Annotated in this window: 54 protein-coding genes, 2 tRNA genes and 1 other RNA gene (1 of these 57 running past the window's edge); 37 read left to right on the top strand and 20 right to left on the bottom strand. The window is 70.9% G+C overall.

Annotated elements, in window-relative coordinates; translation table 11 throughout:
• Window positions 1–289: 289 nt before the first annotated feature.
• A complete protein-coding gene (locus tag ACZ61C_RS32910) occupies window positions 290–742 on the bottom strand; it encodes an Lrp/AsnC family transcriptional regulator (RefSeq protein ID WP_465311749.1) in 453 nt (150 codons plus the stop codon).
• Window positions 743–853: 111 nt separating this feature from the next.
• Between ACZ61C_RS32910 and ACZ61C_RS32905 the strand changes: the two genes are divergently transcribed.
• The 5 genes from ACZ61C_RS32905 to ACZ61C_RS32885 all read left to right on the top strand — a co-directional run bounded on the left by ACZ61C_RS32905 (window position 854) and on the right by ACZ61C_RS32885 (window position 6,754).
• Entirely contained in the window at window positions 854–1,309 is a 456-nt protein-coding gene (locus tag ACZ61C_RS32905) for a rhodanese-like domain-containing protein (protein ID WP_465311748.1), read from the top strand.
• 19 nt (window positions 1,310–1,328) lie between these two features.
• The gene (locus ACZ61C_RS32900) at window positions 1,329–2,078 is read left to right on the top strand and encodes a type 1 glutamine amidotransferase (protein WP_465311747.1); all 750 of its coding nucleotides are present in this window, start codon (window positions 1,329–1,331) and stop codon (window positions 2,076–2,078) included.
• Window positions 2,079–2,176: 98 nt separating this feature from the next.
• On the top strand, window positions 2,177–3,310 hold the full coding sequence (locus tag ACZ61C_RS32895) for an inorganic phosphate transporter (protein WP_465311746.1): 1,134 nt from the start codon (window positions 2,177–2,179) through the stop codon (window positions 3,308–3,310).
• A 29-nt stretch (window positions 3,311–3,339) separates the two neighbouring features.
• Entirely contained in the window at window positions 3,340–6,315 is a 2,976-nt protein-coding gene (locus ACZ61C_RS32890; protein ID WP_465311745.1) for a bifunctional [glutamine synthetase] adenylyltransferase/[glutamine synthetase]-adenylyl-L-tyrosine phosphorylase, read from the top strand.
• Window positions 6,316–6,328: 13 nt separating this feature from the next.
• Complete coding sequence (locus tag ACZ61C_RS32885) at window positions 6,329–6,754, top strand: acyl-CoA thioesterase (protein WP_465311744.1); 426 nt, start codon at window positions 6,329–6,331, stop codon at window positions 6,752–6,754.
• Between the two features lie 60 nt (window positions 6,755–6,814).
• On the opposite strand, the gene glnA is transcribed toward ACZ61C_RS32885, so the two are convergent.
• The gene (gene glnA, locus ACZ61C_RS32880; RefSeq protein WP_465311743.1) at window positions 6,815–8,239 is read right to left on the bottom strand and encodes a type I glutamate--ammonia ligase; all 1,425 of its coding nucleotides are present in this window, start codon (window positions 8,237–8,239) and stop codon (window positions 6,815–6,817) included.
• A gap of 270 nt (window positions 8,240–8,509) precedes the next feature.
• Here glnA and ACZ61C_RS32875 point away from each other — a divergent pair, with 270 nt between their 5' ends.
• A complete protein-coding gene (locus ACZ61C_RS32875) occupies window positions 8,510–8,899 on the top strand; it encodes an RDD family protein (RefSeq protein ID WP_465311764.1) in 390 nt (129 codons plus the stop codon).
• A 60-nt stretch (window positions 8,900–8,959) separates the two neighbouring features.
• On the opposite strand, the gene ACZ61C_RS32870 is transcribed toward ACZ61C_RS32875, so the two are convergent.
• Entirely contained in the window at window positions 8,960–9,688 is a 729-nt protein-coding gene (locus ACZ61C_RS32870; protein WP_465311742.1) for a DUF4191 domain-containing protein, read from the bottom strand.
• A 65-nt stretch (window positions 9,689–9,753) separates the two neighbouring features.
• On the opposite strand from ACZ61C_RS32870, the gene ACZ61C_RS32865 reads away from it, so the two are divergent.
• The 6 genes from ACZ61C_RS32865 to ACZ61C_RS32840 all read left to right on the top strand — a co-directional run bounded on the left by ACZ61C_RS32865 (window position 9,754) and on the right by ACZ61C_RS32840 (window position 14,220).
• Window positions 9,754–11,835, top strand: coding sequence for an ATP-dependent DNA helicase UvrD2 (locus ACZ61C_RS32865; RefSeq protein WP_465311741.1), 2,082 nt, complete (start codon window positions 9,754–9,756; stop codon window positions 11,833–11,835).
• 236 nt (window positions 11,836–12,071) lie between these two features.
• Entirely contained in the window at window positions 12,072–12,326 is a 255-nt protein-coding gene (locus ACZ61C_RS32860; protein WP_465311740.1) for a hypothetical protein, read from the top strand.
• Window positions 12,327–12,475: 149 nt separating this feature from the next.
• Complete coding sequence (locus ACZ61C_RS32855) at window positions 12,476–12,826, top strand: WhiB family transcriptional regulator (protein ID WP_465311739.1); 351 nt, start codon at window positions 12,476–12,478, stop codon at window positions 12,824–12,826.
• Window positions 12,823–13,077 (top strand): hypothetical protein, encoded by a 255-nt coding sequence (locus tag ACZ61C_RS32850; protein ID WP_465311738.1) that lies wholly within the window; start codon window positions 12,823–12,825, stop codon window positions 13,075–13,077. Before ACZ61C_RS32855 ends, ACZ61C_RS32850 begins: the two co-directional genes overlap by 4 nt.
• An 88-nt stretch (window positions 13,078–13,165) precedes the next feature.
• Window positions 13,166–14,038 (top strand): class I SAM-dependent methyltransferase, encoded by an 873-nt coding sequence (locus tag ACZ61C_RS32845; RefSeq protein WP_465311737.1) that lies wholly within the window; start codon window positions 13,166–13,168, stop codon window positions 14,036–14,038.
• The gene (locus tag ACZ61C_RS32840; protein ID WP_465311763.1) at window positions 14,035–14,220 is read left to right on the top strand and encodes a hypothetical protein; all 186 of its coding nucleotides are present in this window, start codon (window positions 14,035–14,037) and stop codon (window positions 14,218–14,220) included. The genes ACZ61C_RS32845 and ACZ61C_RS32840 overlap by 4 nt, the downstream gene beginning before the upstream one ends.
• A gap of 340 nt (window positions 14,221–14,560) precedes the next feature.
• On the opposite strand, the gene ACZ61C_RS32835 is transcribed toward ACZ61C_RS32840, so the two are convergent.
• The 3 genes from ACZ61C_RS32835 to ACZ61C_RS32825 form a co-directional block, all read right to left on the bottom strand.
• A complete protein-coding gene (locus tag ACZ61C_RS32835; protein WP_465311736.1) occupies window positions 14,561–15,448 on the bottom strand; it encodes a hypothetical protein in 888 nt (295 codons plus the stop codon).
• A 162-nt stretch (window positions 15,449–15,610) separates the two neighbouring features.
• Entirely contained in the window at window positions 15,611–16,951 is a 1,341-nt protein-coding gene (locus ACZ61C_RS32830) for an ABC1 kinase family protein (protein WP_465311735.1), read from the bottom strand.
• 60 nt (window positions 16,952–17,011) lie between these two features.
• On the bottom strand, window positions 17,012–18,058 hold the full coding sequence (locus ACZ61C_RS32825) for a ThiF family adenylyltransferase (RefSeq protein ID WP_465311734.1): 1,047 nt from the start codon (window positions 18,056–18,058) through the stop codon (window positions 17,012–17,014).
• Between the two features lie 230 nt (window positions 18,059–18,288).
• Between ACZ61C_RS32825 and ACZ61C_RS32820 the strand changes: the two genes are divergently transcribed.
• Window positions 18,289–18,798 (top strand): M48 metallopeptidase family protein, encoded by a 510-nt coding sequence (locus tag ACZ61C_RS32820; RefSeq protein WP_465311733.1) that lies wholly within the window; start codon window positions 18,289–18,291, stop codon window positions 18,796–18,798.
• Between the two features lie 367 nt (window positions 18,799–19,165).
• Here ACZ61C_RS32820 and ACZ61C_RS32815 read toward each other — a convergent pair whose 3' ends face one another.
• Entirely contained in the window at window positions 19,166–20,539 is a 1,374-nt protein-coding gene (locus ACZ61C_RS32815) for a zinc-dependent metalloprotease (protein ID WP_465311732.1), read from the bottom strand.
• Between the two features lie 172 nt (window positions 20,540–20,711).
• Between ACZ61C_RS32815 and ACZ61C_RS32810 the strand changes: the two genes are divergently transcribed.
• The gene (locus tag ACZ61C_RS32810; RefSeq protein ID WP_465311762.1) at window positions 20,712–21,737 is read left to right on the top strand and encodes a YlbL family protein; all 1,026 of its coding nucleotides are present in this window, start codon (window positions 20,712–20,714) and stop codon (window positions 21,735–21,737) included.
• Here ACZ61C_RS32810 and ACZ61C_RS32805 read toward each other — a convergent pair.
• On the bottom strand, window positions 21,734–22,276 hold the full coding sequence (locus ACZ61C_RS32805) for a PPA1309 family protein (RefSeq protein ID WP_465311731.1): 543 nt from the start codon (window positions 22,274–22,276) through the stop codon (window positions 21,734–21,736). The genes ACZ61C_RS32810 and ACZ61C_RS32805 overlap by 4 nt on opposite strands.
• Before the next feature lie 150 nt (window positions 22,277–22,426).
• Here ACZ61C_RS32805 and ACZ61C_RS32800 point away from each other — a divergent pair, with 150 nt between their 5' ends.
• The gene (locus tag ACZ61C_RS32800) at window positions 22,427–25,429 is read left to right on the top strand and encodes a UPF0182 family protein (RefSeq protein ID WP_465311730.1); all 3,003 of its coding nucleotides are present in this window, start codon (window positions 22,427–22,429) and stop codon (window positions 25,427–25,429) included.
• A gap of 67 nt (window positions 25,430–25,496) precedes the next feature.
• Window positions 25,497–25,570, top strand: a tRNA-Met gene (locus ACZ61C_RS32795).
• 129 nt (window positions 25,571–25,699) lie between these two features.
• Here ACZ61C_RS32795 and ACZ61C_RS32790 read toward each other — a convergent pair.
• A complete protein-coding gene (locus tag ACZ61C_RS32790; RefSeq protein ID WP_465311729.1) occupies window positions 25,700–27,121 on the bottom strand; it encodes an FAD-dependent monooxygenase in 1,422 nt (473 codons plus the stop codon).
• A 94-nt stretch (window positions 27,122–27,215) separates the two neighbouring features.
• Between ACZ61C_RS32790 and ACZ61C_RS32785 the strand changes: the two genes are divergently transcribed.
• The 8 genes from ACZ61C_RS32785 (at window position 27,216) to ACZ61C_RS32750 (ending at window position 33,168) form a co-directional block, all read left to right on the top strand.
• Window positions 27,216–27,800, top strand: a complete 585-nt coding sequence (locus tag ACZ61C_RS32785; protein WP_465311728.1) for a TetR/AcrR family transcriptional regulator C-terminal domain-containing protein — start codon at window positions 27,216–27,218, stop codon at window positions 27,798–27,800.
• Between the two features lie 77 nt (window positions 27,801–27,877).
• Window positions 27,878–27,954, top strand: a tRNA-Met gene (locus ACZ61C_RS32780).
• A 380-nt stretch (window positions 27,955–28,334) separates the two neighbouring features.
• Window positions 28,335–28,835 (top strand): PadR family transcriptional regulator, encoded by a 501-nt coding sequence (locus ACZ61C_RS32775; RefSeq protein ID WP_465311727.1) that lies wholly within the window; start codon window positions 28,335–28,337, stop codon window positions 28,833–28,835.
• A gap of 63 nt (window positions 28,836–28,898) precedes the next feature.
• Window positions 28,899–30,002: a peptide chain release factor 2 gene (prfB, locus tag ACZ61C_RS32770; RefSeq protein ID WP_465311726.1), complete on the top strand. Its 1,104-nt coding sequence runs from the start codon at window positions 28,899–28,901 to the stop codon at window positions 30,000–30,002.
• A gap of 111 nt (window positions 30,003–30,113) precedes the next feature.
• Window positions 30,114–30,803, top strand: coding sequence for a cell division ATP-binding protein FtsE (gene ftsE / locus ACZ61C_RS32765; RefSeq protein WP_155544587.1), 690 nt, complete (start codon window positions 30,114–30,116; stop codon window positions 30,801–30,803).
• Between the two features lie 46 nt (window positions 30,804–30,849).
• Window positions 30,850–31,743: a permease-like cell division protein FtsX gene (gene ftsX, locus ACZ61C_RS32760; RefSeq protein ID WP_465311725.1), complete on the top strand. Its 894-nt coding sequence runs from the start codon at window positions 30,850–30,852 to the stop codon at window positions 31,741–31,743.
• A 46-nt stretch (window positions 31,744–31,789) separates the two neighbouring features.
• Window positions 31,790–32,272, top strand: coding sequence for an SsrA-binding protein SmpB (gene smpB / locus ACZ61C_RS32755; RefSeq protein ID WP_043776590.1), 483 nt, complete (start codon window positions 31,790–31,792; stop codon window positions 32,270–32,272).
• Complete coding sequence (locus tag ACZ61C_RS32750; protein ID WP_465311724.1) at window positions 32,269–33,168, top strand: amidohydrolase family protein; 900 nt, start codon at window positions 32,269–32,271, stop codon at window positions 33,166–33,168. The genes smpB and ACZ61C_RS32750 overlap by 4 nt, the downstream gene beginning before the upstream one ends.
• A gap of 32 nt (window positions 33,169–33,200) precedes the next feature.
• Here the strand turns inward: ACZ61C_RS32750 and ACZ61C_RS32745 are convergent, their stop codons facing one another.
• The 5 genes from ACZ61C_RS32745 to ACZ61C_RS32725 all read right to left on the bottom strand — a co-directional run bounded on the left by ACZ61C_RS32745 (window position 33,201) and on the right by ACZ61C_RS32725 (window position 37,423).
• Complete coding sequence (locus tag ACZ61C_RS32745; protein WP_465311723.1) at window positions 33,201–34,502, bottom strand: acyltransferase family protein; 1,302 nt, start codon at window positions 34,500–34,502, stop codon at window positions 33,201–33,203.
• Window positions 34,503–34,596: 94 nt separating this feature from the next.
• Window positions 34,597–34,821, bottom strand: a complete 225-nt coding sequence (locus ACZ61C_RS32740) for a hypothetical protein (RefSeq protein ID WP_465311722.1) — start codon at window positions 34,819–34,821, stop codon at window positions 34,597–34,599.
• Window positions 34,822–34,940: 119 nt separating this feature from the next.
• A complete protein-coding gene (locus ACZ61C_RS32735) occupies window positions 34,941–35,582 on the bottom strand; it encodes a response regulator transcription factor (protein WP_465311721.1) in 642 nt (213 codons plus the stop codon).
• 39 nt (window positions 35,583–35,621) lie between these two features.
• Window positions 35,622–36,752: a sensor histidine kinase gene (locus ACZ61C_RS32730; RefSeq protein ID WP_465311720.1), complete on the bottom strand. Its 1,131-nt coding sequence runs from the start codon at window positions 36,750–36,752 to the stop codon at window positions 35,622–35,624.
• Window positions 36,749–37,423, bottom strand: a complete 675-nt coding sequence (locus tag ACZ61C_RS32725; protein WP_465311719.1) for a sensor domain-containing protein — start codon at window positions 37,421–37,423, stop codon at window positions 36,749–36,751. The genes ACZ61C_RS32730 and ACZ61C_RS32725 overlap by 4 nt, the downstream gene beginning before the upstream one ends.
• Window positions 37,424–37,582: 159 nt before the next feature.
• Between ACZ61C_RS32725 and ssrA the strand changes: the two genes are divergently transcribed.
• Together ssrA and ACZ61C_RS32715 are read left to right on the top strand one after the other, a co-directional pair.
• Window positions 37,583–37,950: a transfer-messenger RNA gene (gene ssrA / locus ACZ61C_RS32720) on the top strand.
• Between the two features lie 327 nt (window positions 37,951–38,277).
• Entirely contained in the window at window positions 38,278–38,490 is a 213-nt protein-coding gene (locus ACZ61C_RS32715; protein WP_465311718.1) for a hypothetical protein, read from the top strand.
• A 10-nt stretch (window positions 38,491–38,500) separates the two neighbouring features.
• Here ACZ61C_RS32715 and ACZ61C_RS32710 read toward each other — a convergent pair whose 3' ends face one another.
• Both ACZ61C_RS32710 and ACZ61C_RS32705 read right to left on the bottom strand, forming a co-directional pair.
• Entirely contained in the window at window positions 38,501–39,688 is a 1,188-nt protein-coding gene (locus tag ACZ61C_RS32710) for a GGDEF domain-containing protein (RefSeq protein ID WP_465311717.1), read from the bottom strand.
• A 131-nt stretch (window positions 39,689–39,819) separates the two neighbouring features.
• Window positions 39,820–40,602: an IclR family transcriptional regulator gene (locus ACZ61C_RS32705; RefSeq protein WP_465311716.1), complete on the bottom strand. Its 783-nt coding sequence runs from the start codon at window positions 40,600–40,602 to the stop codon at window positions 39,820–39,822.
• 84 nt (window positions 40,603–40,686) lie between these two features.
• Here ACZ61C_RS32705 and hutH point away from each other — a divergent pair, with 84 nt between their 5' ends.
• The 6 genes from hutH to ACZ61C_RS32675 all read left to right on the top strand — a co-directional run bounded on the left by hutH (window position 40,687) and on the right by ACZ61C_RS32675 (window position 48,745).
• The gene (hutH, locus tag ACZ61C_RS32700; RefSeq protein WP_465311715.1) at window positions 40,687–42,213 is read left to right on the top strand and encodes a histidine ammonia-lyase; all 1,527 of its coding nucleotides are present in this window, start codon (window positions 40,687–40,689) and stop codon (window positions 42,211–42,213) included.
• A 2-nt stretch (window positions 42,214–42,215) separates the two neighbouring features.
• A complete protein-coding gene (hutU, locus tag ACZ61C_RS32695; RefSeq protein WP_465311714.1) occupies window positions 42,216–43,868 on the top strand; it encodes a urocanate hydratase in 1,653 nt (550 codons plus the stop codon).
• Window positions 43,865–45,061, top strand: coding sequence for an allantoate amidohydrolase (locus ACZ61C_RS32690; protein ID WP_465311713.1), 1,197 nt, complete (start codon window positions 43,865–43,867; stop codon window positions 45,059–45,061). Before hutU ends, ACZ61C_RS32690 begins: the two co-directional genes overlap by 4 nt.
• Window positions 45,058–46,347, top strand: coding sequence for a formimidoylglutamate deiminase (locus tag ACZ61C_RS32685; RefSeq protein ID WP_465311712.1), 1,290 nt, complete (start codon window positions 45,058–45,060; stop codon window positions 46,345–46,347). Before ACZ61C_RS32690 ends, ACZ61C_RS32685 begins: the two co-directional genes overlap by 4 nt.
• Entirely contained in the window at window positions 46,335–47,480 is a 1,146-nt protein-coding gene (hutI, locus tag ACZ61C_RS32680) for an imidazolonepropionase (protein ID WP_465311711.1), read from the top strand. Before ACZ61C_RS32685 ends, hutI begins: the two co-directional genes overlap by 13 nt.
• Before the next feature lie 107 nt (window positions 47,481–47,587).
• Window positions 47,588–48,745, top strand: a complete 1,158-nt coding sequence (locus ACZ61C_RS32675) for an FAD-dependent oxidoreductase (protein WP_465311710.1) — start codon at window positions 47,588–47,590, stop codon at window positions 48,743–48,745.
• Here the strand turns inward: ACZ61C_RS32675 and ACZ61C_RS32670 are convergent.
• Entirely contained in the window at window positions 48,729–49,595 is an 867-nt protein-coding gene (locus ACZ61C_RS32670) for a lipase family alpha/beta hydrolase (protein WP_465311709.1), read from the bottom strand. The two genes, ACZ61C_RS32675 and ACZ61C_RS32670, sit on opposite strands and share 17 nt — an antisense overlap.
• A 183-nt stretch (window positions 49,596–49,778) precedes the next feature.
• On the opposite strand from ACZ61C_RS32670, the gene ACZ61C_RS32665 reads away from it, so the two are divergent.
• Window positions 49,779–50,579, top strand: a complete 801-nt coding sequence (locus ACZ61C_RS32665; RefSeq protein WP_465311708.1) for a poly(ethylene terephthalate) hydrolase family protein — start codon at window positions 49,779–49,781, stop codon at window positions 50,577–50,579.
• On the opposite strand, the gene ACZ61C_RS32660 is transcribed toward ACZ61C_RS32665, so the two are convergent.
• Window positions 50,550–51,959, bottom strand: a complete 1,410-nt coding sequence (locus ACZ61C_RS32660; RefSeq protein WP_465311707.1) for an acyltransferase — start codon at window positions 51,957–51,959, stop codon at window positions 50,550–50,552. The two genes, ACZ61C_RS32665 and ACZ61C_RS32660, sit on opposite strands and share 30 nt — an antisense overlap.
• Before the next feature lie 229 nt (window positions 51,960–52,188).
• On the opposite strand from ACZ61C_RS32660, the gene ACZ61C_RS32655 reads away from it, so the two are divergent.
• A complete protein-coding gene (locus ACZ61C_RS32655) occupies window positions 52,189–53,310 on the top strand; it encodes an inorganic phosphate transporter (protein WP_465311706.1) in 1,122 nt (373 codons plus the stop codon).
• Window positions 53,311–53,318: 8 nt separating this feature from the next.
• Window positions 53,319–53,540: a hypothetical protein gene (locus ACZ61C_RS32650; RefSeq protein ID WP_465311705.1), complete on the top strand. Its 222-nt coding sequence runs from the start codon at window positions 53,319–53,321 to the stop codon at window positions 53,538–53,540.
• Here ACZ61C_RS32650 and ACZ61C_RS32645 read toward each other — a convergent pair.
• Complete coding sequence (locus ACZ61C_RS32645; protein WP_465311704.1) at window positions 53,522–54,265, bottom strand: hypothetical protein; 744 nt, start codon at window positions 54,263–54,265, stop codon at window positions 53,522–53,524. The genes ACZ61C_RS32650 and ACZ61C_RS32645 overlap by 19 nt on opposite strands.
• The gene (locus tag ACZ61C_RS32640) at window positions 54,262–54,471 is read right to left on the bottom strand and encodes a hypothetical protein (RefSeq protein WP_465311703.1); all 210 of its coding nucleotides are present in this window, start codon (window positions 54,469–54,471) and stop codon (window positions 54,262–54,264) included. Before ACZ61C_RS32640 ends, ACZ61C_RS32645 begins: the two co-directional genes overlap by 4 nt.
• Before the next feature lie 27 nt (window positions 54,472–54,498).
• On the opposite strand from ACZ61C_RS32640, the gene ACZ61C_RS32635 reads away from it, so the two are divergent.
• Together ACZ61C_RS32635 and ACZ61C_RS32630 are read left to right on the top strand one after the other, a co-directional pair.
• Entirely contained in the window at window positions 54,499–55,203 is a 705-nt protein-coding gene (locus ACZ61C_RS32635; RefSeq protein WP_465311702.1) for a dienelactone hydrolase family protein, read from the top strand.
• A gap of 79 nt (window positions 55,204–55,282) precedes the next feature.
• A protein-coding gene (locus tag ACZ61C_RS32630) for a sensor histidine kinase (RefSeq protein ID WP_465311701.1) crosses the window boundary here: on the top strand, window positions 55,283–55,985 show its 5' portion. Its footprint extends 878 nt past the window's final position; only the first 703 of its 1,581 coding nucleotides appear in the window; the start codon lies at window positions 55,283–55,285; the stop codon falls past the right edge of the window.

The following is a 55,985-nucleotide window of genomic DNA, read 5'->3' as shown; positions in this document are numbered from 1 at the left end:
GCCCCGGTTGAGGACCAGTGATGGTTCTCCCGGGGCCTTTCTGCATGCCCAAAACCCGTGTCGTCCGCTCAGGTATGGGAGTCGGCCGTCCGGGTACGCGTGTCGGCCTTTCTAGGTCCGCGGTCAATCACACGAGTTCCGGCTCCAGTCACGCGAGTTCCGTCCCTGATCACGCGAGTGACGGCTCGGATCACGCCCGCACCGACCCGCGGCCCAGCCCGATACCCGCCCAATCACGCGTGATGCCCCTCCAGACACACCCGATGCCCCTCGGATCACGCCTGAAGCCTCAAACCGACCCCGGCCGAGCCGGCGGCCGCCGACGCAACGGCGATGACAACACCAACGACGTTGTCGTCTCCCCGTACCGCTGCACCTTCTCGACCAACCCCTCCAGCTCCGCCGTATCGCGGCACAGCACCCGTAGGATCCAGCACTCGTCCCCGGTGACGTGGTCCGCCGCGACGACCTGGGGGAGCGGGAGCACTGCCGTCCTGAACCTCGGGGTGTCCAGGCTCCGCACCCGGGCCCGTACCAGCGCCTCGATCGGCAGCCCCAGCTTCGTCGTGTCGACGCTCGCCGCGTAACCGGTGATCACGCCGCGCTCCTCGAGGCGGCGGACGCGCTCCGTCACCGCCGAGCCGGACAGCGACACCCGGCGGCCGAGCTCGGTGAAGCTCAGGCGGCCGTCGGCCTGGAGGAGCTCCAGCAGGTGCCAGTCGACGTCGTCGAGAGCGTCCACCGCGGTTCTCCAAGGTGAGCAGGGTCAACACCGGGAAACCCCCGGCCGGGCCGGGCCTTCACGCCGATTGTGCCCTGTGTCCCCGGGCCCGCCGCTAGCAGGATTTACCTCATGACCCGCATCCTCACCGTCCCCGCCCCGATGCCGGACGCCGCCCTGGAGTACTTCGGCGCCGAACTCGCCTTCGAGGTCGATCCCGACGATCTCGTCCGGGACCTCGAAGCCGGCCTCACAGACGGTTACGTCGTAGTCGAGACGCGCGCGCCCGAAGCCTTCCAGCTCGCCCGCATCCCCGGTGCGATCAACCTCCCGTACCGCGACATGACGGCCGAGAGCACTGCTCACCTCGACCGGAACCTCGTCTACGTCTGCTACTGCGAGAGCGCCAACTGCAACGCCGCCACCAAGGGCGCGCTCAAGCTCGCCGGGCTCGGCTTCCGCGTGAAACGGCTTTCCGGCGGCATCACGAGCTGGGCCGCGGCCGGCTACCCGGTCGAAGGCGAGACGGAAAGCGAAACAGCAAGGGAAACAGCAAGCGGACCAGCCGGAATCCGCTGCGCCTGCTGACGCACCTACCCTGGAAGACGTGACACGACTGCTCATCATCCAGCCGGACGCCTCGGACCCGCTCGGCACCCTCGGCGACTGGCTGACCGACGCCGGCGCGGAGCTCGACGTCCGGCTGCTCCCCGGCGCCGGCCTGCCCGCGGACCTCGACGGCTACCACGGCGTCGTCTGCCTCGGCGGCGGCATGTCGGCGGAGGACGACGCGAAACACCCGTGGCTCGCCGACGTCCGGCGGCTGCTGTCGAAGGCCGCGGCGAAGCGGCTCCCCACCCTCGGGGTCTGCCTCGGCGCGCAGCTGCTGGCCGTCGCGACCGGCGGCCGCGTCGAGGTGGGCCAGGACGGGCCCGAGGCCGGCCCTCAGCTCGTCTCGAAGAAGGACGCCGCCTGGACCGATCCGCTCTTCGCCGACCTGCCGCTCATGCAGGACGTCCTCCAGTTCCACAAGGACGTGATCACCCGGCTCCCGCCCGGCGCCGAGCTGCTCGCGTCCGCGCCGCGCTACCCGAACCAGGCCTTCCGGACCAGCCGTTGTGTCTACGGTGTCCAGTTCCACATCGAGACGACGCCCGCCGTCGTCGCGAGCTGGGCGGCCGACGAGCCCGAGATGGCGGAATTCGCCCGTCCGGGCTCACTCGAGCACGACGCGCTGGTCACCGTGCACGCCGACATCGAGGAAATCTGGCGTCCGTTCGCGCAGCGGTTCGTCCGGTTGGCCGCCGGTGAGCTCACACCCGCTGCCGACGGTCAACGGACGTTACCGCTGGCTTAACGCCGGATGTCACAAACAGCTACGGGCTCTTAACGACAAGGATCGATCTTCAGGTACCTTGCGGGAGAAGTCCCCCACAAGGGTGTTCGGAGGTCGGGGTGGATCCCTCGTTGCTGGTCGTGCTCGTCGTCGTCACCGCCCTGGTGTTCGACTTCACGAACGGGTTCCACGACACCGCGAACTCGATGGCGACATCGATCGCGACCGGGGCCCTCAAGCCCCGGGTGGCCGTCGCGATCTCCGCGATCTTGAACCTGATCGGCGCGTTCCTGTCGGTGGAGGTCGCCAAGACGATCTCCAGCGGCCTGGTGGACGACACGAAGATCGGCCCGTCGATCGTCTTCGGCGGGCTGATCGGCGCGATCGTCTGGAACCTCGTGACGTGGTTCATCGGGCTGCCGTCGAGCTCGTCGCACGCGCTGTTCGGCGGCCTGATCGGCGCCACCTGGGTGTCGGCAGGCGCCGACTCGGTCCACTTCGGAAAGATCGTCGAGAAGGTGCTGGTGCCGGCGGCCGCGTCCCCGGTCATCGCCGGGCTCGTCGCGATGGTCGCGACGTACCTGGTCTACCGCTTCCTCGTCCGCGAACGTCCGGCCACGCGCGGGTTCAAGGTCGGACAGATCGTCTCGGCGTCCCTGGTCTCACTGGCCCACGGCACGAACGACGCGCAGAAGACGATGGGCGTGATCACGCTCACGTTGGTCACCGCCGGTAGCCTTCCGCCGGGCGCCGCCCCGCCCGTCTGGGTGATCATCAGCGCCGCCTGCGCCCTCGCCGCGGGCACCTACCTCGGCGGCTGGCGCATCACGCACACCCTCGGCAAGGGCCTGACCGACATCGAAGGCCCGCAGGGCTTCGCCGCCCAGACGAGCTCGGCGCTGGTCATCCTGGTCTCGTCGCGCCTGGGCTTCCCGCTGTCGACGACGCACGTCTGCTCCGGCGGGATCGTCGGCTCCGGTGTCGGACGGCGGGAGGCGCCGGTCCGCTGGCGGATGGCGGGCCGGATGGTCGTCGCGTGGCTGTTCACGCTGCCCGCGGCCGCGATCGTCGGCGCCGTCTCCGGCAAGATCGCCTCGCTCGGCACCGCGGGCACCGTCACCGTCGGCGTGGTCGGCATCGGGGTCGGCCTCGGCATCTACCTCCTCTCGCGGCGCCACCCCGTCACCGCACACAGCTTCCAGGTGCCCGAGCCGACGCCCGCCGACAGCGAACCGGGCCGGCTCGCCGCCTGACCGGAGCCCGCCGGGTTAAGTTGTTCGGGATGGCAGACCGCGCGCGAACGACCGCTTCGGCGGCGAGGTACGGCTTCACCGATTCCCGTGCCGAGGGTCAGCTGCGCGCGGCCGGCTGGTGGGACGACGCGGGTCCGGTCGCCGCCGCCACCGATGTCCTGACGGCGTTGTCCCGCGCCGCCGACCCGGATCTCGCACTGCGCGGGCTCGACCGGATCCGCGAAGCCGACGACTCCGAGTGGACGGCGCTCGAAGCACAACTGCGCGAAAACCGGACCTTTCGAGGGCGCTTCCTCGGCGTGTTGGGGACGTCGAGCGCGCTGGCCGACTTCGTCGCCGCGAACCCCGCACAGTGGCGGTCGCTCACCGGCGACAAGTGCACCGACGCCGCCTGCTACCGGGAAAACCTGAGCAGTTCCCTCGTGGGGGACGACGGTTCGGTGCTCACCGGGCTCGAAGCCGAGCAGGCGCTCAAGATCGCCTACCGCGGCCAGTTGCTCGGCATCGCCGCCGCGGACCTGGGACACCTCGTCGAGGCCGGCCTGGAGCACCCGCACTACGCCGAGGTCGCGGCGCAGCTGACCGAGCTGGCCGAGGCCGCGCTCGCCGCCGGGCTCGTCGTCGCCGAAGCCGAGGTCGGCGCGTCCGCCGAGGGCACCCTCTCGATCATCGCCATGGGCAAGTGCGGTGGCCGGGAGCTCAACTACGTCAGCGACGTCGACGTGATCTTCGTCGGCGCCGAAGAACTCGGGGTCGCCACGCGGCTCGCGAGCACGATGATGCGGGTGACCGGCAAGGCGTGTTTCGACGTCGACGCGGCGCTGCGCCCGGAGGGCAAGGCAGGCGCGCTGGTCCGCACGCTGGAAAGCCACGAGGGTTACTACCGGAAGTGGGCCAAGACGTGGGAGTTCCAGGCGCTGCTCAAGGCGCGTCCGGTCGCCGGTGACGCCGAGCTGGGCCGGCAGTACGCCGAGATGGTCGCGCCGCTGGTGTGGTCGGCGGCCGACCGGGACAACTTCGTCGACGAGGTGCAGCAGATGCGCCGCCGGGTCGAGGGGCACGTGCCGTCCGAGCACGCCGAGCGCGAGCTCAAGCTCGGCCGCGGCGGCCTGCGTGACGTCGAGTTCGCGGTGCAGCTGCTGCAGCTCGTCCACGGCCGGGTCGACGACAAGCTGCGGTCACCGTCCACGATGGACGCGCTCGCGGCGCTCGGCGAGGGTGGTTACGTCGGCCGTCAGGACGCCGCCGAGCTCGGGGCGTCGTACGAGTTCCTGCGGATGATCGAGCACCGGCTGCAGCTGCGCCGGCTGCGCCGCACCCACCTGTTCCCGGCGACGTCGGAGACCGCCGAGCTGCGGATCCTCGCCCGGGCGAGCGGCGTCAAGGCGGCCGGCGGCAAGAGCCAGGGTGACGCGCTGCTGGCCGAGTTCCGCAAGCACGCCAAGGGCATCCGGCGGCTGCACGAGAAGATCTTCTACCGGCCGCTGCTGCAGTCCGTCGCGAACGTGCCGACCGAAGCGCTGCGCCTGACGACCAAACAGGCCGCCAGCCGGCTGGCCGCGCTCGGGTACACCGCCCCCGACGGCGCGTTGCAGCACATCAAGGCCCTCACCGCGGGCGTCTCACGGCGCGCGGCGATCCAGCAGGCGCTGCTGCCGGTGCTGCTCGACCTGCTCGCCGACACCCCCGACCCCGACGGCGGGCTGCTGTCGTACCGGAAGGTGTCCGAGGCGCTCGAAGACACTCCGTGGTACCTGCGGGTGCTGCGCGACGAAGGCACGGTCGTCGAGAACCTGGCGGTGCTGCTCGGGACGTCCCGGCTGGTCCCCGACCTGCTGGTCCGCGCGCCGGAAGTGTTGCAGCTGCTCGGTGATCCGGCCCGGCTGCTGGGCCGCACGCCCGCCGACGTGGCGACGTCGCTGCGGGCCGCTGTCCGGCGTCAGCCCGGGTTGAACGCCGCGGTCACGGCCGCGCGTTCGCTGCGGCGGCACGAGATGCTGCGGATCGCGTGCGCGGATCTGCTCGGGCTGCTCGACGTCCCCGCCGTGTGCGCGGCGCTGTCGAGTGTGTGGGTGGCCGTGCTCCAGGGCGCGCTGGCCTCCGCCTTCCGCCAGCGGCAGGCGGAGCTGGGCCGCACGCCGGCGCGCATCGCCGTCATCGGGATGGGCCGGCTCGGCGGCGCCGAACTGGGTTACGGCTCGGACGCCGACGTGCTCTTCGTGTGCGAGCCCGCTGAAGGCGTTTCGGACGCCGACGCGGTGAAGTTCGCTTCGTCGGTCGCGGAGACCGTCCGGAAGATGCTGGGCGCGCCGAGCTCGGACCCGGCCCTGGTCGTCGACGCCGACCTGCGGCCGGAGGGCCGGAGCGGGCCGCTCGTGCGGACGCTCGAGTCGTACCGCGCCTACTACGCGCGGTGGGGTGAGGTGTGGGAGGCGCAGGCGCTGCTGCGGGCCCGGTTCATCGCGGGCGACGACGAGCTCGGCGAGCGGTTCATCACGATGGTCAACCCGATCCGCTACCCCGAAGGCGGTCTGGACGCGACCAAGGCGCGGGAGATCCGCCGCATCAAGGCCCGCGTCGAAACCGAGCGGATGCCCCGCGGCGCGGACCCGACCCGCCACACGAAGCTCGGCCGCGGCGGCCTCGCCGACGTCGAGTGGACGGTGCAGCTGCTGCAGCTCCAGCACGCGTGTTCGGTGCCGGGCCTGCGGACGACGTCGACGCTCGACGCTTTGGCGTGCCTGCCGGAAGCGGGGCTGGCCACGGAGTCCGAGGCAGAGTCGCTGCGGGAGGCGTGGCTGCTGGCGACGCGGGTGCGCAACGCGGGGATGCTGGTGCGCGGCAAGGCCGTCGACGAGGTGCCCGGCTCGGGCCGTGACCTGGTCGCGGTGGCCCGGGTCCTCGGCCAGTCCGCCGCAGACGACCCGGGCGAGTTCCTCGACACGTACCGCCGCATCACCAGGCGGGCGCACACGGTGGTGGAGCACCTGTTCTACGAGGCCTGATTACAGTGGGCGGGTGACTGCACGAGAGCCGTTCCGGACCCGGATCAAGGTCCGGCACTACGAGCTGGACACCCTGGGCCACCTCAACCACGCCGTGTACCACTCGTACGGCGAGGTCTCGAGGCTGGAACTGCTGGAAGCGGCGGGCGCGCTGAAGGGCCTGGGCAACGTGGCGTCGGTGCTGCTGGAGACTCACGTGGTGTTCCGCCGCGAGCTGCGCGCGGGCGACGAGGTCGACGTGACGTGCGACGTCAAGTTCGGCAGCGGCAAGACGTTCAAGATGGACTCGACCATCATCAAGCTGGACGGCACACTCGCCGCGGAGATCACCTGCACGCTGGGGATGATGGACCTGGAGCGCCGCAAACTCGTGGCGGATCCCCGTGGTGTCTTCGAAGCCGCGGGCGCGGACCTGAAGATGCTGTCGACGTCGGAATAGCGAAACGCCGGTGGCGAGGGCTTTTCGCTCCTCGCCACCGGCGTGTCCGGGGTTACGCGATCACACGTCGTAGTACAGGGCGAACTCGTACGGGTGCGGGCGCAGGCGCAGCGGGTCGATCTCGTTCTCTCGCTTGTACGAGATCCACGTGTCGATCACGTCCGGCGTGAACACGCCACCCTCGAGCAGGTAGTCGTGGTCGGCTTCCAGTGTGTCCAGCACCGTGCCCAGGTCGCCCGGGACCAGCTTGACGTTCTTCGCCTCTTCCGGGGGAAGCTCGTACAGGTCCTTGTCGATCGGGTCGGCCGGCTCGATCTTGTTCTTGATGCCGTCGAGGCCGGCCATCATCATCGCCGAGAACGCCAGGTACGGGTTGCCCGAGGAGTCCGGGCAGCGGAACTCGGCGCGCTTGGCCTTCGGGTTGTTGCCCGTGATCGGGATGCGGACGCACGCCGAGCGGTTGCGCTGCGAGTACACCAGCGAAACCGGGGCCTCGAAGCCCGGGACCAGGCGGTGGTAGGAGTTCACCGTCGGGTTCGTGAAGGCCAGCAGGCTCGGGGCGTGCTTGAGCAGGCCGCCGATGTAGTGGCGCGCCGTGTCGGACAGGCCCGCGTAGCCGGACTCGTCGTGGAACAGCGGCGTGCCGTCCTTCCACAGCGACTGGTGGCAGTGCATGCCCGAGCCGTTGTCGCCCGCCAGCGGCTTCGGCATGAACGTCGCCGTCTTGCCCGCCGCGAACACCGTGTTCTTCACGATGTACTTGAACAGCTGCAGGTCGTCGGCCGCGTGCAGCAGCGTGTTGAACTTGTAGTTGATCTCGGTCTGGCCGGCGGTGCCCACCTCGTGGTGCGCGCGCTCGATCTCGAAACCGGAGCCCGTCAGGTTGCGGACGATCTCGTCGCGCAGGTCGGCGAAGTGGTCGACCGGCGGGACGGGGAAGTAGCCGCCCTTGAACTTCGTCTTGTAGCCCTGGTTGCCGCCGACCTCGTCGGCGCCGGTGTTCCACCAGCCCTCGACGGAGTCGATCTCGTGGAACGAGGCGTGCTCGGCGGAGTCGAAGCGGACCGAGTCGAAGATGTAGAACTCGGCTTCGGGGCCGAAGAACACGTTGTCGGCGACGCCGTACTCCGCGATGTACTGCTCAGCCTTGCGCGCGATGTTGCGCGGGTCACGGCTGTACGCCTCACGGGTGAACGGGTCGTGCACGAAGAAGTTCAGCGAGAGCGTCTTCGCCTTGCGGAACGGGTCGATGCGCGCCGTCTCGGGGTCCGGGAGCAGCAGCATGTCCGATTCGTGGATCGACTGGAAGCCGCGCACCGAGGAGCCGTCGAACGCGAGTCCCTCTTCGTAGGCCTCTTCCGTGAAGGCCTTCGCGGGGACCGTGAAGTGCTGCATGACGCCCGGAAGGTCGCAGAACCTGACGTCGACGACCTCGACGTTTTCGTCGGCGATGAGGCGCTGGATGTCGTCTGGAGTAGTGGGCACCCTCGGTGACTCCTTCTCGTTCGGGCTCGTGCGGCAGTGCTCTCTTCGGCTCACGCTAAAAGCGCGGTGTTGCCCGACCGTCACCCGTATGTTTCGCCGGTGTTAACGGGTGGCCGGATGACCGGTATCCGACCAGGTGGGATGTGGTCCGCGCCACCGGCATACCCTGGACGGGTGGCGAGATGGACCGGCGAATGGCTGCCCGGCACCGGTGACGGTGGTCAGGGTACCGACCAGGAGGCCCCGCGCTGGCCGGGCGAAAAGTTCGGTCTGCCCGAATCGGGCGTCGGCTCGGCGGCGTCCGGCGGGGCCCGGCTGCTCGGACTGGTCGTCGACCTCGTGGTCGCGGCCCTGGTCACGGCCATCTTCCTGCACCCGAGCCTGCAGGACCCGGTCGCGATGCAGAACTTCAACCTGTGGTCCGGCGGGGTGTGGGCGGTCATCTCCGTCGTCTCGGCCGGCTTCTTCGGCTTCACCCCGGGCATGGGTGCCGTGGGCATCCGCGTCGCCCGGCTCGACGGCGCCGCGCTCGTCGGCCCGCTGCGCGCGCTGGTCCGGGCGGTGCTGACGTTCGTCATCATCCCGGCCGCGGTCCGCAACGCCGACGGCCGCAGCTGGCTCGACCGGCTGACCGGCACCGTCGTCGTCCGGCTGCGCTGAGCGTCCCCGCGTACGAGAAAGGCCCCGTCCACCCGGACGGGGCCTTTTTCCGTGCGAGCGTCAGCGGCGGCGGATCGTGCGCTGGACGTTGCGCATCTTCGCGCCGGCGGGCATCGGGCCCTTCGGCATCGCCGCGCCGCGGTTGCCGAGCGCGGCCAGCTTCGCCTCGAGCGCGTCGACCTGGGCCGGCTTGAGGTTGCGCGGCAGCTTCATCAGGAAGCCCTGGAGCTTCTTCAGCGGGATCTGGCCCTCTTCGTGGCCGATCGTCACGTCGTAGATCGGGGTGTCGCCGATCAGGCGGGAGACACGCTTCTTCTCCTGGGCGAGCAGCGTCTTGACGCGGTGCGGCGCGCCTTCGGCGACCAGCACCACGCCCGGGCCGCCGAGCACCCGGTGCACCGCGTCGAGCTGCGTCGTCGCGGCGACGGTCGGGGTCACCTTCCACTTGCCGCGCAGGTTCTCCAGCGCCCACGCCGCGGCGCCGGGCTGGCCGTCGGCCTTCGAGTAGACGGTCTTCTGGACGCGCCGGCCGAAGATGATCATGGCGAGGAGCGCGCCGAGGACGATCCCGAGCGGCAGCAGTGCCCACTGCGCGTCGAAGAAGAACCCGATCCCGAACGCCACACCGGCGACGACGATGACCGAGCCGGCCATCCACGGGATGAGCCAGGGGTCTTCCTTGCGCTGCATCTTGAAGGCTTCGAAGAGCTGGCCACGGCGGGCCTTGCTCGCCGCGCGCTTCTCCTTCTTGGCCTGCTTGGCCGCTTCCTTGTCCTGCTGTCCCGCCATATGACCAGGATACGGCCGCGTGCCCCTGCCCCGATTCCCCGTCCCCCTCTGCGAGGATGCGGGACGTGACTGGCGTACTTTCCCCGAAGAGCCGCACCCGTCTGCTCGATGGTCTCGACCCCGAGCAGCGCGCCGCCGCCAGTGCCCCGCGGGGGCCGGTCTGCGTCCTCGCCGGCGCCGGCACGGGCAAGACCCGCACGATCACCCACCGCATCGCCCACCTGGTCATGTCCGGGCACGTTTCCGCTGGTCAGGTGCTTGCTGTCACGTTCACGACGCGCGCCGCGGGCGAGATGCGGACGCGGCTGCGCGGCCTCGGCGTCGAGGCCGCGCAGGCTCTGACGTTCCACGCCGCGGCCCGCCGTCAGCTGCGGTACTTCTGGCCCCGTGTGGTCGGCGACCGGCCGTGGGACCTGCTGGAGAACAAGCTGCGCTACGTCGGCCAGGCCGCGAACCGGAACAAGCTGGGCACCGAGCTCGAGGTGCTGCGTGACCTGGCGAGCGAGATCGAGTGGGCGAAGGCGTCGCTGATCAGCCCGGACGACTACCCGGCCGTCACCGCGCGCGCCCAGCGGGACATCCCGGCGCCGGCCGCGCAGATCGCCGACGTCTACCGCACCTACGAAGAGCTGAAGAACGCCGCGCAGGTGCTCGACTTCGACGACCTCCTCCTGCACACGACGGCAGTGCTCGAGGAACACGGTGTCGTCGCCGAGGAGTTCCGCGACCGCTACCGCTGCTTCGTCGTCGACGAGTACCAGGACGTCACGCCGCTGCAGCAGCGCCTGCTCGGCGCGTGGCTCGGCGGCCGTGACGACCTGACCGTCGTCGGCGACGCGAACCAGACCATCTACTCCTTCGGCGGCGCGTCGCCGCGGCCGCTGCTGGAGTTCACCCGGCGCTACCCGGAGGCCACCGTCGTCCGGCTCGAGCGCGACTACCGGTCCACCCCCGAGGTCGTCTCGCTGGCGAACCGGGTCATCGGCGCCGCGCGGGGCCGGCCGGCGGGCTCACGGCTGAAGCTGATCGGCCAGCGGCCGCCCGGCCCGGAGCCGCGCTTCGCCGAGTTCGACGACGAAGCGGTCGAGGCCGGCGCTGTCGCGCGGCGCGTGCGTGAGCTGCTCGACGGCGGGGTCGCGGCGAGCGAGATCGCGGTGCTCTACCGCGTCAACGCCCAGTCCGAGGCCTACGAGTCGGCGCTGGCCGAGGCCGGCATCCCGTACCTGGTCCGCGGCGGCGAGCGGTTCTTCAACCGGACGGAGGTCCGGCAGGCGATGTCCGCGCTGCGGGCCGCGAGCGACGACGTCAGCTCTGACCTGGTCACGACGGTCCGTTCGGTGCTCGCCCGGGTCGGCCTCACCGAGTCGCCGCCCGCCGGCGGCGCGGCCAAGGAGCGGTGGGACGCGCTCCTGGCGATCGTCGAGCTCGCCGAAGAGCTCGCGTCGACGGTCGCGGACGCGGACCTGCCGCGCTTCAACACCGAGCTCGACCAGCGCGCGTCGGCCCAGCACCCGCCGACCGTCGAGGGCGTGACACTCGCGTCGTTGCACGCGGCGAAGGGCCTGGAGTGGGACGCGGTGTTCCTCGTCGGCCTGGCCGAGGGGACGATGCCGATCCTGCACGCCGGCGACGACGAAGCGGCGATCGAAGAGGAGCGCCGGCTGTTCTACGTGGGCGTCACCCGGGCTCGCGAGCACCTGTGGCTGTCGTGGGCGCTGGCCCGCACGCCGGGCGCGCGGCGCAACCGCCGTCGCAGCCGGTTCCTCTACGGCCTGGTCCCGGAGGACCACCCGGCCGCCCGGGCGGCGCGGACGCAGAAGCCGTCGATGCCGGTCAAGACGCGCTGCCGCGTCTGCGGCGGCCCGCTGCTGGAGACCATCGACGTCAAGCTGGGCCGGTGCGGGCGATGCCCGTCCACAGTGGATGAGGGCCTGCTCGAGCGGCTGAAGACGTGGCGCGGCGACCGGGCGCGGGAGCTGAAGGTGCCGGCGTTCGTCGTGTTCACCGACGCGACGCTGATGGCCATCGCGGAGCAGCGCCCGGTCGACGAAGCGGCGCTGGTGTCGATCTCCGGGATCGGCGCGACCAAGCTCGAGCGGTTCGGCACGGAGATCCTCGGCGTCGTCCGCGCGTCGGCGGAGTCCTGACGCCGGACGATCTTGATGTGGCCTTGACCGCGTCGGGACCATGATCCACGCGGCGAACCCGCTGCTCAGGGGCGATCTTCGTAACTTCGAGGATTTTCCCGTAATTAAGTTGCCCCGGTGTGGTGGGGGGCAATAACCTGCCAGTACCGAGCCGGAACGGCTCGGCTGGGGATCCACGAGATGCGCCGCGCAACGCGGCCACGTGTGCAGAGTACAGACGAGGAGGTGCCGGTGAAATGACCATCTACCTGACGCTCACGAACCCGGGCACCCGTCTGTCCTGCGCCGCGGAAGTTGCGGCTGCTCAGCGCCCGGGCACCGGTGTGTCCGTGAGCGCGCACGGGATCCGTGGCATGCGGCGCGTCGAGCGTCGTGCCACTGGTGCTGTCGTCTTCGGGACCGAGGGTGTTCTCAACGCCGTCCCGCAGGCCGATCTGCCGACCATCAAGCAGTTCCGTGTTCCGTTGTCGATACGGGAGCGAAGTTCCTGACCTAGTCAGGACACGAGGCTCACGAAGGCCGCGGAACCGGTAACCCGGATCCGCGGCCTTCGTGTTTTTGGCTGCACAACCCACGAGGAACAGCGTTGCCCAGCTCTATCTCCCAACCGAAAACCCGTACGACACAAGGAGGAACCACCATGTCTTCGGCCGTCGCCTACACCTCGGGTGAGGCAATATTCGCCGACCTGCTCGACCCCGTCGCGGTACCGGACGTGGCGCTGCCCTGCCGTTCGGGCGACGCGGACCTCTGGTTCGCGGAGTCCCCGGCCGAGCTCGAGCGCGCCAAGGCGCAGTGCGCCGACTGCCCGGTGCGCGAGGCCTGCCTGGCCGGCGCGCTGGCCCGGCGCGAGCCGTGGGGCGTCTGGGGTGGCGAGATCTTCGAGCGCGGTGTGGTCATCGCACGCAAGCGGCCCCGTGGCCGTCCGCGCAAGAACGCCGCCGTCGAGCCGGCCAAGGCCGCCGGCGATCACCGGAGCGCCGCCGCATGAGCGTCGAACCGGTTACCGCACAGGACTACGAAGCGCGGATGTGCCGTCCGCAACTGCAGTTGACGAAGACCGAGATCGAGGAGATCAGCGAGATGTTGCTTTACGAAGAACTGTCCAGGGCTCGAATACGGGACCTGGAGGAAGGGGTCCGCACCCAGCGGGCCCGAGGTAGCGCGCGTGCCGAGCGCCGCTGGACGCGAGTAGCCCGATGGGCGACCCGCCGGGCGGCGCGGTACCAGGACCAGAGCTGAGCGCAGGGCCCCTGCCACCCCGATTCGGGGCGGCAGGGGCCTTTGTGCTTGGCCTGTTGTGCGCCGCCGGCTGGTGTTGAATGGGGTGATGCCCGGACACACCCACGACGACATCGACTGGGCGGACCGCCTGGCCCAGCTCCGCATGGCCGACACCCTCGACGCCGAAGCCCTGACGCCCGTCGCGGCGCGCTTGGCCGCCCGGCTGCCGGAGCGGCCGGTGGTGGTCGACGTCGGGTGCGGCGCCGGCGGGATGAGCGTGCTTTTCGCGCGCGAGCTCGCCCGCCGTGGCGGGGGCACGATCGTGCTCGTCGACGCAACGCCGAACCTGCTCGCCGAAGCGCGGCGGGCGGTTTCCGAGGCCGCCTCCGAGACGGTCGAAGTGGTGAGCCAGGCCGGCGACCTCGCCGACCCGTCACTGGGCGGCGCGGTGCCTGCCGCCGACCTGGTGTGGGCGTCGGGCGTCGTTCACCACGTCGGTGATCAGCAGGCCGCGCTGCGCACGTTGGCCGGGTTGCTGCGGCCGGGCGGGGTGCTGGCCATCGGTGAAGGTGGGCTCGAGATGCGGTGCCTCCCTTGGGATCTTGGAGTAGGACGACCCGGGTTGGAGCAACGGCTGCTCGCCGCACGGGGCGAGTGGTTCACCCGGATGCGGGCCGGCATCCCGGGCAGCGTCGCCATGCCGTACGGCTGGCCGAACGCGCTTCGCAAGGCGGGGCTCTCGGAGGTCGAGTCGTTCGGCGCGCTCATCGACCACCCGATGCCGGGCTCGGACCTCCTCCGTGAGTACGCGGTGCACCGGGTCGGCTGGCTCGCGGAGTCGGTCGGGGAGTGGCTCGGCGCCTCCGACCGCGAGACCGTCGCGGCGTTGATCGATCCGGACGGGCCGGCCTACCTCGGCAAACGCGACGACCTGTACCTGTTCGGCGCCAAGGCGATCCACTGTGGATGGTCACGGTGAGCGCGCCGGAGCCGGTGGTGTGCTCCCGCTGCGGGGGCACTCGGAGTGCTGACGACGACCCTGTTGCGGCGCTCGCCTGGGTGTCGAGCCGCGAGCGGGGTCGGGTGCGGTGGTTGTGCCCGTCCTGCGCGCGGCAGCACGTGCGGGACATCGAAGGCAAGCTGCCGGACGAGTACTGGTGATCAATCGGCGCTCCTGGGGGAAGGGGTGGCGGTCGGGGTTAGCCCCGGTTTGACCTGCTGATTTGGCAATGCTCGGCCCTGGCCGATCTGCCGAGGGTTGTGGGCTGGACCTTGCGAAGCCGGCCCCGGCGTGCCGAGGCCTGACCTGGCTCGACCTCATCCGGCCCAGGTCGGCTCCGCCTTGACCAAGCGCAGCACTTGTCCGAACGGGCCGCCCCGGGCCAGGCCGGACCTGGCCCGCCGGCTCGGCCTGGCCTGAGGGGGGTCGCCTCAGGCCGGCCGCCGGTGGTCGGTCATGCGTCTCTGTTCAGGCCTGGCGGGCCCTTGGGGTTGGTGGCTGTCATGCCGCGTCTCCGATCGGGGTCATCGGGACCGCTCGGACCCGGGGGCGGGGTGTGCGGGATGCGTCGCCGAACGCCAGGGCCAGCTCTTGGGCCACCTCGTTGGGGACCTGGCGTAGCTGGCGGACCGTGCAGCGGACCAGGACTATGCCCGTTGCCGCCAGGGCTAGGTGGGTGAAGCCGCCTGGTTGGCTTGGGCCGCAGCGGTACTGCCATGCCAAGCCCAGCTCGTCCCACCATGCGTCGGCCTCGCCGATTCTGCGGCCTCGGCGGTCGCAGATCGTCACGTCCCAGTTGGGGGGTGAGAGGTGCGCCGTGTCGAGGATTCGGGTGGCCAGGCCGTGGGCCTGGATCGGGCCTTCGTCCAGTTCGCGGAGCACCTTCCGGACCGCCGATGTGCCGCGCTGGGGTCCGGCGTCCAGCTCCGTCAGCAGCTCCTGCCGATCGCACAGGCCCCAGTAGAGCGGCAGCGTCAGCAGGTGCCGGATGCGCGCCGGGTCGGGTTCGGTGCGGGCCAGGTCGAGCGTTGCGCGGGCCGGCGGGGCGAACGGCAGTCCGTCGATCATCGCCGGTGCCGGCATCCGGGCCGTGCGTGCCGCGCGGACGCCTTCGCACGCCGTCACCCGGCAGTAGTCCGGCACCAGCAGCTGGATCTCGTCGGTCGCCGGGCACTTCACGCCGTGGGCCCGCAGCGCGTCGGCGCCCGTGATCACCACCCGGGGCCCATACCGCACCAGCGCGGCGTGCATCAGCTGCGACCGCGTCGGGGCCGCGTTGCGCAGCAGGACGACACCGGGGTGCAGGCGGCGCCACGGCCCGCCGGGGCCGCAGAGCCGCCGGGTTCTTCGGTCGGACACCCCGGCCCTGCGTAACTGTTCGAGGTTCATCACCTCGCAGCTGCCGGGATTACTGAGGGACAGCGGATCGGTGCACTGAGTAGCAGTCATGCCTCGAGCATGACGGCTCGGCCAACCGGGTGGAACCCCGTTCCCCGCAGCTGTGGACAACTCGCCCGGATCACACCGTTCGCGGGCCGTCCTGTGGACAACTCAGGCGGCGAAACCGGGCTGCCAGCGCTCCACGATGCCGCGGGCGGGGATCTCCGCGTCGAGCTGGCAAAGGATGCCCGTCGACCCCGCCGTCACCCGGTGGATCATCAGGTACTCGGGCGGCAGGTTCAGCGAGCGGCCGACCCGGAAGTCGTTGCCGCGGCTGTCGCCGACGCGCCCCGCCTGCCGCTGCATCCACTTGCGCGTGAAGTGGAACGTCGGCTCGGCCAGCGGCTCGGTGAACGGCGCCAGGTACGCGAGCACCTCGTCCGCGGTCAGGTCGCTGTCCGGTCGGATGAACCGGTTCTCCCGCAGCAGGCGCATCAGGTCGGCGGACTCGCCGTCGAGGGCCAGCCGGGTCATCTCGCCCAGGTGGCGGGGGATGCCTTCGGGCAGCCGCGCGACGCCGCCGAAGTCGATGACGCACAGCCTGTCGTCGGCCGTGATCATGAAGTTGCCCGGGTGCGGATCCGAATGCAGCAGGTGGACGCGCTCGGGGGAGGAGTAGTGGAACTCCGTCAGCAGCCGGCCCGCCAGGTTCCGGGTCTCGCGGTCGCCGTCCGCGATCACCTTCGACAACGGGGTGCCGGTCACCCACTCCGTCACGACGACCTTCGGCGCGCTGGCCACCACCCGCGGCACCAGGATGCCGGGATCGCCGTCGAACGCCTTCGCGAACGCCCGCTGGTGCTGGGCCTCGGCCTGGTAGTCGAGCTCCTCGTTCATCCGCTCGGCGAGCTCCGCCAGCAGCGGCTTGACCTCGGTGCCGGGCACGAACGCCTGGAACAGCCGGCTGAACCGCTGCAGCTGCCGCAGGTCGCTGCGCAGCGCTTCGTCGGCGCCCGGGTACTGCACCTTGACCGCGACCTCGCGGCCGTCGTGCCAGACCGCGTGGTGCACCTGACCGATGCTCGCGGCCGCCGCCGGCTCGTCGTCGAACGAGGTGAACCGGCCGGCCCAGGTGCGGCCCAGCTGCTCGGCGAGCACCCGGTGGGTCTGCCGGGCCGACATCGGCGGCGCGGCCGCCTGCAGCTTCGTCAGCGCCTCCCGGTACGGCTTCGCCATGTCGTCAGGCACCGCCGCCTCGAAGACGCTCAGCGCCTGGCCGAACTTCATCGCCCCGCCCTTGAGCGTGCCGAGCACCTCGAACAGCTGCTCGGCGGCCTTCGCCGAGAGCGTCGCGCTCACCTGCTCCGCGCTCTGGCCCGCCAGCCGCTTGCCCCACCCGCCGACCGCCCGCCCGGCGATCCCGAGCGGGAGACTGGCGAGCTTGGCGGTACGGGCGGCACCCTTGCGCGGCATCGCGGTGTCACGATCGGCTGGGTCGCGGAAGTCGGTCACACCGGCGATTCTGCCTTGCCTCGCCGGAGCCGCGCAGCCTGCTTGCGACGTCTTAGTGGCCTACGTCTCCTGGAGTACGGCCCGCGGACCGCACCCGCAGCGTGGATGCGGTGGCCAGCCGCGGTGGCGGATGCGGCCGTCGAAGGCGTCGATTTCGAGGGTGGTGTTCCACGCCGGTGGCGCCGGTTCGGCCGGTGACAGCAGCCGCATGGCCTGGGCCACGGCCAGCGACGCGCAGGCGTGGACGGCGCCGAGGTCGGGCCGCTGGTGCCGCCCGGCGAGCTGGCCGGCGACGCGGGGCCAGCACGGGTCGAGGTCGGTCCGGTGCAGGTCGGCGCAGCGCAGGCACGAGCTGCGGCCCGGCAGCACCAGCGGCCCGACGATGCCCGTGCCGTCGCGGACGCGCGCCATCAGGTGCGGGACGCCGTCCTCCATCAGCTCGGCGACGGTTTCGGGCGCCGGCACGACGGCGTCGGTGAGCAGCGCCAGGTCCGGGTACCGGTCGTGCAGGCGGGTGACGCGGACGTCCGGATCGACGCGGCGGAGCAGGTCGCCCAGGGCCTGGCGCCGGGGACGGCCCAGGTCCGCGTCGGTGAAGCCGGAGCCGAGGTCGTGCTCGGTGACCGTGCCGGACAGCTGCAGCTCGACGTGCCCGATCCCGGCGTTCGCCAGCAGCACGGCGGCCGCGACCGCGATCCGGCCGTCACCGTGCACCGTGACGGCGGCGGCCCGCCGCCGGTCCGACAGCGCTGTGTGGTGATGATGCGCGCGCAGTGACCAGAGGCCGGTTTCGCCGCGGAAACCCGGCCCGTCGGGGCGGCCGGCGTCGGTGACCAGGCCGAGCGCGGTCAGCTGCCGCAGGAGCGTCCGGAGCTGCTCGCGGTGTTCGCTCTCCGCGAGCAGGATCCGCTCGACGGGCCTGCTGCCGTCGAGCGTGCGCAGGTGCGCGACGAGGTCGGGTGGGAGGCCTTCGACGATCACGCCGTGGCGCGGGTCGAGCCCGATCTGGATCTCGCGCGAGCCGCGTTCGAGCACGGTGAGGCCTGGGAGCAGGGCGGGGTGGGCCGGCAGGAGCACCGGTGGCATGTCCGCGGTGGAGAGGATCATGTCCGCAGGATGGCACCCGGTGGACGCCGGACCGCCCCGGAAGACGCCGGATCGGCCGAGTTGTCCACAAGTGGAACCGCCTGTGGACAACTCGGGTCCGTGACCTCGGCGGACTCGGAGTTGTCGGTGGTTGGCCTTACCGTTGTCGAGTGGTCGAAGCACGGATGCCCTCACTGAGAGGCCGGGGGGACACGAGCCCCCTGTCGGACACACCCGGACACAAGGTCGAAGTGCGGCGCAGCCAGCGCCGGCACCGGACGGTCACCGCGTATTGGAACGACGACACGCTCGTCGTGCTCATCCCCGCGCGGATGACCAGGGCGGAGGAGAAACACTGGGTCGCTGAGATGGAGCGCAAGCTCCAGCGCTCGGAACCACGACGCCCGGCGTCCCCGAAGACGTCGGACGAAGCCCTGCTGGCGCGCTGCGCGCTGCTGTCGGGCAAGTACCTGGGCGGCACCGCGACGCCGGCGAGCGTCCGCTGGGTGCCGCCGATGCGCACGCGGTGGGCGTCCTGCACGCCGGTCGACGCGACCATCCGCGTCAGCGACCGGCTGCGGAAGGTCCCGCCGTGGGTGCTGGACTACGTCCTGGTGCACGAGCTGGCGCACCTGCGCGAGCCCGGCCACGACGCGGCGTTCTGGGCGCTGGTGCGGAAGTACCCGAAGGCGGAACGGGCGATCGGCTACCTGGAGGGCCTGTCGGCCGCTGCCGGGTGGGGGATCTCCGAGGACGACTGATCGGGGTTCCGGACGGGGCCGGGGTGGTTCGCCGGGTGCGGATCACCCCGGCTGCGTTCGGGGCGGGTTGGTGCGCGGGCCGGTGATGCTTGCCGGCCGGGCGGTGGATGCCCTGCGTGCTGATCACGGTCGCGGCGGGTGGGCCGGCGGAGTCCGGTCGGGTTGGCTTGTGAGTTCGCCGCTCGGCTGTGGCGGGTGGGCCAGGGGCCGGGTCATGCTGATCGGTGAGCTCGCCGGCTGCGGCGGCAACTCGCAAGGCGAGGTCAGCCCGGTTGAGGACCGTCGGTCGCCGTGGGCTGGACCTCGGCAGCCGCGCAAACAGAACCGGGCGCCTCGCGGATCGCGAGACGCCCGGCTCACCACGAACTCAACTCTTGCTGTCGCCGTCCTCAGGCGTCTCCTCCGTGGACGAAGACTTCTCCCGCTCTTCGCGCTCCGAACGCTCAGTGCGCTCCAGCTCGGCGATCGGGTCCAGGCCTTCGAGCGAGTCCGTCTCGCCCACTCGCTGGACGAAGTCGATCGGCTCGTCGAGGTCCTCGGCCGTCGGCATCAGGTCCGGGTGGGACCAGAGGCCGTCGCGCTTCTCCACCCCGTGGCGATCGCTCAGCAGCTTCCACAGCGATGACGCCGCTCGCATGCGGCGGGGGCGCAGCTCCAGGCCCACCAACGTTGCGAACGTCTGCTCGGCCGGGCCGCCCGTCGCGCGGCGGCGGCGCAGGGTTTCGCGCAGGGCGTCGGCTCCAGGCAGACGGTCGCCGACCGCCTCGGCCACCACCACGTCCACCCAGCCCTCGACCAGGGCGAGCAGTGTCTCCAGGCGGTTCAGCGCGCCCTTCTGCTCCTCCGTCGTCTGGGGCTCCAGGAGCCCGGACGACATCGCCTCTTCGATGCTCGCCGGGTTGGCCGGATCGATGCGGCCGGCCAGGGACTCCAGTGCCGACGTGTCCACCGAGATGCCGTGCGCGAACTCTTCGACCGTCGCCAGCAGGCGCTGCCGCAGCCACGGCACGTGCGTGAAGAGGCGCTGGTGCGCGGCCTCGCGCGCGGCCAGGAAGACCAGGATCTCGCTGCTCGGCAGCTCCAGGCCCTCGGCGAACTTCTCGATGTTCGCCGGCAGCAGCGCCGACGTCCCGGCCGGGGCCAGCGGCAGGCCGATCTCGGACGCCGTCAGCATCTCCGACGCGAGCTGGGCCAGCGCGTTGCCGAGCTGGGAGCCGAAGGCCATCCCGCCCATCTGCCCCATCATCTGGAGCAGCGGACCGGCCGCCTCTTTGGCCTCCGCCGGCAGCGCCTCCATCCACGCGCCGGAAATCTGGCGGGCGACCGGGTCGCACAGCCGCTGCCAGGTCGGCAGGGTCTTCTCCACCCAGGTGCGCGGCGACCAGGCCACCGCCGACGTCGCGCCGGCCGGGAACTGGGTGGCCGCGTCGAGCCACAGCTCGGCCAGGTGGGCGGCGTCGCGGACGGCGGCGTTCGAGTCGTCTCCGCCGGAGAAGCCGAGACGGCTCTCGCCGGTGTTGCCGGCGCTGCCCAGGGTCTGGAGGGCGATCTGCTTGGCGAGGTCGTAGTTCACCGGCCCGCTGGAAGTACCGGCCTGGCTGAGCATCTGGCCCAGCTGGCTCAGCATCTGCCCGAGCTGGTTGAAGGCCTCGGCGCCGGGCTGCTGCCCACCTTCCGAGGGGTCGTTCTCACCTCGTTTGTCGGGATCGGAAGGTCCGAAGCCGAACGGGGGTTTGCTCATGTGTCCACCGTACGCGGGTCGGGAAGCCTCCAGCGCGTCATGTGCGTGGCCTTCACCGAGAAGCGAACACGGTCACCGTACGCTGTCGGGCGTGACCAAGTCCTCCGAGCAGACCGCGCCCGCGAAGAGCAGCCCGGAACCCGGCGCCGAGCCCGCCGGGGAGGCCCGGCGGATGACCCGCCGCGGCTGGACGCTCGTGGTCAGCGGCTCGCTGTTCCTGATCTTCGTGGTGCTCGGCTCGGTCGTGCCGGTGCCGTTCGTGGCGATCAGCCCGGGCCCGACCTACGACACGCTGGGTCGCGACGCCGCGGGCAGCCCGGTCATCCAGGTGGCCGGTCACCAGACCTTCCCGACCACCGGCGAGCTGCGGATGACGACCGTCTCGCTGCACGACGGCGTCACGCTCTTCCAGGGCCTCGGCTTCTGGGCCAGCGGCCGCTTCGCGCTCGCGCCGCGCGAGGAGTACTTCAAGCCGGGCGAGACGAACGAGCAGGTCAAGCAGGAGAACATCCAGCAGCTGCAGGACTCGCAGTCCAACGCCCAGGTCGCCGCCCTGCGCAAGCTCGGCTACCCGATCAAGGTGCTGGCGAAGCAGATCGTCTCCGGCAGCCCGGCCGACCACGTGCTCGCCCCCGGCGACAAGCTGATCACGGTGAACGGCAAGAAGATCGTCGAAGCCGCGGACGTCCGGGCCGCGCTGGCCGGCACCCTGCCCGGCCAGACCGTGCAGATCACCTTCCAGTCCGAGGGCCAGCCCGAGCGGACCGTCCCGCTCACGCTCGCCTCGCGGCCGGACCGCAAGGAAGGCTTCATCGGCCTCACCGCGGCCGACCGCGCCGAGGCGCCCTTCACCGTGAACATCTCGCTACAGGACGTCGGCGGCCCGTCGGCCGGGCTGATGTTCACCCTGGCCATCATCGACCGGCTCAAGGGCGAGGACATCGCGGGCGGCCGCCACATCGCCGGCACCGGCGAGATCAGCGAAACGGGTGAGGTCGGCCCGATCGGCGGGATCTCGTTCAAGGTGGTCGGCGCGCGCGAGGCCGGCGCCACCGACTTCCTGGTGCCCGAGCACAACTGCGCCGAGGCCAAGACGACCGCGCCCGACGGGCTGAACCTGATCAAGGTGTCCACACTGGACGACGCGCTCGCCCAGCTGGGCAACCTGAAGGCGGGCCGGCCGACGGCGTCCTGCTAGGGCAGCAGCGTGGCCTTCAACGCCTCGAGCAGGTTCGGGGCCAGGTCGGGGCTTTCCACGAGCTCGTCCACGGTTTCGTCGGTGCCCTCGGCGGTGCCGATCCCGCGCAGCCGCATCACGCAGCCGCCTTCGCCGTCGCGCAGCACCGCGGCCACCAGCCGGGCCTCGGTCCGCCGCGGGTGGTCCGCGGCCGCGCGGCGCAGGCTGTCCGCGTCCGCCTCGGCGACGTCCGGCAGCTCCGACTCCGCGCCCGGCGGGAGCACGATGATCTCCTGGGCCAGCGCGCACCCGATCACCAGGTCGGGCCACGCGATCCGGCCCAGCGCCTCGGCGAGGTCGCCTTCGGGCAGCGCTTCCTGCGCCACCGGCGTCAGCGGGTTCGCGCGGTCCAACTGCCCGGCCAGCTCCGGCTGCTCGTCCAGCAGCGCCGCCGTCGGCACCAGCGCGAACAGCTGCGGGGGCTGGTTCCAGCCGCCCGCGGCCATGAACTCCTCGATTTCGCGGGCGAGAGCGGCCACGCCGGCCTGCTGCGGTTCCATGCGCACATCGTGTCAGGCCGGTCTCCGCGACACCGCCGCGAGTCCGGTTTGGGCGGGTCCCGGGAACTTCACCCGGCATCCGTAGAGTTAGGGAACCAGGGGGCGCACGCGCCCCTGCTCAAGTGTTGAACTAAGACAGGAGCGTGTGCCGTGGCGACTCGGCCCCCGGTGAGCCTGCCGAAGCTGTCCCGGCGGAGCCGGATCCTCCTCATCATCGCCGCGGTGATCGTGCTGGCGCTCCTGCTCGGAGCCCGCTTGCTCGACACGTACGTCGACTGGTTGTGGTTCGGGGAGGTCGGGGCGCGTTCGGTGTTCACCACCCAGGTGGTGACGCGGATCATCCTCTTCTTGGCCGTCGGGCTGCTCGTCGGCGGCGCGCTCGCGGTCAGCCTGATGATCGCCTACCGGACCCGCCCGGTGTTCGTGCCGATCTCCGGCGCCGACGACCCGCTGGCCCGCTACCGGTCCGCGATCGTCGCCCGGATCCGCCTCTTCGGCATCGGCATCCCGGTGCTGACCGGCCTGATCGCCGGGCTGTCCGCGCAGGGCGACTGGCAGGTCGTGCAGCTGTTCCTCAACGGCACCACGTTCGGCCAGACCGACCCCGAGTTCGGCAACGACGTCGGCTTCTACGCCTTCAGCCTGCCGTTCTACAACTGGCTGCTGGGCTGGCTGTTCATCACGGTCGTGATCTCCTTCTTCGGCGCGCTGATCTCGCACTACGTCTTCGGCGGCATCCGGCTGGCCGGCAAGGGCGGCCAGCTCGCCGGCCCGACCCGCGCGCAGCTCGCCATCACCGTCGGCGTCTTCGTGCTGCTGAAGGCCGCGGAGTACTTCTTCGACCGGTACAACCTGCTGCTGTCCGACCGGAACATGCCGCTGTTCGTCGGCGCCACCTACACCGACCTGAACGCGGTCCTGCCCGCGAAGCTGATCCTGTTGTGCATCTCGGTGATCTGCGCGATCGCGTTCTTCGCCGGCGCCTTCCTGCGCAACCTGCAGCTGCCGGCGATCGCGCTGGTGCTGCTGATCCTGTCGAGCATCCTGGTCGGCGTCGCGTGGCCGGCCATCCTCGACCAGTTCTCGGTCAAGCCCAACGCGAACGAGAAGGAAGCGACGTCCATCCAGCGCAACATGGACGCCACGCGCAAGGCGTTCGGCCTCACCGACGTCCAGTACCAGCCGTACACGGGCAAGACCGACGCGACACCGGCCCAGATCAAGGCCGACACCGGGACGATGTCGAACATCCGGCTGCTCGACCCGAACATCCTCTCCGACACCTTCACCCAGCGCGTCGGCCGTGAGAACTTCTACGGCTTCCCGGCCAAGCTGGACATCGACCGCTACACGGTCAACGGCGTGACGCAGGACTACATCGTCGCCGCCAAGGAGATCAAGACCGAGGGCCTCACCGGCAACCAGACCAGCTGGATCAACAAGCACCTCGTCTACACGCACGGCAACGGCTTCGTGGCCGCGCCCGCGAACACGATCGACCGCGCGGTCAAGGACGCCAACTCCGACGGCGGCTACCCGATCGCGACGACCAGCGACACGCAGAACCCGACCGGCGCCGGCTCCACCGGCGGCGCCCCCGGCATCGAGGTCAAGCAGCCCCGCATCTACTACGGCGAGCTGTCCGCCGCGGACTCCGACTACGCCATCGTCGGCGGCCAGGGCGCGCCCGGCGAGTACGACACCGCCACCGACCGCTACAACTACAACGGCAGCGGCGGCGTCTCGGTCGACAACTGGTTCAACCGCCTGGCCTTCGCCGCGGAGTACGGCGAACGCAACATCCTGTTCTCCGACGCCATCGGCGACAACTCGAAGATCATGTACAACCGCGATCCGCGCGACCGCGTCAGCAAGATCGCGCCGTGGCTGACCCTCGACGGCGACCCGTACCCCGCGGTCGTCGACGGCAAGATCCAGTGGATCATCGACGGCTACACGACGATCAACAACTTCCCGTACTCGCAGCAGACGCAGCTCAACGCGGCCACGAACGACTCCCTCAACGGTGTCGCCCGGCAGGCCAACAGCTCCATCAACTACATCCGGAACTCGGTCAAGGCCACCGTCGACGCCTTCGACGGCACGGTGAACCTGTACTCGATCGACGACAAGGAACCGGTCCTCAACGCCTGGGAGAAGGTCTTCCCCGGGCTCGTGAAGCCCAGCTCCGAGATCTCCCCGGACCTGCGGGCGCACTTCCGCTACCCCGAGGACCTCTTCAAGATCCAGCGGGAGCTGCTGTCGCGCTACCACGTCAGCAACCCGCAGGAGTTCTACTCCCAGCAGGCGTTCTGGAGCGTCCCGCAGGACCCGACCGCCGAGGGCGGCGCCAACCCGGCCGCGGCCGGCGCCGCCAACCAGCCCGGTTACTACGTCCTCGCGGACACCCCGGGCCAGAGCAAACCGACGTTCCAGCTGACGAGCTCCCTCACCGGTCTCCAGCGCCAGTACCTCGCGTCCTGGATGTCGGTGTCCTCGGACGCCGCCGACTACGGGAAGATCCGCGTCCTCCAGCTACCCAGTGCGGCGACCGGGGCCACCCAGGTCGACGGCCCGGTCCAGGTCCAGAACCGGTTCCAGAGTGATCCACGCGTCGCGCAGGACCGGACGTTGTTCAACAACCCCAACGTCATCCCCATCTACGGCAACCTGATCACGCTGCCGGTCGCCGAAGGGTTCCTCTACGTCGAACCCGTCTACATCCGGCAGCGCAACCAGAACAGCTACCCGCAGCTTGCCCGCGTCCTCGTCTCCTACGGACCCAAGGTCGGCTACGGCGCCACCCTCCAGGAAGCCCTCGACCAGGTCTTCGGCGCCGGCACCGGCGAAGCCACGACCACACCGCCCCAAGCCGGGCAGCCGACGACCACACCGCCCACCACCACACCCACGACCACGCCGACCACCACCCCGCCGCCCAACACCGGCGGCGGCAACACCGCCCTCGACAAGGCGGTGACGGACCTCGACGCGGCGCTCGCCAAGCTCAAGGCGGCGCAGCAGTCGGGCAACTTCACCGACCAGGGCGCGGCGCTGACGGCGTTGCAAGCAGCCGTCCAGGAGTACCAGACGGCCAAGTCCCAATCGGCCACGACCGGCAACCCACCACCCAGCAGCCAGCCGGGAAGGTGACCTCGGCAACGCTCATGGCACCTGCTTTGCACCCCCGCGAAACCAGGGCGTAAGGTGGGTGTCACGACGCGGGGTGGAGCAGCTCGGTAGCTCGCTGGGCTCATAACCCAGAGGTCGCAGGTTCAAATCCTGTCCCCGCTACGGATGCAGGAGGCGTGTGCTCGCGGAAATCGCGAGCCGCGCCTCCTTCGCATTTGTCCCGGGGGTCGGACCCCCGGACCCCCGCCAGGGGGGCTTCGCCGCCCCTGGACTCCCCGGTGTGTGGTTGCGTCAGGACTTGAGCCAGCTTTTTGTGGATCCTGTTGTGCTTGCTATGTAGCCGTCTGGGCGGACCAGGACTCTCGTTAAATCGCGCCAGGGGAGGGTTGGTACCTCGGCTACGACTACCTCTGTGTGGGGTGGGAATGCTGGGGTTTTTGTCAGTAGGACGAACTTTCCACTGTGGAACAAGTTGCTTGCGAAGCCTTTGCCCAGCTTGAAGTCTGGGAGGCGGGCGCCTGCTGCTGGGTGGTTTTCGCTGCTCTTGTAGCGGATGTTGAGGCCGGAGACCATGCCTGACAGCTTGTGCTGGACCTCCGGGAGCGTTGTCAGGTCGCGGAACAGGGCTCGTAGGGCCAGCTGGTCTGGGGTCAGGGGGATCAGGGCGTTCTGGGCCGCTACGTTCTGGAGCACGTCCGATGCGACTGCGCGGCGCTCCTCTTCGTACGAATCCAGCAGGCTTGGTGGGGCGTGGCCGTTCAGTTCTGCTGACAGTTTCCAGCCCAGGTTCATTGCGTCCTGGATGCCCAGGTTCAGGCCCTGGCCGCCGGCTGGGAAGTGCGTGTGGGCCGCGTCGCCGGCCAGGAGGACCCGGCCCACTCGGTACTTCGCCGCCAGGCGGCTGTCGTCCGAGAAGCGGGAGATCCAGCGGATCTCCTTGATCTTTGCTTCTGGGCCGAAGCGTTCTTCGATTGCTGCGTGGACTTCTTCTTCGGGGACTGGGGCTCGGAGGTTGGCTGGGCGGTTCAGGCGGTCGCCGTAGCTCAGGCGGTAGAGGTTTGGTTCGGCCAGGGGGATCAGGCCGATGAACTTGCCCGGGCTCAGGGACGTCACCATGTTGCCCATCGAGCGCCACTCCGTGGGCGCTCCTGGTGGTGTTCGGTGGAAGAGGACGTCGGCCGAGACACCGTGGCCTCGGCCGTCGATTCCTTCGAACGGCAGGTTCAAGGCCTTGCGGACCGTGCTGCGGCCGCCGTCGCAGCCCACCAGGTACGCCGCTCGGATCCGGAGGTCGCCCGCGGTGACCGTCACGCCGGTGGCGTCCGGCTCGAAGCCGGTCAGTTCGTGGCCGCGCAGCACCTTCACCCCCTGCTCGGCCAGGCGCTCCTCCAGCGCCGCCTCGACCTGCGCCTGCGGGATGCCCACCTGGTACGGGTGCCGCGTGTCCCAACCGGCGTAGCTCACCGGGATCACCGCGAAGTGTCCGTCCGCGACAGTCGCGAACGAGCGCTCCTCCGCCCGGCCGAGCAGACCGCGCAGATCCAGCATCTCCGCCGTCCGCGGCTGCAGGTTCAACGCCTTCGACAGCCCGGTGCGGCCGGGCAGCCGCTCCAGGACCACGACGTCCACCCCGGCCAGCGCCAGCTCGTTCGCCAGCATCAGCCCGGTCGGCCCCGCCCCCGCGACGACCACCCCGGCGTTCAGGTTGTCCATCCCCAGCTCCTTAACAACGTTAAATTGACCTGTTCCGAGGATGCCCTTAACATCGTTAAACTGTCAAGCGAGCACCATGAGGAGATCCGGGAACATGGCCCTGACCAGGCAGGACATCGCGCGTTCGGGGCTGAAGCTGCTCAACGAGGCCGGCCTCAACGGGCTCACGCTGCGGCTGATCGCCGCCGACCTCGGGGTCAAGGCGCCGGCGCTCTACTGGCACCTGAAGAACAAGGAGGAGCTGCTCGACGAAATGGCGACGCAGATGTACGCCGACTCCTTCGAGGACCGGCGACCGCCGGACGAGCTGGGGGAGTGGGAGGCCGTCGCGTACCGGGCGCGGGCGCTGCGCGCCATGATGCTGGCCTACCGGGACGGCGGGAAGGTCTTCGCCGGGACCTTCCTCGGCGACACGGGCCTGGTCGAGGAGAGCCCGCTGCGGCGGAGCATCGACGCCGGCCTCGACGCGCGCCGGGCGGCCCAGGCGCTGTTCACCGTGTACAGCTACGTCGTCGGCTTCACGATCGAAGAGCAGGCCGTCTACCCGGTGCCCGGGCAGCTGGACGAGCGCTACCGCACGGAGGCGGCCGGTGACCTCCTCGCCGACGTCGGTTCGCGGTTCGAGGACGGCCTGGTGATGGTCCTCAATGGAGCCCGCCAGTGGCTCGGAGTGGGGTAATGCCTGGTCAGAGCGTTATGCGACCCCGGTGTAAGCGGCGTTGCGACCCCGTGTAATCTATTCAAGTACCACAACGGCGCGGGGTGGAGCAGCTCGGTAGCTCGCTGGGCTCATAACCCAGAGGTCGCAGGTTCAAATCCTGTCCCCGCTACCACGAAGAGGCACGTTCTCGGAAATCCGGGAACGTGCCTCTTTTGTCATGTTCGCACGAGTTTTGCTGCCGACTTTCCCGTGAAACTGTCGAATGACGGCGGATTCCACGATGTGGACCCCGGGCCGGTGCGGTTGCGGTGCGTGTCCGGAGTCGGCCAAGCCGGGGAGGGCCGCCCGGCGAACTCACCTGCCTGGTGGTTGCCGGAGCCGTTCGCATGCGGCTGGTCGGACCAATGCGTGGCCCTGGTGGTTGCACAGCGTGTCCGCGGTCCACTGTGGACCTGCTCGCATTGGGCCGAACGAGGGGATCTCACTAGCCACAATGGACAGATCCGCTGACCACTGTGGACACAGCCGCCGATAAGTGGGAATCTAGGGGACGTGTCCGAATTGAATGCAACAGCCGCCGCCCTGCTCGGTCTGCTCCACGACGGTCCCGCCACCGGCGGGCAGCTCGTCGCGGGGGCCGGTGAGCGGTTCGGTGCCTTCTTCAGCGTCACCCGCAGCCAGGTGTACCGGGAGCTCCCGGCGCTGTCCAAGGAAGGCCTCGTCCGGCTCGGCAAGCAGGGCCCGCGCTCCAGCCAGCAGTACCTGATCACCGCGGCCGGGAAGAAGGCCTTCAAGGCCTGGCTGACCTCCGAGGCCGGCCCCGACCACCTCCGCAGCCCGCTCATCCTGCGGCTCGTGCACGCGGGGTCGCTGACCGCGAAGCAGCGTCAGACGCTGCTCGAGTCGGCGCGGACGAGCTATAGCCAGCAGCTCGACGACGCGAAGACGGCCACCAAGGCCGCCGACGGGCCGTACGAGAAGGCTGTCGCCGAGTTCGCCCAGGCGCAGGCGAAGGCCGCGCTGAAGCTGCTCGACGCCATCCCCGCGGCCTGAGGTTCGCACTCCCACGACCGGTCCTCGCAACCGGTCGTGGGTTTTGCCGTAACCTCGACAAACGTGAGTGATGAGTTCGACGCGGCACTGAAGGACCTGACCGGCAAGCTGACGCAGATCGAGTCGGTGATGGACCTGGATGCGCTGCGTGCCCAGGTGGCCGACTTGGAGCAGCAGGCTTCGAGCCCGACCCTGTGGGACGACCCGGAGGCGGCCCAGAAGGTCACCAGCCAGCTGTCCCACCGGCAGGGCGAGCTGCGGCGGGTCAGCGACCTGCGCCAGCGGCTCGACGACCTCGGCGTGCTGTACGAACTCGCCGAGGCCGAGGGTGACGCCGGCAGCATGGGCGAGGCCGAAACCGAGCTCGCCGACCTCGGCAAGGCCGTCGACGGCCTCGAGGTCCGCACCCTGCTCTCCGGGGAGTACGACGACCGCAACGCCGTCGTCACGATCCGGTCCGAGGCCGGCGGGGTCGACGCGGCCGACTTCGCCGAGATGCTCCTGCGCATGTACCTGCGCTGGGCCGAGCGCCACGGCTACCCGACCGACGTCTACGACATCTCCTACGCCGAAGAGGCGGGCATCAAGTCGGCTACGTTCAAGGTCACCGCCCCCTACGTCTACGGCACCCTCTCGGTCGAGCAGGGCACCCACCGGCTCGTCCGGATCTCGCCGTTCGACAACCAGAGCCGCCGCCAGACGTCGTTCGCGCACGTCGAGGTGCTGCCGGAGGTCGAAGAGGTCGACCACGTCGACATCGCGGAGAAGGACATCCGCGTCGACGTCTACCGCTCGTCCGGCCCGGGTGGACAGAGCGTCAACACGACCGACTCCGCGGTGCGCATCACGCACCTGCCGACCGGCATCGTCGTCTCCTGCCAGAACGAGAAGTCGCAGCTGCAGAACAAGGCCGCCGCGCTGAAGGTCCTCCAGGCCCGGCTGATGCTGCGCAAGAAGGAAGAGGAGCGCGCCGAGATGGACGCGCTCAAGGACGGCGGCTCCAGCTGGGGCAACCAGATGCGTTCCTACGTCCTGCACCCGTACCAGATGGTCAAGGACCTCCGGACCGACTTCGAGGTCGGCAACCCGAGCGCGGTCCTCGACGGCGAGATCGACGGTTTCCTGGACGCCGGCATCCGCTGGCGCAAGCAGTCCGCGGCCGTTTAGCGGCGCAAGGGGTGTTCGTGCGACCGCTCACCGTGCGCAAACGCCCCTTGCTCCACCCGGGTGGCCCGGGCAACCGGGGCTTCACGAGACCGGTGGGTAGTATGCCGAATCGTGATCCGGCTCGAAGAGGTTTCCAAGGTCTACAAGACCTCGACGCGGCCCGCGCTCGAGCGGGTGTCCGTCGACATCGAAAAGGGTGAGTTCGTCTTCCTCATCGGTCCCTCGGGATCGGGGAAGTCGACCTTCCTCCGGCTGCTGCTGCGCGAAGAGACGCCGAGCAAGGGCCGCGTGATGGTGTCCAACTTCGACGTCGCCAAGCTGGCCCGCCGCCGGGTCCCCCGCCTGCGGCAGACCATCGGCTGCGTCTTCCAGGACTTCCGCCTGCTGGCCAACAAGACCGTCGCGGAGAACGTGGCGTTCGCCCTCGAGGTCATCGGCAAGCCCGGCCCGACCATCAAGAAGGTCGTGCCCGAGGTGCTGGAGCTCGTCGGCCTCGACGGCAAGGCCGACCGGCTCCCCAACGAGCTCTCCGGTGGTGAGCAGCAGCGCGTCGCGATCGCGCGCGCGTTCGTGAACCGGCCGCTGGTGCTGCTCGCCGACGAGCCGACCGGGAACCTGGACCCCGACACCAGCCAGGACATCATGCTGCTGCTGGAGCGGATCAACCGCACCGGCACCACCGTCCTGATGGCGACCCACGACCACGGCATCGTGGACTCCATGCGGCGCCGCGTGGTCGAGCTGCAGCTCGGCCGGGTGATCCGCGACGACGCCCGCGGCGTCTACGGCATCGGTCGCTGACCGCCCACCTCCGCCCAGCCCCCGACCCCAAGGACCAGTCCCCGACATGCGCGCCAGTTTCGTCTTCAGCGAGGTCATCACCGGCCTGCGCCGCAACATCACGATGACCATCGCGATGATGCTGACCACGGCCGTGTCGCTCGCCATGCTCGGCGGCGGCCTCCTGGCCGTGCGAACGATCGACAAGATGAAGTCCAACTTCCTCGCCGACGTCGAGGTTTCGGTCTACCTCACCGACGACATCAGCTCGACGGACAAGAACTGCACCCAGGCGCTCTGCCAGTCGCTGCGCTCGGACCTGCAGGGCAACGACGGTGTCGAGTCGGTCGTGTTCGAGAACCGCGACCAGGCTTTCGAGCGCTTCAAGAAGATCTTCGAAAGCCAGCCGGAGCTGGTCCAGCTGACCGGACCGGAGTCGCTGCCCGCGTCACTGCACGTGAAGCTGAAGGACCCGGACCGCAGCGAGTCGATCGTCCAGGAGTACTCGACCAAGCCGGGTGTGCGGAAGGTCGACGACCAGAAGAAGTTCCTCGACCGCGTCTTCAACGCCTTCAACGGTGTCCGCAACATGGCGTTCGGCGCCGCGCTCATCATGGCCATCGCGGCGCTGCTGCTGATCGCCAACACGATCCAGGTGTCGGCGTTCACCCGGCGCACCGAGGTCGGCATCATGCGGCTTGTCGGCGCGACGCGGTGGTACACGCAGCTGCCGTTCCTCCTGGAGGCGGTGGTCGCCGGCGTGGTCGGCGCGGTCCTCGGGATCATCATGCTGGTGCTGACCAAGGCGAGCTTCCTCGACTCGGTGTTCACCGGCGACGTCTTCCCGAAGATCACCATGCTGGAGCTGCTGTTCCCGGTCGCACCCATCCTGCTGGGCGTCTCTGTGGTGATCTCCGCCATCACCGGTTACGTCACGCTGCGGCTGTACGTCCGGCACTAGGTTTAACCAGCTGCTCGTCGCTTCGAGAATCACGTAGAGTGGTCGTATGCCCAAGGAACGTGGCCAGAAGGTGATCGTGTCGAACCGCAAGGCGCGGCACGATTACTCCATTCTCGACACCTACGAGTGCGGTCTCGTGCTCGTCGGCACCGAGGTGAAGAGCCTGCGCGAGGGCAAGGCGTCCCTGGCGGACGCGTTCGCGACCGTCGACGACGGCGAAGTGTGGCTGCGCAACGTGCACATCCCGGAGTACACGCAGGGCACGTGGACCAACCACATGCCGCGGCGCACCCGGAAGCTGCTGCTGCACCGGCGCGAGATCGAGAAGCTCATCGGCAAGACCAAGGAGAGCGGGCTCTCGCTGGTGCCGCTGTCGATGTACTTCAAGGACGGCAAGGTCAAGGTCGAGATCGCGCTGGCGCAGGGCAAGAAGGCCTACGACAAGCGGCAGACGCTCGCCAAGCGCGACGCGGAGCGGGACATCAGGAAGGCCATGGGCCGCGCGCTGAAGGGCCGGTTCACGGAGTGACGGCGGGCCCGGCTTCCGACGCCGACGTCGCGCGCTGGACGGCGTCGCTGGGCCTGCCGGGCCTGGTCGACCTGCACGTCCACTTCCTGCCGAAGCCGGTGATGGACAAGGTCTGGGCGTACTTCGACCAGGCCTCGACGCACTACGGCACCGACTGGCCGGTGCACTACCGGACGTCCGAAGAGGAACGTCTGGCGACCCTGCGCTCGCTCGGGGTGACGCGGTTCGCGCCGCTGGTCTACCCGCACAAGCCGGGGATGGCCGAGTGGCTGACGGACTGGGCGCTGGAGTTCGCCGCGCGGGTCCCGGACGCCGTGCCGACCGGCACGTTCTACCCGGAGGAAGGCGCCGGGTCCGCTGTGGACGGTGCGCTGCGAGCCGGCGCCCGGGTGTTCAAGGCGCACGTGCAGGTGGGCGCGTACGACCCGCGTGACGAGTTCCTGAAGCCGGTGTGGGGCTCGCTGGCCGACGCGGGCGTGCCCGTCGTCGTCCACTGTGGACACGGTCCGTTGCGGGGCGACTTCACCGGGTTGGCGGTCTTCGAAGAGGTCCTCGCGCGGTACCCGGACCTGACGGCGGTGCTCGCGCACGCGGCGATGCCGGAGTTCGGCGCCGCTTTCGAGCTGCTCGAGAAGTACCCGCGGGTGCACCTGGACACCACGATGGTCGGGGTGCCGTTCGCGCTGAAGATGTCGCCGCTGCCGCCGGACTGGACGGCGCGGCTGGCCGCGTACGCCGACCGCGTGGTGCTCGGCACGGACTTCCCGAACATCCCGTACTCCTACGCCACACAGCTGCAGGCGATCGCCGGCTGGGCGGCCGACGATCGCCTGGGGGAGCCGTTCCTGCGGGCCGTCCTGCACGACACCCCGCTGCGCCTCGTGAGTGGTAATTAGGGTTCTAACCCGAATTATCACTCACGACCGGCTCAGCGCTTGACGGCTGCGCGCTCGCTCACCACGACCGCGCGGCCGAGCAGGTCGGTCACCGGGATCTGCTTGCCGGCCAGGAGGAACCCGGCCGTCGCGAGGACCACCCACGGCACCGGTCCGTGCACGATGCCGTCGGACAGCGGGGCGAAGCCGTGCGCGGCCAGCCCGAGCAGGCCGCCCGAGATCATCAGCCCGGCGACGACCAGCTGCGGCAGCCTCGCCGTCACGACCGCGGTGTCGCGCTGCGTCTCGAAGTGCGCGAACAGCCGCAGCAGGCCGAGCAGCACCAGCCCGCAGACCGCGAACCACGCGGGCGCCATGACCAGCCAGAACACCGTGCCCGGCGCCGGGGTCCGGTAACCGAGGCCGTACACCGTGATCCCCGAGACGACGATCAGCGCCGGCATGTGCCAGAGGTAGACGCTCATGAACCGCGCGCCGAGCCAGCTGAGCGCGGAGCCGACGCCGGGGCGTTCGGCGAGCGCGTTGAGCTGCGGGCGGAAGGCGAGCAGCAGGCCGATCTGGCCGACGGCGAGGAACGCGAGCAGCACGGTGGGCGGGCTCATGTTCGACACCGGCGCGCCCGGCATGCCGATCATGCTGGCCGGGTACGGGCCGAACGCGACCATCAGCGCGGTGACGCCGAACCCGGCGGCGGACAGGCCGAGCGCGGCCCGGCGGGTGAGCGAGCCGAGGCGGCCTTCGACGTAGTGGAAACCGAGCTGGTGGACGGCGACCCAGACGAAGATCGCGTTGGCGTACCCGAGGTAGCCGAGGTCGTTGAAGCGCGCGACGTCGACGAGGATGCCGGCCGCGCCCATGACCAGCGGCACCTTCAGACCCCAGCGCCGGTGTGCGGCGACCATCAGCGGCGTCAGGAGCACGACCAGGACGTACACCGCGAGGAACCACAGCAGCTGGGCGGCGATCGCGCTGGCGACCTGCAACGGCTGGGGCGGGACGCCGAGGCCGCGCAGGAAGTCCGGCATGACCAGCCAGACCGCCATCAGCGGCAGCACCGGGACCATCAGCCGCCGGATGCGCGCGGCGAGCCACTGCCGGGGCGAGCCGGCGCGGCTCAGCGAGATCAGGTTGGCGGCGCCGCCGGCGAAGAAGACCAAGGGCATCACTTGGCTCAGCCAGGTGACGACCCACCACCCCGGCGTCGCGAGGGCGTTCCCGGTGGCGAGGTGGCCGTCGGAGTAGGACAGCACCGGCATGACCCAGTGCTGGGCGATGACGGCGAGGATGGCCCCCGCCCGGACGACGTCGAGGAAGCGGTCCCGGCTTGTTTGCATGCCGTTGAGCTTGGTCGCTTCGACCTGGGGAAACAGCGGTGCTGACCGGCGTCTTCGAGGTCCTGTCAGCCCCCGGCGGACCCGGGGGTTCTCCCTACCGCCGGTTGTCCGGCTCGGGTTCGTGCCGGCTCGCGGCGACGCGGTACTCCCAGCCGTGCTCGGTGAGGCCGAGCTCGTACCGCGTCTCGATCTTCGGGCCGGTGTGCAGGTGGATGTGCTTGATGACGGTGCCGGGCACCGGCTCGGCGTCCCCGAGCTCCTGGACCCGGCCGTCGAGCGGGCCGCCGAAGAAGCGGACGCAGCGGATCTCGTCGGACATCTGCGCGCTCCTCTCGACGTCAGGTCCGCCCATGGTAGGTGAGCGGTGCGAGGGGTGCCGCCCGCGGAACGGGTGACCCTACGAACACCCTACGGGACTTTTGGTCACCGTATGTGCGCTCAACGGCCCAGATAAGTGAGGACCGCACGAACGCGACGGTGCTCCTCCGCGCTCGCCTCCAGGCCGAGCTTCGAGAAGATGTTGCCGATGTGCTTCTCCACCGCGCCGTGCGAAACCACGAGGGAGTTCGCGATCGCCGTGTTGGACAGGCCCTGGGCCATCAGGCCGAGGACCTCCGACTCGCGGGCGGTCAGCGCGTCGAGGGGGTTGCGGCGGCCGCGGGCCATCAGCTGGGCGATGACGTCCGGGTCGATCGCCGTGCCGCCTGCCGCCACGCGGCGGACCGCGTCGAGGAAGTCCGCGACGTCCGCCACGCGCTCCTTCAGCAGGTAGCCGACCCCGCCGGCGCCGCCCGACAGCAGCTCCACCGCGTACGACTCCTCGACGTACTGGGAGAGCACCAGCACCGGGAGCCCCGGGATCTCCTTGCGGGCCGCCAGTGCGGCACGCAGGCCTTCGTCGGTGAACGTCGGGGGCATCCGGACGTCCACGATCGCCAGGTCAGGGCGATGTTCCTTGACCGCGCCCAGCAGGTCGTCCCCGTTGTCGACGGCCGCGGCCGTCTCGATGCCCTCGTCGGCGAGCAGGCGCGTGACCCCCGCCCGCAGCAGGACGGCGTCTTCGGCGATGACTACCCGCATCCGGCCCCCAAGCTCGTGGATGAACGGGAGCCAGCTTATTCACCATTGGCAGGGCAGGTCAGCCCGGATCACGGTCGGCCCGCCCACCGGGCTGACCACGGTGATCACACCGTCGATCGTCGCGGCGCGGTCGGCCAGGCCGGCCAGCCCGCCGCCGGGCCGCACCTCGGCGCCGCCGTGGCCGTTGTCGGTGATCTCGACGACGACGTGGTCGTCCGTCCGCCACACCTTCACCGCCGCTTCGGACGCTCCGGAGTGCTTCGCGATGTTCGTCAGGGTCTCGCCGACGATGAAGTACGCCGTCGTCTCCACCGCGGCCGGCGGGCGCGGGTCCACGGTCACCGTCACGTCCACCGGGATCGGCGACTTCGCCGCCTGCGCCGAAAGCGCCGCGTCGAGCCCGCGGTCGCCGAGGACCGCCGGGTAGATGCCGCGCGCCAGGTCGCGCAGCTCCGACACCGCGAGCTTCGCGTCCGCGTGCGCCTCGTCTATCAGGTCGCGCACGCCCTCCGGGTCGTGGTCGAACTTCGACTTCGCGCGGCCCAGGCTCATCGCGACCGCGACCAGCCGCTGCTGCGCGCCGTCGTGCAGGTCACGCTCGATGCGGCGGCGTTCGGCCTCCGCCGCGTCGACCCCGCGGGCCCGTGAAGCCTGCAGCCGTTCGGCCTTCTGCTCCAGCCGCTTCGTGCGGTTCGGGCCCAGCAGCGCGACACCCAGCTCGCCGTGCAGCCAGCCCAGCCACGGGGTCACCCAGATCGCCATCGGCAGCAGCACGATCGACGCCAGCGCGATCCCGAGCTCCACGCAGGCCAGCGGGAACGCCGCCATCAGGTACGCCAGGTCACGCCACGTCGTCGGGTCGCTCAGCCGCGTCATCCACCGGCGGACCAGCGGCATCCCCTCGACCGCGCGCCGCTCCACCGGCGGCAGCGGCACCTGCAGCATCGACCCCAGCCAGCCCCGCTCGCGGTCCCCCGACCAGCGGACGAAGCTCGTCGTCGCGAGCAGGATCGGGAACCCGACCCACACCACGACCGTGCCCACCCCGACCGCGATCCCCGTCACGATCAGCACGAACTGCAGGATCCGGAAGACGAAGCTCACGATCATGTAGACGATCGTGCGGGCCGGGTTCGGCCGCGGGTGCTCCACCGGGTGCGCCTCGGTCATCCCGCCACCAGGTTCTTCTCTTCCGCTTCTTCCCACCAGCGCTCCATCCGACGGCGCTGCGCCACGGTCGGCCCCAGCAGCGCGTTCGCCAGCCGGGCGTGCAACCCCGCCAGCGCCTTCGTCAGCGCCACGGACAACGCGATGAACAGCACCCCCAGCGCTGCCCACGGTAGCGCTTCCACCGTCGAATCCACGCTCAGCCACCGCAGGTCGTACGACGGGAAGTAGTACGCGCCGTCCGGCAGCCACCGGAAGTAGATCGGCAGCCCCGCCAGCGCCAGGCTCGTCGACCAGAACGCCGTGACCAGCACGAACTCGACGATGCCCAGCGGGAACAGGACGAAGAAGTAGGCCAGGTCCCGCCACGTCGACAGGTCCTTCAGCCGCCCCTTCCACCGCAGCTTGTGCCCCTGCGCCGGCAAGGGCAGGTACGGCAGGTCGATGTACCGGTCCAGCAGCGCGTAGACCCGCGCGCGCTCCAGCCGGGCGGCCCCCCGCACCGCCAGCACGAGGAGCGCGAGCAGGCCCACGCCCACCCACACCACTGCGGTCCCCAGCCCGGCCGCCGTCAACGACGTCAGCAACGCGAACGCCGCCACCCCCAGCGGCAGGTTCATCAGCAGGAACACCACCGAACCGCCGAACGGCGGATCCCGCCTCTCGTCACCCATGACCAGGCTCCCTTCATCCCACGATGGCTCCCAGCCTCGCGGTTCGAGGGCCCGCCCGACATGGTGCGCGCGGGCATCCTCCCGGTAGGGCTAGCCCTACCCGCGGGAAGCAAAGCAGTGGCGGCACGCGTTATGATGGACAGGTTGTGTTCCCACCAAGGGGGTGAACGGTTTCGACTTTGGACGTTGATTCAGGAGAAGCGTGCCGGTGCAGGCGAGAGACCACCGTAAGCGTCATCGCAACCAAATAAGCGCCGACTCCAGTCAGCGCGAGTACGCCCTCGCCGCCTGAGCGAGTGCGTCTCTGTCGGCCCGGGTTCGCCTCCGGCCCGGGTACCGGCATCAGCTAGGAGGCTCAGCGGCAGTCCCGGCCACGGGGAACTGCCGTGAAGCAAACAGTGGCTGGGCTCGTCACCTCGGCTTGTTCGCGTGACCGAGGGGGCCAAGCAGAGACGTAGCGGACTGCGCACGGAGAAGTCCTGTTGATACGCCAGAGGACCCGGGTTCAATTCCCGGCACCTCCACTTCGGGAAGGCCCACGCCCCTTCGGGGCTGGGCCTTTCCTTCGTTCTCGGGTGCTTTTTTGGGGGTCGAACCCCCAAGCCCCCGCCAAGGGGCTCCGCCCCCTGGACCCCTCGGGGCTTCGCCCCGGGCCCTCTTCTGGGGCTCCGCCCCTTGCCCCCGTGGTGGTGCGAGTGAGGGGGGATCTTCCGGCTTGTGTGCCGGTTACCGACGGGAGGGGGCCGTCCGTCGACTGTGTGGTGGGGGCCACTTGTGGGTGAAGATTGTGTGAGTGTCATGCTGGAGACCCGACCATGGCTCCGCACCCGCTGGGGCCGGAAGTAGGTGGCCAGATGACCTGGGCCCGGCAAAATGGCAGCTCTACCGCCAATGACGAAGACAGCCGTATGGGTGTCATACGCGCTGAGGAGGCGGAACGGCTCGCCGAGCAGAATGACCGGGCGCTGATCACCGTGGCCGGCCACTCCTCGGATTCGAGGGAGTGCGCTGAGTTGCTCGCGATGCTCGGGCTTGATGTCGGGCGGCGGCAGCGGACCTCGGCCTGATTCTTTGCGGTCAGACGTCCGGGGCCTGGACCACTCTGTTTCGGCCGGCTGACTTCGCTTCGTAGAGCGCGGTGTCCGCCGCGTCGAGGAGGCGCTGCAGGCTTGGTGCGGTTCGTGGGTAGGTGGCGACTCCTATCGACACCGACAGGCCTGTGATCGAGGACTGTCCCAATGGGACGGTCAGGGTGCTGATCGCGGCACGGATTCGCTCGGCGATCGAGCTCACGCCCGGGTTGTCGATCACCGGGAGCAGGACCACGAATTCTTCGCCGCCGAAGCGTCCGACGGCGTCTTCGCGGCTGCGGACCGCCGAGGTGATCGTGCGGGCTACCGCCCGTAACACCGCGTCGCCCGCCAAGTGGCCGTGGGTGTCGTTCACCCCCTTGAAGTGATCCAGGTCCAGCATCAGCAGGCCGAACGTGCTGTTGTGGCGTTTCGCGTCGCGCAGGGTTCGTTCGGCCAGCCGGCGCCAGCCGCCCGCGTTGTGGAGACCCGTCTTGTCGTCGCGGTGCGCGGCGGTCTCCCACTGCTTCACCAGCACCGTCCGGTGGAGGAGCAGCACCTGGGGCAGCGCCAGGACCACCAGGCCCGGCAACGTCGCCGGCGCGAGTGCGGTCAGGGCGCCCAGGCACAGCGTGGCCATCTCCAGTCCGTTGTCCGACCACGTGCCGAACAACGCCACCGGCGTCCGGCCCGGCTCGCGGCGGGCGGGGAGCACCAGCAGCGCGTTGACCACGAAGAACGTCGCCAGGGACGCCGCCACCGCGAACGTTCCGGGCCAGCCGCGGGTCACCGCCGCGCGGATGTCCGCGGTGCCGGTCAGGTACAGGACCTCCTGGGCGGCGTGGCACGAGAGCAGGATGATCGCCGCGTTGCTGGTCGTGCGCCACACCGGCAGCAGCCGGTACCAGCTGCGCAGCGCCAGGTGCAGGTACAGCCCGGCGGCCAGGGCCGCGAGCAGCACCGGCGGGAGCAGCAGCACCCCCGCGAACGTCCACACCGACGTCATGTTGATGTGCGGCGCCTTCGCCAGCCGGCGCTGGTTCCGCTCGACCCGCCGCCCAATCTCGGCCTGGACCACCCCGAGGACCAGCAGCGTCCCGAGCGCGGCCAGCGTCCGCCGGTCGACCGGCACCGGGGACGGCCGCAGCATCAGCACCACTGCCGCGGCCTCGCTCACCAGGCAGTAGCCGGCCACGCGGGCACCTTGCTCCCACAGTGCCCAGCGCCGGAGCGTGCTCGTGGTGTCCATCGCCCCTGGAAACGGTAGATACCGTACGGAGCGGAATCGAGCCGTCCGGTGCGGGTTGGGCCGTTCGCCGCAGCACGTCAGCCCGGGTGGCCGCCGATTCTCGTCGTCAGGTCGGCGGCTGTCGCCGACACTTCCGCTGCCAGTTCGGGCCAGGTTTCTTCGCAGGGTTCCGTGGTGCAGTGGTGGCGCAGCGTCACGCTGATGGCCGCCATCGGGCGAGCCCCGTGGTCGAAGACCGCGCACGCCACCGAGGCGAAACCCTCGGTCACGTGGCCGTCTTCCACCGACCACCCCAGGGTCCGCTCGGCCGTCAGGGTGCGGCGCAGCTCGGCCAGCGTCCGGGGGCCGCGGTCGGTGCGGAGGACGAAGGCCGACGCCGAGGGGAACAGGGCCCGGACGTGCGGGGCCGGCAGGTGCCGCAGGATCGCGCGGCCGGACGCCGTGAGCTGGCCGGGCAGGCGGACGCCCACCTCGGTGACCAGCGTTTCCGGGCGGGCCGGGCGTTCCTTGATCAGGTACAGCGACTCGTTGCCGTGCAGGACACCCAGGTGTGCCGTGTGGCCGGCGCGGTCGACCAGCTTGCGCAGCAGCGGGCCCGCCAGGCGTTCGAGCGGGTCGTGGCGCAGGTAGGCCGAGCCCAGCTCGAAGGCCGCGATGCCCAGGCCGTAACGGCGTTCCGCGGGCAGGTGGACAACAAAGCCGGCCGCCTCCAGCTCGCTGAGCAGGTGGTACGTCGTCGAGCGGGGGAGACCCGCCTCGCGTGCGATCGCCGCCGCCGTGACCGGGCCGGGGCGCGTCGCCAGCAGGCGGAGCACCGCCAGGCCACGGCGCAGCGCCGGCACCTCGCTGCTGTCGCCCATCCCCCGAGCCTAACGTCTGGGATCCCAGACACAACCACCCGTTGAGGCATCCCACCAGCGGGAAGGACGTAGTCCAATGACCCCATGCCGGAAAAAGTGCTCCTGGGTTCGGAACCCCTGACCGCCGCCCAGGTGGTCGACGTCGTCCGGGGCCACGCGCCCGTCGGGCTCGGTGACGCGGCCGAGAAGAACCTCGCCGCGACCCGCCAGCACATCGAGAACCTCGCCCACGCCGTCACGCCCACCTATGGCGTCTCGACCGGCTTCGGCGCGCTCGCCACCCGACACATCGCCGTCGAGAGCCGGACCGCGCTGCAGCGCAGCCTGATCCGCTCGCACGCCGCCGGGGCCGGGCCCGCCGTCGAGACCGAGGTGGTCCGCGGGCTCATGCTGCTGCGGCTGCGGACCCTCGCCAGCGGGTACACCGGCGTCCGGCCGGGCACCGCGCAAACGCTTGCGGCCCTGCTCAACGCCGGTATCACCCCGATCGTCCACGAGTACGGCTCGCTCGGCTGCTCCGGTGACCTCGCCCCGCTCGCCGCCGTCGCGCTCGCGCTCATGGGCGAGGGCGAAGTGGTCCACAACGGCGTAACCAAGCCTGCGGGCGACGCGCTGAAGGAGGCCGGCATCGAGCCGGTCGTCCTCGCCGAGAAGGAGGGCCTCGCCCTCACCAACGGCACCGACGGCATGCTCGGCATGCTCCTGCTCGCCGCCGCCGACCTGCACCGGCTCTTCGACATCGCCGACCTCACCGCCGCGATGAGCGTCGAAGCCCTGCTCGGCACCGACCGCGCCTTCGCCGCCGACCTGCAGGCGCTGCGCCCGCACCCCGGCCAGGCGACGTCCGCCGCGCGGATGTGGCAGGCGCTGCAGGGGTCGAAGATCGTCGAGAGCCACCGCGGCCCGGACTGCAACCGTGTCCAGGACGCCTACTCGCTGCGCTGCGCCCCGCAGGTCCACGGCGCCGCGCGGGACAGCCTCGCGCACGCCGAGCTCGTCGGCGAGCGCGAGCTGATGTCCGCTGTGGACAATCCCGTGGTCCTCGCCGACGGCCGCGTCGAGTCCAACGGCAACTTCCACGGCGCGCCCGTCGCGTACGTGCTGGACTTCCTGGCCATCCCGGTCGCCGACGTCGCCAGCATCGCCGAGCGCCGCACCGACCGGATGCTCGACAAGGCGCGCTCGCACGGCCTGCCGCCGTTCCTCGCGCACGACCCCGGGGTCGACTCCGGCCACATGATCGCGCAGTACACGCAGGCCGCGATCGTCAGCGAGCTCAAGCGGCTCGCCGTGCCCGCGTCCGTCGACTCCATCCCGAGCAGCGCGATGCAGGAGGACCACGTCTCCATGGGCTGGTCGGCCGCGCGCAAGCTGCGCAAGGCCGTCGACGGCCTGACCACGGTCCTCGCCATCGAGCTGCTCACGGCGGCCCGCGCGCTCGACTTCCGGGCGCCGCTCGAACCGTCCCCGGTCACCGGACGCGTCCGGGGCCTGCTCCGCACCCAGGTCGCGGGCCCCGGCCCCGACCGGCACCTGGCGCCCGAGATCGCGGCCGCCGAAGAACTCGTCCGCTCCGGCGCCGTCCTCGACGCCGCCCGTCTGGAGGTCTGAGAATGTCCCGCGTAGTCCGTGCCGCCCGCGGCACCCAGCTCACCGCCAAGTCGTGGCAGACCGAAGCCGCGCTGCGGATGTTCCACAACAACCTCGACCCCGAGGTCGCCGAGCGGCCCGAGGACCTGGTCGTCTACGGCGGCACCGGCAAGGCCGCCCGCAACTGGCCCAGCTTCGACGCGATCACGCGTGAGCTGACCGCGCTGGAGGTCGACGAGACGCTGCTCGTGCAGTCCGGCAAGCCGGTCGGCGTGTTCCGCACGCACGAGTGGGCGCCGCGGGTGCTCATCGCGAACTCGAACCTGGTCGGCGACTGGGCGACCTGGCCCGAGTTCCGCCGCCTCGAGCAGCAGGGCCTCACGATGTACGGCCAGATGACGGCCGGCTCGTGGATCTACATCGGCACCCAGGGCATCCTCCAGGGCACCTACGAGACGTTCGCCGCCGTCGCGAAGAAGAAGTTCGGCGGCACCCTGCGCGGGACCTTGACCGTGACCGCCGGGCTCGGCGGCATGGGCGGCGCGCAGCCGCTCGCGGTGACCATGAACGACGGCGTCGCGCTCGTCATCGAGTGCGACCCGCAGCGCGCGCAGCGCCGCGTCGAGCACCGCTACCTGGACGAGGTCTCCGGCGACCTCGACCACGCCATCGAGCGCGTCACCCGCGCGAAGCGGGAGAAGCGGCCGCTGTCGGTCGGTGTTGTCGGCAACGCCGCCGAGGTGCTGCCGGAGCTGCTGCGCCGCGGGGTCGAGGTCGACATCGTCACCGACCAGACCTCCGCGCACGACCCGCTTTCCTACCTGCCCAAGGGCATCAGCGTCGAAGACTGGCACGACTACGCGGCCAAGAAGCCCGACGAGTTCACCGACCGCTCGCGCGAGTCGATGGCCGACCACGTCGAGGCGATGCTCGGGTTCATGGACAAGGGCGCGGAGGTCTTCGACTACGGGAACTCCCTGCGCGGTGAGGCCAAGCTCGGCGGCTGCGAGCGCGCGTTCGACTTCCCGGGATTCGTGCCCGCCTACATCCGCCCGCTGTTCTGCGAGGGCAACGGCCCGTTCCGCTGGGCCGCGCTCTCCGGTGACCCCGAGGACATCGCGGCGACCGACCGCGCGATGCTGGAACTGTTCCCGGAGAACGAGTCCCTCGCCCGCTGGATCAAGCTGGCCGGCGAACGGGTTGCCTTCCAAGGACTTCCGGCCCGCATCTGCTGGCTGGGTTACGGCGAGCGGCACCTGGCCGGCCTGCGGTTCAACGAGATGGTCGCCAGCGGCGAGCTGAAGGCGCCGGTCGTGATCGGCCGTGACCACCTCGACTCCGGCAGTGTCGCCTCGCCGTACCGCGAGACCGAGGGCATGGCCGACGGCTCCGACGCGATCGCCGACTGGCCGCTGCTCAACGCGCTCGTCAACACCTCCTCGGGCGCCAGCTGGGTGTCGATCCACCACGGCGGCGGGGTCGGCATGGGCCGCTCGATCCACGCCGGCCAGGTCAGCGTCGCCGACGGGACGCCGCTGGCCGCGCAGAAGCTCGAGCGGGTGCTCACGAACGACCCGGGCATGGGTGTCATCCGGCACGTCGACGCCGGGTACGACCGCGCGGCCGAGGTCGCCGACGAACGCGGTGTGCGCATCCCGATGCGGGACGACGCGTGACGGCCTCCGGGCTGCTGGGAGAGATCGATGACGTCGGGCGCGACGCGAAGCGCGGCGGGTACTCCCGCCACGCTTTCGACGCACCCGAGCACGACCTGCGCGAGTGGTTCGTCGACCGCGCGTTGGGCCTCGGGCTGGACGTCGAGACCGACCGCAACGGCAACATCTGGGCCTGGTGGGGGCCGCCCGGGCGCAACGCCGTGGTGACCGGCAGCCACCTCGACTCGGTGCCCGGCGGTGGCGCGTTCGACGGCCCGCTCGGGGTCGTCAGCGCGCTGGCGGCCGTGGAAGCCTTGCAGGGAAAGGGCTTCCGGCCGCGCCGGCCGCTCGCCGTGGTGGTCTTCGCCGAAGAGGAGGGTGGCCGCTTCGGCGTCCCCTGCCTCGGCTCGCGGCTGCTCACCGGGACGATCGACCCCGACAAGGCACGCGGCCTGCGGGACGCCGACGGCGTCACGTTCGCCGAAGCGGCGAAGAGGGCCGGGATCGACCCGGCGCGGATCGGGCCGGACACCGACCGGCTCGACCGGATCGGGCAGTTCCTCGAGCTGCACGTCGAGCAGGGACGCGGGCTGATCGACCTCGGCGCGCCGGTCGCCGTCGGAAGCACCGTGATCGCCCACGGCCGGTGGCGGTTCTCGTTCGCGGGGCAGGGAAACCACGCCGGGGCGACGCTCCTGGCCGACCGCGTGGACCCGATGCTGCCCGCCGCGGAGACGGTCACCGCCGTCCGCCGGCTGGCCGCGAAGGTGCCGGACGCGCGGGCGACCGTCGGCCGCCTGGTCCCGACACCCGGCGGCACGAACGTCATCGCGTCCACAGTGGACCTGTGGCTCGACGCGCGGGTGCCCGGTGAGGGCACGCCGGCGCTGGTCGCGGAGATCAGCCGGGCGGCGTCGGACGCGGCGCGGGAGGAGGGCTGCCGGGTCGAGGTGACGCGTGAGTCGTACTCCGGCGACGTCGTGTTCGACGACACCCTCCGCGACGCCCTCGGCGGCTGGCTCGGCGGGGTGCCGGAGCTGCCGACCGGCGCCGGGCACGACGCGGCGATCCTCGCCGGGTTCGTCCCGGCGGGCATGCTCTACGTGCGCAACCCGACCGGCATCAGCCACTCGCCGGAGGAGTTCGCCGAGGCGGCGGACGTCGAGGCCGGGGCGCGGGCGCTGGCCACGGCGCTGGAGGAGCTGGCGCGATGACCTTCTGGTGCGAACAGGCCTGGCTGCCCGGCGGGATCGCTTCCGGGGTGCGGATCGAGGTGTCGGGACCGGAGATCACGGCGGTGACGCCGGACTCGCCGCGCACCGGCACTGTCCTGAACGGACTGACCCTGCCCGGGTTCGCGAACGGCCATTCGCACGCGTTCCACCGGGCGCTGCGCGGCCGGACGCACCACGAGCGCGGCACGTTCTGGACGTGGCGCGAGCGGATGTACTCGCTCGCGTCGCGTCTTGATCCGGACAGCTACCACCGGCTGGCGCGCGGCGTCTACGCCGAGATGGTCCTGGGCGGTTACACGAGCGTGGGGGAGTTCCACTACCTGCACCACGCTCCCGGTGGGAAGCCGTACGCCGACCCGAACGTGATGGGGGAGGCGCTGCGGCAGGCCGCGGCGGACGCCGGGATCCGGCTCACCCTGCTCGACACGTGTTACCTCGCGGGCGGCATCGGTGTTGAACCCGACGAAGTCCAGCAGCGGTTCTCCGACGGTTCCGCGGAAAACTGGGCCGCCCGGGTCTCGGCGCTGAAGGAAGACGACCTGTTCCGGGCCGGCGCGGCGATCCATTCGGTCCGGGCCGTTCCGGCGGACCAGCTGTCGCTTGTGGACAGTGCGCGGGTTGTGCACATCCACCTTTCCGAGCAGCGGGCGGAGAACGAACAGTGCGTGGCCGCCTACGGCCGCACGCCGACCGAGCTGCTCCACGACCGCGGCGTGCTGACCGACCGGCTGGTCGCCGTGCACGCCACGCACCTGACGCCGTCGGACATCACGCACCTGGGCGGCGCGCGGGCCCGCGCGTGCTTCTGCCCGACCACCGAACGCGACCTCGGTGACGGCATCGGCCCGGCCCGCGCCCTGCTCGACGCGGGTGTGCGGCTCGGTGTCGGCAGCGACAGCAACGCCGTTGTCGACGCCTTCGAAGAGACCCGCGCGCTGGAGCTGGACGACCGGCTCGCCAGCGAGGAACGCGGCCGGTTCAGCGCGGAGGAGCTGCTCGAGGCGGGGACGGACCACGCGGCCGTCGGCTGGGCCGGGGTGGGGCGGCTCGAGGCGGGCGCGGGCGCGGACCTCGTCACGGTCTCGCTGGGTTCGGTGCGCACCGCGGGGATCGAGCCGTCCGGGATCGTGTACGCCGCGTCAGGGGCCGACGTCCGGCACGTCGTCGTCGCGGGCCGCGAGGTCGTGCGGGACGGCGCGCACCAGCTGATCGAACGACCGGAAACCTTGCTGGCTAAGGAGATCGAGGCACTGTGGCAGTCCTGATCACGGGAATCGGCGAGCTGACGACCAACGACCCGGAGCTGGGCCGGCTGACCGGCGCGGCCCTGGTGCTCGACGGCACCCGGGTCGCCTGGGTGGGGCCGACGGCGAGCGCGCCCGACGCTGACGAGCACATCGACGTCGAAGGCCGCGCGGTGCTGCCCGGCTGGGTCGACAGCCACACGCACCTCGTCTTCGCCGGGGACCGCACCGCCGAGTTCGAAGCCCGGATGGCCGGAAAACCTTACACCGCGGGCGGAATCGCGACGACGGTCGGCGCGACGCGTGAGGCGTCCGACGAGCAGCTGGCGGCCAACCTGCGTCGCCACGTCGACGAGGCGGCCCGGCAGGGGACCACCTGCCTGGAGACGAAGACGGGCTACGGGCTCACCGTCGCGGACGAGGCCCGGAGCGCCCGGATCGCGGGCGAGGTGGCGGACGAGGTCACGTTCCTCGGCGCGCACCTGGTCCCGCCGGGCGCCGACGCAGAGTCCTATGTGGACCTTGTCTGCGGCGAGATGCTCGACGCTGTCGCGGAAAGCGTGCGCTGGGCGGACGTGTTCTGCGAGACCGGCGCGTTCGACGAAGCCCAGTCGGCGCGGGTCCTCAAAGCCGCGGCGGAGCGCGGGCTCGGCCTGCGGGTGCACGGCAACCAGCTCGGCGAAGGCCCCGGTGTGCGGCTCGCGGTGGAGCTGGGCGCGGCGAGCGTCGACCACTGCACGTACCTTTCGGACGCCGACGTCGAGGCCCTGGCCGGGTCGGACACCGTGGCGACGCTGCTGCCCGCGTGCGACCTGTCGACCCGTCAGTCCCTGGCCCCGGCGCGGCGGCTGCTGGACGCGGGCGCGACGGTCGCGCTGGCCAGCAACGCCAACCCGGGCAGCTCGTACACGACGTCGATGGCCTTCTGCGTCACGACCGCGGTGCTCCAGATGCGGATGACGGTCGAAGAGGCCGTGTGGGCGGCGACGGCGGGCGGCGCGAAGGCGTTGCGCCGCACCGACGTCGGCGTGCTGCGGCCGGGCGCGCGGGCGGACGTCCACGTGCTCGACGCGCCTTCGGTGACGCACCTGGCGTACCGCCCCGGCGTGCCGCTCACCAGAATGGTGTGGCGCGCGGGAGATCTCGTGCGCTAACGTCGAAGGCGAGGACGCGCGAAGACACAGTCCGGTATGGGTTAGTCCGGGCGGCATCAGCAGGCTTACCTGTGCGTCCCTTCCTCGCAAGCGACGAAGGGACAGCTGTGTCTGTGATCATCATCGGCGCCGGTCTCGGTGGCCTGAGCCTCGCGCACGGCCTGCGCCGGGCCGGGATTTCGTGCCAGGTCTACGAACGCGACGACTCGCCGGAGACCCGGAAGCAGGGCTACCGGCTGCACATCAGCGGGGTCGGCGACACGGCACTGCACGACGTGCTGAGCCCGGAGCTGCACGCGCTCTTCCGCGCCACCGCGGGCCGGGCCCGGCCGCACACGAACATCTACGACGACCGCCTGCGGCTGGTCAGGCGGCTGGTGGACGACGGCGTCCACCTGAACATCAACCGCTTCACCCTGCGGCAGATCCTGCTGCACGGCCAGGAAGTCTCCTACGGCAAACGATTCACGCGCTACGAAACCGACGAAGACGGCGTGACAGCGCATTTCGCCGACGGGACTTCCGCCCGGGGTAGCCTGCTGGTGGGCGCGGACGGCGTCAACTCCCCGGTGCGGCGGCAGTACCTGCCGCACGCGGAGGTCGTCGACGCCGGGCTGGTGCACCTCTACGGCCGGATCCCGCTCACCACCGAGACCCGCGCGATGTTCGAGCCCGAGATGTTCGCCGTGTTCTCGATGATGGTCGGGCCGGACCGGACGATGGCCGGGTTCGCGCCGGTCGACTACCCGGAGCCGGTCGCCGACGCGTGCCGGCGGCTGGTGCCCGGCCTCCGGCTGCGTGACGACGAGCCGTACATGACCTGCTCGGTCGGGGCCCGCTGGGAAACCGTCGGTCACGACGAGGCCGGGCTCGCGGAGCTGACCCCCGGTGATCTGCAGAAGATCGCGCTGCGGCTGGTCGACGGCTGGCACCCGCTCGCGCGGGCGATGGTCGAGCACTGGGACGTCCCGTCGACGTTCCCGCAGCCGATCCGCACGAGCGTGCCGATCGGGCCGTGGGAGCCGTCGCGGGTGACGCTGGTCGGCGACGCGATCCACGCGATGAGCCCGGCCGCGGGGGCGGGCGCCAACACCGCGTTGCGCGATGGTGCGGTGCTGGCGTCCGCGCTGGCCGGGGCTCCGCTGCTCGAAGCCGTGGCGGGCTACGAATCCGCGATGCGGGACTACGGGTTCGCCGCGGTGCGGGAGTCCGCCGAGAACGGGCGCCGTTACCTCGGGCAGAACCCGCTCACAGCGGGAGCGTGAACGGCGTGCACTTCGGCGAGTAGCCCGGGTCGAGCGCGTGCAGGATCAAACCGGTGACGTTCGGGTCGATCGCCTGGGAGAGGTGGCCGGACGCGTCCGCGGCGCAGAAGTCCTGCAGGACGATGTCCGTCGTGCCGGGTTCGTTCAGGATGCCGCTGGTGTAGGGCGTGACGACCTCGTCGTACTTGCTGACGATGCTCGTGTACGTCGGCCCGGCCACGTGCACCCCGCCGCGGGCGAGGTCGTTCAGGAACGCCGAGGGCGCCAGGTATTCGCTGCACGCGCCGCACGCCGTGTTCAGGACCCACTGGAGGCCCGGGACCGTCGTCAGCAGGGCCTTGGCCAGCGCGTCGAGGCCCTGCAGCGTGGTGCCGCGGTAGTTCGCGCCGAAGCCGACGAAGTGCGCGACCTTGGCCGCGCCGCCGCCGAACTTGAGGTAGTACGCGGGCATCGTGCTGCCTTCGGAGTGCCCGACGATGTCGACCTTCGCCGCGCCGGTGCTGGTGCGGACGCGGTCGACGAACCGGCCCAGCTGCGCGGCGCTGTCCCGCATGGACGCGAGCCCGCCGACGGTGGGGCCGAGGATGCCGGTGCCGTAGGTCAGCGAGAAGACGCAGTACCCCTGCGCGGCGATCTTCGGCGCGTGGAAGAACCAGTTGACCGTGTCGTTCGCGCCGAGGCCGTGCACCAGCACGACGGGCTCCGGGTGCTGGGTCGTGGGCCGGCACGACCAGTTGTTCCAGCCGCTGCTCGGCGCCGCTTCGGCGACTGCCGGCGCGACCGCGCCGAAGGTGAGCGCCGCGGCGAGAACGGCCAGGGTTCGCTTGACACCGCCGTTGGTGACCCGCATTCCGTAACCTCCAGTTACCCGTCAGTACGTGACGCAGCTCATGATCGGTCACAGGGTGCGGGAAGCGACCTGGGACAACGCTCAGAGATGGTGACGATTCTTTGTGTCGGGTCACAATCAGGCTGTCCGGCCGCACGACCGATCATGGACTTGACTGTTCCGACGGCGTGACAGGGAGAAGACATGCGACGGCTGTGGCTCGTGGCGCTCATGATGGCCGCTCTGGTGGTTCCGCAAGCCGCGCAGGCGGCGCCGGTGAGCTGGGACCAGCCCGGTCCGTTCGCCGTCGTCAGCGAAGCCCTCGACGCCACCCACACCGTCTTCCGCCCGGCCGACCTCGGCGGCGGCCGGCACCCGGTGATCGTCTGGGGCAACGGCACCGGCGCGGTCCCCGCCGTCTACGCGGGACTGCTGCGCCACCTCGCGTCCTACGGCTTCGTCGTGGCGGCCGCCGACACGGTGAACTCCGGTACCGGCCGGGAAATGCTCGACGGCGCCCGCACGCTCGTCGCCGAGAACGCCCGGCCCGGCAGCCGGTACTTCGGCCGGATCGACACCGCGCACATCGGCGCGACCGGGCACTCCCAGGGCGGCGGCGGGGCCATCGCCGCGGGCGCCGACCCGCTCGTCACCACCACCGTCCCGATCGAGCCCGGACCGCTCGGGTCGGTGCCCGCGCTGCACGGCCCGGTGCTCTTCCTCGGCGGCCAGCTCGACGTCGTCGTGCTGCCGGGACTGCTGGTGATTCCGCGCTATTACGCGGCTTCGCAGGTCCCCGCGGTCTACGGCGAGCTCGCCGGGGCCACCCACTTCACCCCGGCCGGCGACGGCGGCGGCTTCCGCGGCGCGATCACCGCGTGGTTCCGGTACTGGCTGGCGGGTGACCAGCAGGCGCGCGGTGTCTTCTTCGGACCGGGGTGCACGCTCTGCGCGGATCCGGCGTGGTCGAAGGTGCTACGCAACGCTCACGCGCTCGACGTCTGACGTCTTGCGGGCGCTGACGGCGAGCCCGGTCAGCGCGATCAGGCCGCAGAGCCACGCGAACCAGTCGCCGAAGCGGGTGTACGGCGTGTGGCCCGAGCCGAGCGGGACGTCGGCGACGACCACCGAGAACGGCCGGTCGCCGGTGTGGGTGTCGGCGAGGACGTGGCCCTGGGCGTCGGCCAGCATCGGCGTGCCGCGGGCCGCGCTCCACGCGACCGAGAAACCGTTCTCGACCCCGCGGATCAGCGCCGTGCGGCTGTGGGCCCAGCCGTCGGTGTCCTCGTCGGACGCCGGGATGAGCACCAGGCCGGTGCCGGCGTCGCCGTAGTCGCCGCTGGGGTCGGCGAAGTTGACGTCCATGCACACCATCAGCCCGATTCCGGCGAGGTGCGCGGTTTCGGTCCCGGACACGATGTTCTTGGAGTCCCCGTTGTGCCACTTGTGGTATTCAACGGGCGCGCCGGTCGGCGGGACGGCGAGGGCGGCGTTGAACCGGCCCTGGGGCGTGGTGTCGTAGACGCCGGTGACCACGTCGAGGTTCTTCGCGCGGGCCACCTCGGCGAAGGCTTCGACCAGGCCCGGCCGGCTCGCCGTGTCGACGGCGAAGGCGGCTTCGGGCAGCACGACGGCCTGGACGCCGTCCGGCAGCATGCGGATCTGGTCCACATAGGACTGGACGAGCGCTCGGCCCTCGGCGGTCGTGACGTCGACCGCCCAGTGGTTCTGCCCCGGCGCGACGAGCGCGACCCGGGTTGTCTTGCCGGTGAGCGGCGGCGTGGTCCAGACCGCGAGGGCGGCCAGCCCGGCGGCGACGAACACCAGGCCGGCGAGCCGGGTGAGGCCGCCCACCCGCGGGGCCAGCGCGGCGGCGACCACGGCCGGGACGAACAGGACGAGGAACTCGACGCCCCAGCCGCCGGTGACCGCCGCGATCCGCAGCACGGACGGCCGGTCTGCCTGGGTGGTCATCAGGGTGTCCATCAGCCCGGTCGGGTTGAGCAGCGAGACGACGTAGAGCGCGGCCGTCCACAACGCGGGCGCGGCCGGCGCCGCGAGAAAACCGTGGCCCCGCCGGACGAGCAGCCGGAACAGCCCGACCGCCAGCGCGAACAGCACCGCGCTGCCGCCGAGGATCGCGACCGCGGCCGGGCGCGGGATCGACAGCGAGTGCCAGAAGTAGCTCCAGTCCCGGGAGCTGCCCGCGAGGTAGGCGGCGAACGCGCAGGCCATCGCGGCCGCGCCGGGCACGCGGGGCGCGAGCAGGAGGACCGGCAGCGGCGCCAGCCACGCCAGCTCGGGCACGGGATCCATCCCGGCTCCGAAGAAGAACAACACCGCCGACGCCGCCGTCGCGACCACCGCCCAGACCGGCTTGCCCATCGCGGCCCCCTCTCGTCCGGGTCCGACGGTCGCAGCCCGCGGGCGCCGGAACACTGGGACGAACCCCCGTTTCCGAGGTCGGGCCGGCCCTACCCTGTCCGGAATGTCGGGCTTGTCAGGGAAGCGCTTCCCGGTTCATTGAGAGTTCAGTCAGCCGTCACGCGCTCGGGATCGGGCCGCGGGCATCCCGGAAGTAGCGTCATGACCGACTTCGGGACGGGAGACCTGGATGGACTTCTCGCTGATCGTGCTGGTGGTGATCGTGGCCGCCCTGGCCTTCGACTTCACCAACGGTTTCCACGACACAGCCAACGCGATGGCCACCTCGATCGCCACGGGCGCGCTCAAGCCGAGAATCGCGGTCGCGGTCTCCGCGGTCCTGAACCTCGTCGGCGCGTTCCTCTCGATCGAGGTGGCGAAGACGATCTCCGGCGGGATCGTGGACGACACGAAGGTGACGCCGGTGATCATCTTCGCCGGGCTGGTCGGGGCCATCGTCTGGAACCTGGTGACCTGGCTGATCGGGCTGCCCTCGAGCTCGTCGCACGCCCTCTTCGGCGGGCTGATCGGCGCCACCTGGATCGCCTCGGGCTCCGACGCCGTCCACTTCGGGAAGGTCGTCGAGAAGGTCCTCATCCCGGCGCTCGCCTCGCCGATCGTCGCGGGCATCGTCGCGACGCTGGGCACCTTCCTCGTCTACCGGATCACCGCCCGGGCCAAGGAAGGCACCGTCGGCCGCACCTTCAAGGCCGGCCAGATCGCCTCGGCCTCGCTGGTCTCGCTCGCGCACGGCACGAACGACGCGCAGAAGACCATGGGTGTCATCACGCTGACGCTGATCGCGTCCGGCTCGCTCCCGGCCGGCTCGGGCCCGCCGATCTGGGTGATCCTGACCGCCGGCACCGCGATCGCGCTCGGCACCTACCTCGGCGGCTGGCGGATCATCCAGACGATGGGCAAGAAGCTCACGGAAATCCAGACGCCGCAGGGCTTCGCGGCCGAGACCAGTGCCGCGGCGGTCATCCTGACCTCGGCCCACCTCGGCTTCGCGCTGTCCACCACGCACGTCTGCTCGGGCGGCATCATCGGGTCGGGCCTCGGCCGCCGGCTCGCCGAGGTCCGCTGGGGCGTCGCGGGCAAGATGGTCGTGGCGTGGGCGCTGACGCTGCCGGCCGCCGCGATCGTCGGCGCGGTCGCCGCCGAGGTCTCGACGCTCGGCAGCTGGGGCACCGTTCTGATCGGCATCGCCGGCGTCGTCATCGCGGTGGGCATCTACCTCGCGTCGCGGCGGAACCCGATCAACGCCAACTCCGTCACCGAGCCCGGCGTGCAGGCGCCGGCCAACGCCTGAGGAGCGCCGTGAACATCGATTGGGGTTCCCTCGGTCTCGTCTTCGTGGTCGCGCTCGGCGCGGTCGTGGTGCTGACGAGCCTCTTCTCCTTCGGCGTGGTGGGCCTGTCCCAGCGCGAGTCGGCCCGCGAGGCGGGCGGCTCGGGCACCGGCCCGCTGGTCGGGTCGGTCCTCTGCTTCGTCGTCTGCCTGGCGATCGTCGCCTACGGGATCTACTTGATCGTCGCCTGAGCGCGTTCGCGCAGTCCTTCCGGAAGCCCGCCGAGCAACGGCTTGACCGTCGCCCGGCGGGCTTCGTCCAGGTGGCCCAGCAGGTCCAGGGCGGGGACCCAGAGGTCCTCGTCGGCGCCGGCCGTGGTGATCAGCCGGCCGAGCCGGTGGGCCGGCAGCAGGCCGACGACGTGGTCGATGCGGCTCTTGTCGTCGAGCACGAACGCGATCCGCAGCAGGCCGGGGTCGTCGATCTCCTCGAGCGCGCGGCGCACGGTCGGGTCCGGCAGGTGCCCGACGAACCGGCCGAGCGTGATCCAGTCCGCCTTGCCCGCCAGCTCGTTCGCCACCGCGAGCACGGTGTCCAGCGGGATGCGCGAGATGATCGCGCTCGCCCGCCGCGGGTCGAGGTCCGCCGCGACCTCCGCCAGGAATCGAGGGCTCAGGCGCTTCGCGACGTCCACCCCGCGGGCGACGTCGACCACTCCGGCGATCCGGGCGCACAGCAGCGGGCCGAACACCTTCTCGGCGATCTTCGCGAGCACCCCGCCGGGCAGCAGCCGGGCCGCGAGCGCCATCCGCTGCAGCACGGCGATGTTCGCGTCGAACAGCGTGTCGGTGACCTGGTCGCGGAACGCCCGCAGGTCGCCGGCGTCGACCCGGGCGAGGTACTCGAGCCGCTCCGGCTCGACGCCCAGGACGCGGGCCAGCTTGAGGATCTCGGCTTCGGCCTCGTAGTCCGTCACAGGCCGACCGCCTTCCGGACCGCGCCGCGCAGCAGCGCGGGGACGTACCGGAGGCCTTCCTCGCCCGCCTCGGCGAGCGCTTTCGCCTGCCGCCTGCGTGCGTCACGCAGGGCGTCGGCGAGGTCCTGCCGCTCGTGCTCTTCGAGGGCCTCGATGCCTTCGGGGAGGGGACCGCCCAACTGCTCGGCGAGTGTGCGCTCGGCCATGGTGGATCATGATGCATCATGCGGGGCATGAGCATCGAGACGTCCACGGTCCGTGTCGGCGACCTCTCCGCGTACCTGGCCCGCCCGGACGGCGGCTCGGCGGCCGGGATGCTGCTCCTGCCGATGATCACCGGCATCGGCGCACAGGTCCGGGCCTGGGCCGGCGAGCTGGCGGAGCGCGGGATCACGACGTTGACCTGGGACGTCTTCCACGGCGCGAGCACCGACAACACCTCGCGCGAGGACCTCGGCGCGAAGCTCGGCGAGCTGCGCGACGAGACCGCCCTGGCCGAGCAGACGGTGCTGCTCGACCACCTCCTCGGCGACCTCGGCTGCACGTCGGCCGGGGTCATGGGCTGGTGTCTCGGCGGCCGGTTCGCGCTCCTGCTCGGGGCGCGTGACCAGCGGCTTTCCGGGGTGGTGGCGTACCACCCGACGGTCCGCGACCCGGCGCCGCCGAACCACGACCTGGACGCGGTCGCTTTGTCGACAGAGATCACCGCGCCCGTGCTCGTCGCCTACCCGGAGGCCGACTCGGTCGTTTCGCACGAGACGTTCGCCCGCCTGCAGACGGCGTTGCAGTCCCGGCCGCGCGGCGCGACGTTCACCCAGCACTTCCCGGGCGCCGAGCACGGCTTCAGCGACTCCGCCCGGCACGGGACAGCCGTCAACGCCGACGCCTTCGCGTTGTCTTGGCCGCAGACCCTGGTGTTCCTCGACACGCTCACCTGAACCGTAGCTTTCACGTGAAAGCGGCGTCCTTGACTTTCGGCAGTGGTCCGCGCCGGTCACGGGTTGTAGCTTCGGTGCGGTGCGAGAGGTGACGAAGCGCAGGTGGCGCGTGGTGCTGGACGTGCTGCTGGGCACGTTCCTCGCCTTCATCGTCGCCACCGGCACCCTGGGCACGCAGTCCTGGTGGGAGCTGGCCGGCGGGCTCGCCGTGGTCGCCGGGTCGGTCGCGACCGCGCGGCGGTACCCGGCCGTCTCGCTCGGGATCGCGCTGGCCGGGGCGCTCGCCGTGCCGTTCCCGTACCGCGACCGCGTGCCCGTGTGGGTGGTGTTCGTCCTGGTCGCGATGAGCTATCTCGCCGCGTTGCGGATGGACCGGGCGCGGCCCGGCCTGCTGGTCGGCGCGGCCGTGGTGGTGGCCGGGCTGCCGCTGGCGCTGCTCGTCGGCCCGGACGGCGTCGGCGACTGGGCCGCGATGGTCGCCATCCTCGTGTTCGCCGGGCTGTCGCCGTGGCTGCTCGGCCGGTACGTCCGGCTGCGCGGCGAGCTGGCCCGCACCGGCTGGCGCCGGGCCGAGGAGATGGAGAGCCGGCAACGGCTGGTCGCCGACCAGGCGCGGCTGCGCGAGCGCGCGCGGATCGCCAGCGACATGCACGACTCGCTCGGCCACGAGCTGAGCCTGATCGCCGTCCGCGCCGCGGCGCTCGAGGTCGCGGGCGGTCTCGACGACGTCCAGCGTGACGCCGCGACGCAGCTGCGGACCAGTGCCGCCGCCGCGACCGAGC

It is taken from the genome of Amycolatopsis sp. NPDC104587 (assembly GCF_055583645.1).
The sequence above is the reverse complement of the archived record's forward strand: the minus strand, read 5'-3'. Positions and strand labels throughout refer to the sequence as shown.

Bases quoted from the DNA above. Each gene is read 5' to 3' on its own strand.
- ACZ61C_RS32905 (WP_465311748.1), top strand. From the start codon at position 854: ATGACCCGCATCCTCACCGTCCCCGCCCCGATGCCGGACGCCGCCCTG.
- ACZ61C_RS32890 (WP_465311745.1), top strand. From the start codon at position 3,340: ATGGCAGACCGCGCGCGAACGACCGCTTCGGCGGCGAGGTACGGCTTC.
- ACZ61C_RS32870 (WP_465311742.1), bottom strand. From the start codon at position 9,688: ATGGCGGGACAGCAGGACAAGGAAGCGGCCAAGCAGGCCAAGAAGGAG.
- ACZ61C_RS32860 (WP_465311740.1), top strand. From the start codon at position 12,072: ATGACCATCTACCTGACGCTCACGAACCCGGGCACCCGTCTGTCCTGC.
- ACZ61C_RS32855 (WP_465311739.1), top strand. From the start codon at position 12,476: ATGTCTTCGGCCGTCGCCTACACCTCGGGTGAGGCAATATTCGCCGAC.
- ACZ61C_RS32850 (WP_465311738.1), top strand. From the start codon at position 12,823: ATGAGCGTCGAACCGGTTACCGCACAGGACTACGAAGCGCGGATGTGC.
- ACZ61C_RS32845 (WP_465311737.1), top strand. From the start codon at position 13,166: ATGCCCGGACACACCCACGACGACATCGACTGGGCGGACCGCCTGGCC.
- ACZ61C_RS32835 (WP_465311736.1), bottom strand. From the start codon at position 15,448: ATGAACCTCGAACAGTTACGCAGGGCCGGGGTGTCCGACCGAAGAACC.
- ACZ61C_RS32825 (WP_465311734.1), bottom strand. From the start codon at position 18,058: ATGATCCTCTCCACCGCGGACATGCCACCGGTGCTCCTGCCGGCCCAC.
- ACZ61C_RS32815 (WP_465311732.1), bottom strand. From the start codon at position 20,539: ATGAGCAAACCCCCGTTCGGCTTCGGACCTTCCGATCCCGACAAACGA.
- ACZ61C_RS32810 (WP_465311762.1), top strand. From the start codon at position 20,712: ATGACCCGCCGCGGCTGGACGCTCGTGGTCAGCGGCTCGCTGTTCCTG.
- ACZ61C_RS32805 (WP_465311731.1), bottom strand. From the start codon at position 22,276: ATGGAACCGCAGCAGGCCGGCGTGGCCGCTCTCGCCCGCGAAATCGAG.
- ACZ61C_RS32790 (WP_465311729.1), bottom strand. From the start codon at position 27,121: ATGGACAACCTGAACGCCGGGGTGGTCGTCGCGGGGGCGGGGCCGACC.
- ACZ61C_RS32785 (WP_465311728.1), top strand. From the start codon at position 27,216: ATGGCCCTGACCAGGCAGGACATCGCGCGTTCGGGGCTGAAGCTGCTC.
- ftsX (WP_465311725.1), top strand. From the start codon at position 30,850: ATGCGCGCCAGTTTCGTCTTCAGCGAGGTCATCACCGGCCTGCGCCGC.
- smpB (WP_043776590.1), top strand. From the start codon at position 31,790: ATGCCCAAGGAACGTGGCCAGAAGGTGATCGTGTCGAACCGCAAGGCG.
- ACZ61C_RS32745 (WP_465311723.1), bottom strand. From the start codon at position 34,502: ATGCAAACAAGCCGGGACCGCTTCCTCGACGTCGTCCGGGCGGGGGCC.
- ACZ61C_RS32740 (WP_465311722.1), bottom strand. From the start codon at position 34,821: ATGTCCGACGAGATCCGCTGCGTCCGCTTCTTCGGCGGCCCGCTCGAC.
- ACZ61C_RS32735 (WP_465311721.1), bottom strand. From the start codon at position 35,582: ATGCGGGTAGTCATCGCCGAAGACGCCGTCCTGCTGCGGGCGGGGGTC.
- ACZ61C_RS32730 (WP_465311720.1), bottom strand. From the start codon at position 36,752: ATGACCGAGGCGCACCCGGTGGAGCACCCGCGGCCGAACCCGGCCCGC.
- ACZ61C_RS32725 (WP_465311719.1), bottom strand. From the start codon at position 37,423: ATGGGTGACGAGAGGCGGGATCCGCCGTTCGGCGGTTCGGTGGTGTTC.
- ACZ61C_RS32715 (WP_465311718.1), top strand. From the start codon at position 38,278: ATGACCTGGGCCCGGCAAAATGGCAGCTCTACCGCCAATGACGAAGAC.
- ACZ61C_RS32705 (WP_465311716.1), bottom strand. From the start codon at position 40,602: ATGGGCGACAGCAGCGAGGTGCCGGCGCTGCGCCGTGGCCTGGCGGTG.
- hutH (WP_465311715.1), top strand. From the start codon at position 40,687: ATGCCGGAAAAAGTGCTCCTGGGTTCGGAACCCCTGACCGCCGCCCAG.
- hutU (WP_465311714.1), top strand. From the start codon at position 42,216: ATGTCCCGCGTAGTCCGTGCCGCCCGCGGCACCCAGCTCACCGCCAAG.
- ACZ61C_RS32685 (WP_465311712.1), top strand. From the start codon at position 45,058: ATGACCTTCTGGTGCGAACAGGCCTGGCTGCCCGGCGGGATCGCTTCC.
- ACZ61C_RS32670 (WP_465311709.1), bottom strand. From the start codon at position 49,595: ATGCGGGTCACCAACGGCGGTGTCAAGCGAACCCTGGCCGTTCTCGCC.
- ACZ61C_RS32665 (WP_465311708.1), top strand. From the start codon at position 49,779: ATGCGACGGCTGTGGCTCGTGGCGCTCATGATGGCCGCTCTGGTGGTT.
- ACZ61C_RS32660 (WP_465311707.1), bottom strand. From the start codon at position 51,959: ATGGGCAAGCCGGTCTGGGCGGTGGTCGCGACGGCGGCGTCGGCGGTG.
- ACZ61C_RS32655 (WP_465311706.1), top strand. From the start codon at position 52,189: ATGGACTTCTCGCTGATCGTGCTGGTGGTGATCGTGGCCGCCCTGGCC.
- ACZ61C_RS32640 (WP_465311703.1), bottom strand. From the start codon at position 54,471: ATGGCCGAGCGCACACTCGCCGAGCAGTTGGGCGGTCCCCTCCCCGAA.
- ACZ61C_RS32635 (WP_465311702.1), top strand. From the start codon at position 54,499: ATGAGCATCGAGACGTCCACGGTCCGTGTCGGCGACCTCTCCGCGTAC.